This window comes from Acinetobacter sp. 24-47-62 (assembly GCF_056779765.1).
In genome coordinates, this window is the sequence record NZ_JBWYIN010000005.1 from 57,672 (window position 1) to 115,342 (window position 57,671).

47 protein-coding genes and 1 tRNA gene (2 of these 48 cut by a window edge) are annotated in these 57,671 nt (G+C 38.7%); 22 read left to right on the forward strand and 26 right to left on the reverse strand.

Annotated elements, in window-relative coordinates; genetic code table 11:
* The 4 genes from AC1M87_RS05295 to AC1M87_RS05310 all read left to right on the forward strand — a co-directional run.
* Positions 1-380: the 3' portion of a 16S rRNA (uracil(1498)-N(3))-methyltransferase gene (locus AC1M87_RS05295; RefSeq protein ID WP_481593142.1), read on the forward strand. The gene continues 331 nt to the left of window position 1, outside the view; 380 of the gene's 711 nt are visible here — the last part of the coding sequence; the start codon falls outside the window, past its left edge; its stop codon occupies positions 378-380.
* 169 nt (positions 381-549) lie between these two features.
* Positions 550-3,414, forward strand: coding sequence for an EAL domain-containing protein (locus AC1M87_RS05300; RefSeq protein ID WP_481593143.1), 2,865 nt, complete (start codon positions 550-552; stop codon positions 3,412-3,414).
* 133 nt (positions 3,415-3,547) lie between these two features.
* Positions 3,548-5,827 carry an NADP-dependent malic enzyme gene (locus AC1M87_RS05305; protein ID WP_481593144.1) on the forward strand — a complete coding sequence of 760 codons (2,280 nt, stop codon included), beginning with the start codon at positions 3,548-3,550 and terminating at the stop codon, positions 5,825-5,827.
* Between the two features lie 79 nt (positions 5,828-5,906).
* Positions 5,907-7,145, forward strand: coding sequence for a multifunctional CCA addition/repair protein (locus AC1M87_RS05310; RefSeq protein ID WP_035266499.1), 1,239 nt, complete (start codon positions 5,907-5,909; stop codon positions 7,143-7,145).
* Positions 7,146-7,180: 35 nt separating this feature from the next.
* Here AC1M87_RS05310 and AC1M87_RS05315 read toward each other — a convergent pair whose 3' ends face one another.
* Positions 7,181-7,732: a LysE family translocator gene (locus tag AC1M87_RS05315; RefSeq protein WP_481593145.1), complete on the reverse strand. Its 552-nt coding sequence runs from the start codon at positions 7,730-7,732 to the stop codon at positions 7,181-7,183.
* Between the two features lie 247 nt (positions 7,733-7,979).
* Here AC1M87_RS05315 and AC1M87_RS05320 point away from each other — a divergent pair, with 247 nt between their 5' ends.
* Entirely contained in the window at positions 7,980-8,435 is a 456-nt protein-coding gene (locus AC1M87_RS05320; RefSeq protein WP_481593146.1) for a GNAT family N-acetyltransferase, read from the forward strand.
* A 12-nt stretch (positions 8,436-8,447) separates the two neighbouring features.
* On the opposite strand, the gene epmA is transcribed toward AC1M87_RS05320, so the two are convergent.
* The 7 genes from epmA to AC1M87_RS05355 form a co-directional block, all read right to left on the reverse strand.
* Positions 8,448-9,428, reverse strand: a complete 981-nt coding sequence (gene epmA / locus AC1M87_RS05325; RefSeq protein ID WP_481588506.1) for an EF-P lysine aminoacylase EpmA — start codon at positions 9,426-9,428, stop codon at positions 8,448-8,450.
* Positions 9,425-10,492, reverse strand: coding sequence for a 4-phosphoerythronate dehydrogenase (locus AC1M87_RS05330; protein WP_481593147.1), 1,068 nt, complete (start codon positions 10,490-10,492; stop codon positions 9,425-9,427). Before AC1M87_RS05330 ends, epmA begins: the two co-directional genes overlap by 4 nt.
* A 110-nt stretch (positions 10,493-10,602) precedes the next feature.
* On the reverse strand, positions 10,603-11,769 hold the full coding sequence (locus tag AC1M87_RS05335) for a type III PLP-dependent enzyme (RefSeq protein WP_481593148.1): 1,167 nt from the start codon (positions 11,767-11,769) through the stop codon (positions 10,603-10,605).
* A 119-nt stretch (positions 11,770-11,888) separates the two neighbouring features.
* Positions 11,889-12,122, reverse strand: coding sequence for a phosphopantetheine-binding protein (locus tag AC1M87_RS05340; protein WP_481593149.1), 234 nt, complete (start codon positions 12,120-12,122; stop codon positions 11,889-11,891).
* 2 nt (positions 12,123-12,124) lie between these two features.
* Entirely contained in the window at positions 12,125-12,769 is a 645-nt protein-coding gene (locus tag AC1M87_RS05345; RefSeq protein ID WP_481593150.1) for an isochorismatase family protein, read from the reverse strand.
* Positions 12,770-12,784: 15 nt separating this feature from the next.
* On the reverse strand, positions 12,785-14,449 hold the full coding sequence (locus tag AC1M87_RS05350) for a (2,3-dihydroxybenzoyl)adenylate synthase (protein WP_481593151.1): 1,665 nt from the start codon (positions 14,447-14,449) through the stop codon (positions 12,785-12,787).
* A gap of 1 nt (position 14,450) precedes the next feature.
* Positions 14,451-15,680 (reverse strand): isochorismate synthase, encoded by a 1,230-nt coding sequence (locus AC1M87_RS05355; protein WP_481593152.1) that lies wholly within the window; start codon positions 15,678-15,680, stop codon positions 14,451-14,453.
* Between the two features lie 160 nt (positions 15,681-15,840).
* Between AC1M87_RS05355 and AC1M87_RS05360 the strand changes: the two genes are divergently transcribed.
* Entirely contained in the window at positions 15,841-16,611 is a 771-nt protein-coding gene (locus tag AC1M87_RS05360) for an SDR family oxidoreductase (RefSeq protein WP_481593153.1), read from the forward strand.
* Positions 16,612-16,648: 37 nt separating this feature from the next.
* On the opposite strand, the gene AC1M87_RS05365 is transcribed toward AC1M87_RS05360, so the two are convergent.
* A complete protein-coding gene (locus tag AC1M87_RS05365; protein ID WP_481593154.1) occupies positions 16,649-17,971 on the reverse strand; it encodes a condensation domain-containing protein in 1,323 nt (440 codons plus the stop codon).
* A 232-nt stretch (positions 17,972-18,203) separates the two neighbouring features.
* On the opposite strand from AC1M87_RS05365, the gene AC1M87_RS05370 reads away from it, so the two are divergent.
* The 5 genes from AC1M87_RS05370 to AC1M87_RS05390 are packed head-to-tail and all read left to right on the forward strand — an operon-like array spanning position 18,204 to position 22,843.
* Positions 18,204-19,013, forward strand: coding sequence for a siderophore-interacting protein (locus AC1M87_RS05370; protein ID WP_481593155.1), 810 nt, complete (start codon positions 18,204-18,206; stop codon positions 19,011-19,013).
* Between the two features lie 37 nt (positions 19,014-19,050).
* The gene (locus AC1M87_RS05375; protein WP_481593156.1) at positions 19,051-20,001 is read left to right on the forward strand and encodes an ABC transporter substrate-binding protein; all 951 of its coding nucleotides are present in this window, start codon (positions 19,051-19,053) and stop codon (positions 19,999-20,001) included.
* Position 20,002: 1 nt separating this feature from the next.
* Positions 20,003-21,040, forward strand: a complete 1,038-nt coding sequence (locus AC1M87_RS05380; RefSeq protein ID WP_481593157.1) for a FecCD family ABC transporter permease — start codon at positions 20,003-20,005, stop codon at positions 21,038-21,040.
* 1 nt (position 21,041) lies between these two features.
* Positions 21,042-22,058, forward strand: coding sequence for a FecCD family ABC transporter permease (locus AC1M87_RS05385; RefSeq protein ID WP_481593158.1), 1,017 nt, complete (start codon positions 21,042-21,044; stop codon positions 22,056-22,058).
* The gene (locus AC1M87_RS05390; protein ID WP_092765983.1) at positions 22,055-22,843 is read left to right on the forward strand and encodes an ABC transporter ATP-binding protein; all 789 of its coding nucleotides are present in this window, start codon (positions 22,055-22,057) and stop codon (positions 22,841-22,843) included. The genes AC1M87_RS05385 and AC1M87_RS05390 overlap by 4 nt, the downstream gene beginning before the upstream one ends.
* 69 nt (positions 22,844-22,912) lie before the next feature.
* On the opposite strand, the gene AC1M87_RS05395 is transcribed toward AC1M87_RS05390, so the two are convergent.
* Together AC1M87_RS05395 and AC1M87_RS05400 are read right to left on the reverse strand one after the other, a co-directional pair.
* Positions 22,913-23,002: transfer RNA gene (locus tag AC1M87_RS05395), tRNA-Ser, on the reverse strand.
* 97 nt (positions 23,003-23,099) lie between these two features.
* Positions 23,100-25,133 (reverse strand): oxidoreductase, encoded by a 2,034-nt coding sequence (locus AC1M87_RS05400; RefSeq protein WP_481588517.1) that lies wholly within the window; start codon positions 25,131-25,133, stop codon positions 23,100-23,102.
* A gap of 428 nt (positions 25,134-25,561) precedes the next feature.
* Between AC1M87_RS05400 and argG the strand changes: the two genes are divergently transcribed.
* From argG to AC1M87_RS05430, 6 genes are all read left to right on the forward strand, one after another.
* Positions 25,562-26,902: an argininosuccinate synthase gene (gene argG, locus AC1M87_RS05405; protein WP_481593159.1), complete on the forward strand. Its 1,341-nt coding sequence runs from the start codon at positions 25,562-25,564 to the stop codon at positions 26,900-26,902.
* Between the two features lie 226 nt (positions 26,903-27,128).
* Entirely contained in the window at positions 27,129-28,163 is a 1,035-nt protein-coding gene (gene pyrC, locus AC1M87_RS05410; RefSeq protein WP_092766254.1) for a dihydroorotase, read from the forward strand.
* Positions 28,148-28,804: a ribonuclease T gene (gene rnt / locus AC1M87_RS05415; RefSeq protein WP_035266446.1), complete on the forward strand. Its 657-nt coding sequence runs from the start codon at positions 28,148-28,150 to the stop codon at positions 28,802-28,804. Before pyrC ends, rnt begins: the two co-directional genes overlap by 16 nt.
* 215 nt (positions 28,805-29,019) lie before the next feature.
* Positions 29,020-31,527 carry a TonB-dependent receptor plug domain-containing protein gene (locus AC1M87_RS05420; RefSeq protein ID WP_481593160.1) on the forward strand — a complete coding sequence of 836 codons (2,508 nt, stop codon included), beginning with the start codon at positions 29,020-29,022 and terminating at the stop codon, positions 31,525-31,527.
* 152 nt (positions 31,528-31,679) lie between these two features.
* Positions 31,680-32,621 (forward strand): hypothetical protein, encoded by a 942-nt coding sequence (locus AC1M87_RS05425; RefSeq protein WP_481593161.1) that lies wholly within the window; start codon positions 31,680-31,682, stop codon positions 32,619-32,621.
* A 35-nt stretch (positions 32,622-32,656) separates the two neighbouring features.
* Positions 32,657-32,806: a hypothetical protein gene (locus tag AC1M87_RS05430; protein WP_171076764.1), complete on the forward strand. Its 150-nt coding sequence runs from the start codon at positions 32,657-32,659 to the stop codon at positions 32,804-32,806.
* An 82-nt stretch (positions 32,807-32,888) separates the two neighbouring features.
* On the opposite strand, the gene serC is transcribed toward AC1M87_RS05430, so the two are convergent.
* From serC to AC1M87_RS05460, 6 genes are all read right to left on the reverse strand, one after another.
* A complete protein-coding gene (gene serC / locus AC1M87_RS05435; RefSeq protein WP_035266433.1) occupies positions 32,889-33,971 on the reverse strand; it encodes a 3-phosphoserine/phosphohydroxythreonine transaminase in 1,083 nt (360 codons plus the stop codon).
* Between the two features lie 633 nt (positions 33,972-34,604).
* Positions 34,605-37,580: a DNA gyrase subunit A gene (gene gyrA, locus AC1M87_RS05440; RefSeq protein WP_481593162.1), complete on the reverse strand. Its 2,976-nt coding sequence runs from the start codon at positions 37,578-37,580 to the stop codon at positions 34,605-34,607.
* A 304-nt stretch (positions 37,581-37,884) separates the two neighbouring features.
* The gene (locus AC1M87_RS05445) at positions 37,885-38,493 is read right to left on the reverse strand and encodes a hypothetical protein (protein WP_035266431.1); all 609 of its coding nucleotides are present in this window, start codon (positions 38,491-38,493) and stop codon (positions 37,885-37,887) included.
* A gap of 232 nt (positions 38,494-38,725) precedes the next feature.
* Positions 38,726-39,658: an FAD-binding protein gene (locus AC1M87_RS05450; protein ID WP_481593163.1), complete on the reverse strand. Its 933-nt coding sequence runs from the start codon at positions 39,656-39,658 to the stop codon at positions 38,726-38,728.
* An 18-nt stretch (positions 39,659-39,676) separates the two neighbouring features.
* Positions 39,677-40,429: an electron transfer flavoprotein subunit beta/FixA family protein gene (locus AC1M87_RS05455; protein WP_035266425.1), complete on the reverse strand. Its 753-nt coding sequence runs from the start codon at positions 40,427-40,429 to the stop codon at positions 39,677-39,679.
* Between the two features lie 452 nt (positions 40,430-40,881).
* A complete protein-coding gene (locus AC1M87_RS05460) occupies positions 40,882-41,490 on the reverse strand; it encodes a LysE family translocator (protein WP_035266421.1) in 609 nt (202 codons plus the stop codon).
* 112 nt (positions 41,491-41,602) lie between these two features.
* On the opposite strand from AC1M87_RS05460, the gene AC1M87_RS05465 reads away from it, so the two are divergent.
* Positions 41,603-42,097 carry an Lrp/AsnC family transcriptional regulator gene (locus AC1M87_RS05465; RefSeq protein ID WP_481593164.1) on the forward strand — a complete coding sequence of 165 codons (495 nt, stop codon included), beginning with the start codon at positions 41,603-41,605 and terminating at the stop codon, positions 42,095-42,097.
* Positions 42,098-42,190: 93 nt separating this feature from the next.
* Here AC1M87_RS05465 and mtlD read toward each other — a convergent pair whose 3' ends face one another.
* Complete coding sequence (gene mtlD, locus AC1M87_RS05470) at positions 42,191-44,338, reverse strand: bifunctional mannitol-1-phosphate dehydrogenase/phosphatase (protein ID WP_481593165.1); 2,148 nt, start codon at positions 44,336-44,338, stop codon at positions 42,191-42,193.
* A 209-nt stretch (positions 44,339-44,547) separates the two neighbouring features.
* Positions 44,548-44,922, reverse strand: a complete 375-nt coding sequence (locus tag AC1M87_RS05475; protein ID WP_481588525.1) for a hypothetical protein — start codon at positions 44,920-44,922, stop codon at positions 44,548-44,550.
* Between the two features lie 336 nt (positions 44,923-45,258).
* On the opposite strand from AC1M87_RS05475, the gene AC1M87_RS05480 reads away from it, so the two are divergent.
* Positions 45,259-46,929: an amidase gene (locus tag AC1M87_RS05480; protein WP_481589704.1), complete on the forward strand. Its 1,671-nt coding sequence runs from the start codon at positions 45,259-45,261 to the stop codon at positions 46,927-46,929.
* Positions 46,930-46,989: 60 nt separating this feature from the next.
* Here AC1M87_RS05480 and AC1M87_RS05485 read toward each other — a convergent pair whose 3' ends face one another.
* The 5 genes from AC1M87_RS05485 to AC1M87_RS05505 all read right to left on the reverse strand — a co-directional run bounded on the left by AC1M87_RS05485 (position 46,990) and on the right by AC1M87_RS05505 (position 51,907).
* The gene (locus tag AC1M87_RS05485) at positions 46,990-47,907 is read right to left on the reverse strand and encodes a tyrosine recombinase XerC (protein WP_481589703.1); all 918 of its coding nucleotides are present in this window, start codon (positions 47,905-47,907) and stop codon (positions 46,990-46,992) included.
* A 112-nt stretch (positions 47,908-48,019) separates the two neighbouring features.
* Positions 48,020-48,862: a diaminopimelate epimerase gene (gene dapF, locus AC1M87_RS05490; protein ID WP_481593166.1), complete on the reverse strand. Its 843-nt coding sequence runs from the start codon at positions 48,860-48,862 to the stop codon at positions 48,020-48,022.
* An 11-nt stretch (positions 48,863-48,873) separates the two neighbouring features.
* Positions 48,874-50,118, reverse strand: coding sequence for a diaminopimelate decarboxylase (lysA, locus tag AC1M87_RS05495; RefSeq protein WP_481588528.1), 1,245 nt, complete (start codon positions 50,116-50,118; stop codon positions 48,874-48,876).
* A 46-nt stretch (positions 50,119-50,164) separates the two neighbouring features.
* Positions 50,165-50,359 (reverse strand): LPS translocon maturation chaperone LptM, encoded by a 195-nt coding sequence (gene lptM / locus AC1M87_RS05500; protein WP_092765967.1) that lies wholly within the window; start codon positions 50,357-50,359, stop codon positions 50,165-50,167.
* A 150-nt stretch (positions 50,360-50,509) separates the two neighbouring features.
* Positions 50,510-51,907 (reverse strand): amino acid permease, encoded by a 1,398-nt coding sequence (locus tag AC1M87_RS05505; RefSeq protein ID WP_481593167.1) that lies wholly within the window; start codon positions 51,905-51,907, stop codon positions 50,510-50,512.
* Positions 51,908-52,229: 322 nt separating this feature from the next.
* On the opposite strand from AC1M87_RS05505, the gene AC1M87_RS05510 reads away from it, so the two are divergent.
* A complete protein-coding gene (locus tag AC1M87_RS05510) occupies positions 52,230-53,588 on the forward strand; it encodes an alanine/glycine:cation symporter family protein (RefSeq protein ID WP_481593168.1) in 1,359 nt (452 codons plus the stop codon).
* Between the two features lie 57 nt (positions 53,589-53,645).
* Here AC1M87_RS05510 and AC1M87_RS05515 read toward each other — a convergent pair whose 3' ends face one another.
* Positions 53,646-54,044: a hypothetical protein gene (locus AC1M87_RS05515; RefSeq protein WP_481593169.1), complete on the reverse strand. Its 399-nt coding sequence runs from the start codon at positions 54,042-54,044 to the stop codon at positions 53,646-53,648.
* Between the two features lie 187 nt (positions 54,045-54,231).
* Between AC1M87_RS05515 and radA the strand changes: the two genes are divergently transcribed.
* Both radA and AC1M87_RS05525 read left to right on the forward strand, forming a co-directional pair.
* Entirely contained in the window at positions 54,232-55,620 is a 1,389-nt protein-coding gene (gene radA, locus AC1M87_RS05520) for a DNA repair protein RadA (protein ID WP_481593170.1), read from the forward strand.
* Positions 55,621-55,751: 131 nt separating this feature from the next.
* Positions 55,752-56,756 (forward strand): Tim44 domain-containing protein, encoded by a 1,005-nt coding sequence (locus AC1M87_RS05525; protein ID WP_481593171.1) that lies wholly within the window; start codon positions 55,752-55,754, stop codon positions 56,754-56,756.
* A 235-nt stretch (positions 56,757-56,991) separates the two neighbouring features.
* Here the strand turns inward: AC1M87_RS05525 and AC1M87_RS05530 are convergent, their stop codons facing one another.
* Positions 56,992-57,671, reverse strand: the 3' portion of a protein-coding gene (locus tag AC1M87_RS05530; protein WP_180028696.1) for a trypsin-like peptidase domain-containing protein. Its footprint extends 508 nt past the window's final position; only the last 680 of its 1,188 coding nucleotides appear in the window; the start codon falls outside the window, past its right edge — the gene reads right to left on this strand; the stop codon is at positions 56,992-56,994.

Consider the following 57,671-nt stretch of genomic DNA (forward strand, 5'->3'; position numbering starts at 1 on the left):
AACGTTGCGAAATGCGTTTAAAGTACGACCGTGATCAGAAAAAACTTGATCATTGGCAAGGTGTAGCAATTGCAGCTTGCGAGCAGTGTGGAATGAATATTGTTCCAAAAATATTAGCTCCACTCCCTTTGGCACAATGGTTAAATAGCACACTCCCTGAAACGAAATTAGTCTTAGCCCCCAATAAAGATGAGGTCGATGTGTTAAATGATGCCTCCTCAAATATAACGCTACTCATTGGTCCAGAAGGTGGATTAAGTGAAGCTGAAATCCAATCTGCAAATCAGCATGGATTTATCAATTGGTGTATTGGTGAACGTGTTTTACGTACAGAAACTGCACCAGTGGTTGCTTTATCGATCTTAAATTACAAATTTTAATAAATATTTTCTCAAAATTCCGTGATTTAACTCACAATAGAATTGATTTTCTTCCAATTAGACAGTACTTTAATGAGAAAAGAGTTGTCGCGCTAAATTTATATTTTTTTAAGTTCGTACTCAAAAATAATACAAATAAAGTAGAAAGAAAATTAAGGTATTGCCAGTTATGAGTGAAGTTCAGGGAGAGCATGTTTCCAACTCTGTACTCGATAGCCAGATCAAAAGTGCGACTTCTAATTTGCATTTTTTTTTAGCGTGGGTGCTCTTTGCCTGCATCTATAATCAACTTATTTACTTCTTTTATTTCAAAAGCTTTTCAATACCTTATACCATTTGGCTCATTATATTTACCGCCATTCTTTTAATCTGTTTTTGCTTTACCCTCTTTTTTAAAAAATCTAATCAAATTAGTATTTTTAACTTAGACATGTGGGCACAATTGGTTTGCTTAATTACTGGAGCTGGTCTAGCTATTGGTATTTATACCGTATTACAGCTTATCCCCGAACATAATCCAGAAGTCAAAGATATACATATGTTGACTTTAGCTGGGTTAATGTTATCTATTGTTTATACTTTTGCTATTGTATTTTTATCACAGCGGTTACGATACTTCCTTTATGTTTTTTTGCCTTCAGCTTCGGCCATAGTCCTCTCCAATTTCCTTTTTTTAGATAATACTCCTGATGTTTTTAGTTTAATCTTTAATATTTGGTTTGGTGTATTACTTATTTGCGCTCTCCTTACCCATAAGATGTACCGCCGTCTTGGAATATTAAATAGTCACAATAAATTCTATTTATCTGAATCTAGAAAATATCTTATGGAGTCATCACTTCTCCAAGAAAAGCTAAAAAATGAGATTGAAAAATCCAAAGAAATTGAAAGCCAATTACAAATGCATAATCAATTACTCGAACAAAAAGTAATTGAACGAACCTACGATATTAATAAGATCAACGATCGACTGCAGCACCATCAAGCTAATCTCGATTTTGCGCATGAAACTGCTGGAATTTCATCTTGGCTATGGAATATTGAGAAAAGAACGATTGAAATTTCAGGCATTAAATATGGTAATCAGGTTTTACATTACCAAAGTGCAACTGATCAAATTAACGAGTTTATTCACCCAGAAGATCAAGAAAATTATCGTAAAGAGCTCCGTAGACATTTAAGAGGAAATACTGAACGTTTTGAAGCACATTATAGAACTAAAGTAAAAGATCAGTGGTTCTGGATTAAAGATATTGGTCGAGTTATTACACGTGATACTAAAAATAATAAACCTCTTAAAATGGTGGGTATTTTCCAAGACATTGAGAGTGAAAAAAAAGCACAAGAAAAATTGAAATTAGCTTCGAATGTATTTAATCAAGTGGCCCAAGGAGTTTTCGTTTTAGACAATAACTTGTGTTTTTTAGAAGTTAATCCTTATTTTAGTGAATTGGTCAACATCCCACCACAAGATATTATCTCAAAACACATCTTTGATATTACCAAATCTTCCACATCCCAACTCAGCCAACATCACGCCGATATAACTCAAACGTTGTTACTCACCGGACAATATGATGCTGAGGTCACAGAAGAATTTATTTCAGGAAAAATATTAACCTTGTGGCTGCATATCAATGCAGTTCGTGATGATAAAAATAGAATTTTAAATTATGTAGGCATCATTTCAGATTTGACTGAACGGAAACAAAATCTTGAAAGAATGGCCTACTTAGAGAATTACGATCTACTTACAGATTTACCTAACCGTGTTTATTTTAATTTACAGTTACACCAGTATCTAATTAGTAAATCTAAAATTCTGAGCCACTTTTCTATTATTCGTCTCAACATTGATCGATTTAGACATTTTAATGAGTTTATTAATCATCAAACTGGAGATGAAGTTCTCAAAGAAGTTTCCCGAAGACTGAAATATACCTGTTCTAAAGCTGTTCTGATTTCATATTTAAATAATGATGACTTTGCTATGATTTACAACTTAAATCATAGTCATTACACGATCCAACAAGTCGTCGATCAGATCCTTGAGGCCTTTGAAATACCCTTTATCATCGATGGGCAAGAACACATGATTCATGTCTCACTGGGTATCGCAATTTACCCCAATCATGGTAGACAAATTGGTAGCTTAAATAGTCACGCGGAAAGTGCTTTAACAGAAGCAAAAAAACTAGGGGGCAGCACAGCCTATTATTATGACAACAAGCCTGAATCCATTTTTGGCAGTGACATTGAGCTCGAAAGAGATTTACGACTTGCTATAAAAAATCAGGACTTAGAAATTTACTATCAACCTAAGATAGAAAGTAAAACGATGCAAGTGAGCGGCTTTGAAGCATTAATCCGCTGGAATCATCCAAAGTATGGCATCATCATGCCAGATCGTTTTATACCGATTGCTGAAATGACTAGTCTGATCTCAGATATCGGAAAATTTGTTATTTTCCAGACATGTAAGCAACTTAAAATATGGCATGAATTAGGATTTGATAAGTTACAAATTTCTATTAATGTCGTGGCGCAACAGATCCATCGTGGGGAATTTCTCAATTTTATTGATCAAGCCGTGCTCAAATACTCACTCAAACCGGAGTTTATAGAGTTTGAACTTACCGAGTCATCATTGTTAGATAAATCATCTCATGTTTTTGATTTGTTAGACCAAATTAAGGATAAAAATTTCTCAATTGCCTTAGATGACTTTGGAACAGGCTATTCTTCACTTGCATATCTTGCCGACTATCCTATTGATACACTCAAGATTGATCGCGCCTTTATTTCAAAGATTGGCACTCGTAAAAATAATGCTATTGTCGATGCAATTATTTCAATGGGTAAAACGATGGGGATGAAATTAGTTGCTGAAGGTGTTGAGGATATCGAGCAAATTGAATATTTAAAAAAACAAGGTTGTGATTATTTCCAAGGTTATTATTTTTCGAGACCATTAAATAGCGCTGATAGCACTCAATTTCTGCAAAATGAATATCAATTCTCCAAAATTAAATAAAGGCTAGACCAAAGTCCTAAATATGTATGAAATTTCGACTTTTAACTGTGATCAATGTGCAACTAGTGGTATATTCGAACCGATATAACCAAAAAACCAGCAAGGCTGGAACATTGTAATAACTGGGATTCAGATGGACGATCAATCTTTAAAACAGCAAGCACTCTATTACCACGAATTTCCAACGCCAGGAAAAATCAGCGTTACTCCGAGTAAGCAACTCGTCAACCAACATGATCTAGCATTAGCATATTCCCCAGGTGTTGCAGTGCCATGTTTGGAAATTGAAAAAGACCCTTCTAAAGCAGCGCTTTATACTGCACGTGGTAACTTAGTCGCAGTCGTCAGTAATGGTACGGCAGTACTCGGTTTGGGTAATATTGGTCCCCTCGCTTCTAAACCAGTGATGGAAGGTAAAGGCGTCCTGTTTAAAAAGTTTGCAGGCGTTGATGTTTTCGATATCGAAATTGCAGAAAATGATCCAGATAAAATCGTAGATATTGTTGCTGCTCTTGAACCGACTTTCGGCGGTATTAACCTCGAGGACATTAAAGCTCCAGAATGTTTCTATATTGAACAGAAACTTCGCGAGCGTATGAATATTCCAGTTTTTCATGATGATCAGCATGGAACATCAATTATTGTAGGTTCAGCGCTTTTAAATGCTTTGCAATTGAACGGCAAAAAAATTGAAGATATCAAGATCGTCGCTTCTGGAGCAGGTGCTGCTGCACTGTCATGTCTAGATCTTCTTTGTGCGCTTGGTGCTAAAAAAGAAAATATCATTGTTGCTGACTCTCGTGGACTCTTAACAAAAAAACGTGAAGGTTTAGACGAGTCTAAAAAACGCTATGTTCAAGATATCGAAGGTTCTCAGCTTGGCGACGTAATTGCTGGTGCAGATATGTTCCTTGGTCTATCAGCTGCGGGTATTTTGACTAAAGAAATGGTCAAAGTCATGGCGAAGGATCCAATTATCTTCGCGCTTGCTAACCCAGATCCTGAAATTCTGCCTGAACATGCACATGAAGTTCGTGATGATGTCATCATGGCGACGGGTCGTTCAGACTATCCGAACCAAGTCAATAATGCGCTTTGCTTCCCATATATCTTCCGTGGTGCACTTGATGTAGGTGCAACAACCATTAACGAAGAAATGAAGATTGCATGTGTACACGCAATTGCTCGTATGGCACAGGTAGAAGCTGATGCTGCATCTTATGGTGAAAAATCTGCATCATTTGGACGTGATTACCTAATTCCACGCCCACTAGATCAACGCTTGATTCTTGAAATTGCGCCTGCTGTCGCAAAAGCTGCGATGGATTCTGGTGTAGCGACTCGTCCAATCCAAGATTTCTCCGTGTATCATCAGCGTCTTTCTGAGTTCGTTTACAACTCAGCATTTATGATGAAACCAATTTTTGCTCAAGCGAAAACTGATCCTAAACGTATTGCTTATGCGGAAGGTGAAGATCTTCGTGTTCTTCGTGCTGTTCAAATTGCAGTAGACGAAGGCTTGGCAAAACCGATCTTAGTGGGTCGTACTGCTGTGATCGAAGCGAATATTAAGAAATTAGGTTTACGTTTAGAAAATGGTGTGAATATCACTATCGTTGATCAAGAAACAAATCCTGATTACGAAAAGTTTGCTGATGATTACTATAATCTGATGATGCGTAAAGGGGTAACACCTGAGTATGCACAACGTGAATCACGTCGTCGTTCGACCCTGATTGCAGCGATGTTAGTACGCCACGGCTTAGCAGATGGTATGCTATGCGGTACGTATTCTAGCTACGATATTCATTTAGATTTCGTGAGTAATGTGATTGGTTTAAAAGAAGGTCATAACACTTTCTTTACCTTAAATGCGTTGATGCTCGAAGATCGCAACTTGTTCATTGCAGATACATACATCAATCGTAATCCTACGGCTGAACAGCTTGCTGAAATGACTATATTAGCAGCAGATGAAGTCCGTCGTTTCGGTATTACTCCACGTGTCGCATTGTTGTCGCACTCAAGTTTTGGTTCTGATCAGACTGACCCTAGCGCTCAAAAAATGCGTAAAGTGTATGAAATCCTTTCTGAAATTGCACCTGAACTTGAAGTTGAAGGTGAAATGCATGCAGATGCAGCACTTGATGAAAATATCCGTAGCTTTGCATTCCCGAACTCGCGCTTCAAAGGTTCTGCGAATCTATTGATTATGCCGAATTTAGATGCTGCAAATATTTCATTCAACCTGTTGAAGTCAACTTCAGGAAATAATGTAACAATCGGTCCAATCTTATTAGGTGCGGCTAAGCCAGTTCATATCTTAACACCAACAGCTACTACGCGCCGTGTTGTGAATATGACTGCATTAACTGTTGCAGAAATTCAAGAAGAGGAAAAAAACGCGCTCTAATCCTTTATTTAGGGCACGTTTTGTGACTTGAGAAAACCTCTATTCTGATGCATGATGGTGCTAAGAATAGAGGTTTTTTATGCAAGTTTATTTAGTAGGCGGCGCAGTGCGAGATCAGTTGCTCGGACACCCCTATCACGAAAAAGATTATGTCGTTGTCGGTGCAACACCAGAACAACTTTTAAACCAAGGTTTCCAACCTGTTGGTAAAGATTTTCCTGTATTTCTACATCCCGAAACTAAAGATGAATACGCCCTCGCTCGTACTGAGCGTAAATCTGGGCATGGTTATCATGGCTTTGAATTTTTTACCGATCCCTCGGTAACCCTTGAAGATGATTTAATTCGTCGTGATTTGACAATCAATGCAATGGCCATGAATGAAGATGGCGAGTTGTTCGACCCTTATCATGGTCATCAAGATTTGAATCAACGCATTTTACGTCACGTTTCTGATGCCTTTGCAGAGGATCCACTACGAGTATTGCGTGTTGCCCGTTTTGCAGCTCGCTATCATCAGTATGGTTTTAAAGTAGCTGAAGAAACCATAGCCTTAATGAAAAATTTGGCTGATTCTGGTGAATTGCAAGCGCTTACGCCTGAACGTGTTTGGAAAGAAACTTCTCGTGCTTTAATGGAACGTGATGCTGATATTTACTTCGAAGTCCTTCGTCAGTGTGATGCTCTCAAAATCCTCTTTCCAGAAATCGAAGCATTATTTGGTGTACCACAACGTCCTGAATACCATCCTGAAATTGACTGTGGTATTCATACCTTGATGTCATTACAACAAGCTTGTAAAGCAGACTACTCGATGGATGTACGCTTCGCAGTATTAGTGCATGATCTGGGTAAAGCACTCACGCCTAAAGATGAGTTACCTCGCCATATCATGCATGAGGAACGTGGTGTTCAGCCCGTGACTGATTTATGTGAACGTCTTAAAGTTCCGACCCAAACCAAACAATTGGCTATTGCGGTGTGCAAAGAACATCTTAAATGCCATCAGGCGTTTACATTAAAACCAGGAACACTTTGGCGTCTATTACAACGTTTAGATGTATTACGCCGTCCTGAACGTGTTGAGGCTTTTGTACAAGCATGTGAATGTGATGCCAAAGGTCGCTTAGGTCTCGAAGACCGTGAATATCCTCAAGCAAAATATGTATTAGATGCGGTACAGATTGTTCGTTCAATTAAAGCATCTGATTTACCGCCTGAGATCAAAGGCCCTGATATTGGTGAAATGCTGATCCAAAAAAGAATTGAAGCTTTGTCAATGCACCGAGAAAAATATCAATCCATTGTAAATACATAATATTTACCTCCTGAAGCTCAGGAGGTAATCGTATTTTAAAAGAATGATTGTTGAAAATATTTAAAAGAATCAATCATTGGTTTAATGATCGAAGCCACTAATAATAGCGCCATACTGTAATTGAAGATCTTTAGATGCTGTGGCGTACGCACCAAAGTTTGTAATTTTTCTCCGAGTATTCCCCAAGCTCCCGTGCATGGAATACAGACTAACCCAAACACAACACCCAAAATGATATACCAATAAAATTCACTGCCTGCAGCTAAATAAGTCGTCACCGCGCCCATTGCCATAATCCAAGCTTTTGGATTGACCCATTGAAATAATGCAGCTTGCAAAAAAGTAATGGGTTTCGCTTGAGTTTTATCTAATTCAACTGAGCCTGATTTAGCAATCTTAATAGCTAAATAGATTAAATAAGCAATACCGATCAACTTTAGAATTTCGTAAACCAATTGATTTTGGCTCAGTAATGTACCAATTCCTAGACCAACCAAAATCACCATGACCCCAAAACCGATTGCTACACCTAAAATGTGTCCATAAGTCGCACGGAGTCCAAAGTTCACTCCTGAAGTTGCGACCATCGAATTGTTAGGTCCAGGTGTTATTTATGGATGTCACAAATGAATATAGAACAAAGGATATAAATATAGAAAAAGACATATAGTCGCCTATGATTATTTTTTTTAAAACTTCACGTTGGAAAGATGAATTAAATCGAATATTAGAAGATAAAATATTAAATTTATCTAAACAAAATACATGAAAGATTAGATTATTTAAACATACTTCAATTCATACTTATAAATCATGTTTTTAAGAGCCACGACAATGCTGATTAGACCTGTAGATTCAAACCATGATGTTGCAGCGATCGCTGAATTGACTACCCAACTCGGCTATCCAACTCAAACAGAAGTTATGAAAGAACGTTTGATGAGGTTGCAAGCCCAGGAGCGTTATACAACCCTAGTATTTATCGATCATGGACAAGTTGTCGCATATATTGGTTTTGTTGAAGAAATATCATGTGAATGTGCTGATCCGTATTTTCGCATTCTAGTACTCATTGTAGATCAGGCGCATCGCGATAAAGGGATTGGTCAAAAACTGTTGGCTCACGTTGAACATATAGCCAGTCAACAAGGTATTCAAAAAATTGTGGTCAGTAGTGGTAATCGTGCTGAACGATTACCTGCACATCAGTTTTATTTAAATCACGGTTTTAAAGCGTATAGCACGACATTTGTCAAAATATTAGCTCCTCAAGATCGTCCGTTATCCTGAGGATAAAAAATCTTATGAGCGATCAGCAGGAAATGTAATCACTTGCTCTAATTTCATTTTCTCTGTTGCCACCATCAGTAAACGATCGATTCCTAATGCGATACCTGAGCATTCTGGCATTTTAGGCAATGCGGCTAAGAGATTTTCATCTATTGGCATAACATCTAAGCCTAATTTTTCGCGTTCAGCATTATCAGCTTCAAAACGGGAACGCAATACATCTGCATCAATCAACTCATCATAAGCATTTGCTAACTCTAAGCCCTCAATGTAAAGCTCAAAACGTGCTGCAACCAATTCCCCATCTTCATCAACTCGAGTTTTTGCAAGAGAAGCAAGTTCTGGTGGAAAATCCGTTAAAAATACAGGTGTATCAAAACCTAAGCTCGGTTCCACCATATGCGAAAATAACAGGTCGATATATCCTAGACGATCATCACCCAGATCTAGATTTAACCCAACACGATTACAACAATCCTTTAATTCCTCTAATGTGGATTTAAGTGGATTAAAATCTAAGCGATCTATAAATGCATGTTTATAACTTAAAATCGTAGGTCGCACTTCGCCAAAACGATGTGCCAAAGTGACATTGAGTAAATCTGTAACTTCAAACATCAAGTCTTTGAGACTAAAATCAGGTCTATACCACTCAAGCATGGTAAATTCACTGTTATGTTTACGGCCATGTTCATCATCACGAAAAACTTTACAGATTTGATAAATTGGCCCTACGCCTGCTGCCAACAGTCGTTTCATGGCAAATTCTGGTGAAGTTTGAAGATAGTGCTTTTTCAAATGACCATGCACATGACGGCTTGCCTCAACTGACGCCAAGTGGACATCAGTTACTCCAGCATGAGATAAAATTGGAGTTTCAACTTCCAAAACATCACGTTCTAAAAAAAATTGGCGAATCTGTTGATACATCCTCGCTCTGGCTTTCATGGCAGCAAAATCGCAAGTTGGTAGATAGCTCAGAGAGTCAGTCATGCCTGAGGCCCTCCATGAGCAGCCCATTCACGGCGTAATGGATATGTTTTGCGTAATTGATCAAATGAGGCTTGATCTACTTTCCCATCTTTGAGGCATGCTCTTAAGTTCTGATCATCTCTAAAGATATCGTAGATATGGTTTAATTGAGTTTTCAGCGTGTGCTTGAGATCACTATTGTTAAAATATTGTTCACATGTAGGCAATTGGGTTTCGAACTGTTTTGAAGGTTTATGGCCGAAATGCTGACAGAAAGCATCATAAATCATCTGGGTACCACGCGCTTTACCCTCAAGACTATACCCCGCAATATGCGGTGTCACCAATTGCACAAGATCAAGTAACTCTTCCGTAATGACTGGTTCATGCTCAAAGACATCTAGTACAACTTTACGACCTGTTGCTCGAATATCTGCAATCAAAGCTTGTTCTTCAATGACTGACCCACGGGCAGAATTAATTAAAATTGTAGATGGTTTAAGCTTTTTTAAGGTCTCAGCATTAAACATATGTCGGGTTGCATGCATCCCTGAAGTGGTTAATGGCACATGGATAGAAATTGCATCTGCTTTTGAAAAAACTTCATCTAAAGTGACTTGCTGAATATTTTCTCTTTGTACAAAAGGATCAACCCCGATGACGTTCCATCCCAATAATTTCGCCATATGTGCGAGTCGTGAACCGACATTACCCAGTCCAATAATGGCTAAAGTGAAATCTTGTTCTGCATCTAGCAAATGAGGATTTAGAGCTAATAACGCCGTAATAACATATTCAGAAACAGCTTGGGCATTACATCCTGCAGCATTTGACCATTGAATATTTTGCTGTTCAATTGCTGGAATGTCCAAGTGATCTGTTCCGATCGTTGCACTACCAACAAAGCTTAATGCAGTATTTTGAATGAGCGCAGAATTCACTTTCGTCACAGAACGTACTAATAAGGCTTCAGCATCGACCACATCTTCATGCTTTAAGGTACGACCAGCTTTATTATCAATATCGCCAAATTCTGAAAAGAAATAATCTGTGAATGCGAGATTTTCATCTGCAACGATTTTCATGAGCCTACCCATCAAGATTTTAGCATTATGATAACGCTTCTGGGAGGGTTAGGCTATGTGGCTCGCAGCTTGAGCGACTGACTACCAACCACATAGCACCATTCCTTAAATCAATCTAAATAGAACGTTTTTAAAGGTGGATAACCATTAAATTCGACCGAAGCATAAGAGGTTGTATAAGCTCCAGTACTTAACCAATAGAGTCGATCTCCAATGCTCAAGTTTTTAGGTAACTGATAAGGCACTTTTTCATACATGATATCAGTAGAATCACAGGTCGGGCCTGCAAGCACAACACTTGAATGCTCAGGTGCTGAATGCATTTTAGGTGTGTATATAGGATATTTGATCATCTCACCTAAAGTTTCAATTAGTCCATTAAAGACTCCCACATCCGTGTAGACCCATCGTTTATCATCATGTGCTGATTTATTGGCGATAAGAACAATCTCTGAAACAATCACACCAGCATTACCCACCAACGATCTGCCTGGCTCCAAAAATAATATCACCTGATCATCAAAGTGTTCATCAAGATAGCGTTGAATCTCGTGCGCATAACTTTGAATACTGTCAACATCAGCTAAGTAATGTGCTGGGAAACCACCACCCAAATTGATTAATTGTAAACTGATACCGTATTGGTCTTTCAAAGTATTAAATATTTGCTTCACTACCGTTAAAGCTGAACGCCATACAGTGACATCACGTTGCTGACTACCGACATGGAATGACACGCCAAAGGGTATTAAACCCAATTGTTTAGCTTTCACCATTAAATCAACCGCCATATCTGGATGGCATCCAAATTTACGTGACAGTGGCCAATCTGCTGTACCTCCCGACTCTACCATTGCCCTGACAAAGACTTTAGAGTTCGGTGCGAATTCGGCAATTTGTGCGAGATCTGCTTCCGCATCGGTGACAAATAAACGGATTCCTTTTTGGTAAGCATACTCAACGTCTGAAGCTTTTTTAATAGTATTACCGTATGAAATACGATCTGGATGAATTCCACATTCAAGCGCTTTGTCTAACTCATAAATTGATGCAACATCAAAACATGAGCCAAGTTGATCAAGTTTATGAATAATTTCACGACCTGGATTTGCTTTCACTGCATAATAAATATGGGCTTTTGGAAAGCTATTCTGCAACTCAATAAATTGAGTTTGCACTTGATCTAAATCAACAACTAAAAAAGGGCTTTGCTTTGTTTCGGCAAAATTTTGGATTTTTTTCCATTGTTGATCAGAATAGTATTTTTCTAATTGCATGTAAGATCCACTCACGTTAGCGAATAATTTAACGAAAATGGCCTTTGGCTATAAGTACTTTGGCTAGGGCCGTTGATTGTGCATATGTTGATTTTCAAGGTATGCACATTAGTCTTACATTAATCTCTATCCAATCTAAGACGATCACTCCATTCATTCAACGTTGGCTCCTCCACCAGATCTTGAAATTCAATTTGAAAGCCTTTTTCACGTAGCAATCCAACCAGCGTCATAAGACTGACTGAATCAAGTCCTAACATAAATAAATTATCCTCCTGCTGAATTTCATCTACAGGTAAATTCAATTGATGAGCGACCATATTTTTTAACTCAATCATGCTTAATTCATTCATGATCATTGCCCCTGACCTAAGGCGTTAATCACAGTCTGAGTATCCATGACTTTTGCACAGCGCCCAGTCGCATACTTTAGTGCAAGATCATGTTCTTCTCGGCTAAAATCCGCCAAGGCATCACCCACCATAAATGCTTGAATATCCAACATAAATGCTTCGGCAGCTGTTAATAAGCAACCAATATGGGCATATACTCCACAAATCACTAATTGATCGCGATTGGCTTGTTTGATTTGCTGCTCAAAATCACTTTTTTTAAATGCGCTATAGCGCCATTTTGTCAGCACGGTGTCTTCATTTTTTGGTTGAAGTGGATCAATAATTTTGGTCAATGCTGGATCAGCTGACAAACCTTTACCCCAAAAATCCGTTAATAGTTGACGATGTTCTTGCGTCTGATCTCCAGGTTGTGCGGTGTAATAGACTGGAATTCCTAGTGCATGTGCCTGATCAATAAGGGCTTTACAATTTCGGATTAATGTGGGAATGGGCGCTTGGGTCTGATCGTAAAAATCTAAAAAATATTGCTGAACATCATGTACCAATAAAACCGACCGTGACGCATCTAAAGTCCAATCAACTTTGTTAACTGGAAAATCTTGAGCAGATGGCATGGGATAACTTGCAATACGTGGGATTGCCATATTTTATTTCCTTCGTTAAATCGTGTCTTCGGTGAGGCGTTTTCTGAGTTGTTTCTTGTCGATTTTGCCCAATGCCGTATAAGGCATTTCTTCAATAAATTCGATGCGATCTGGGATCTTATAGGTCGCCAGACCGTATGCTTGAACGAATTGTCTAATTTGCAGTTTCAGCCTTGTTTCTGATGCATCTTGATCGTTAGGTCGCCATTGAATAAATGCACAACTTTTTTCTCCTAACTTTGGATCTGGTTGTGCAACCAAGGCAGACAAGATGATTTGTTGGTGTTGATTTAAAACCTGTTCGACTTCTTCCGTCGCGATTTTTTCACCGCCACGATTAATTTGTTCCTTACTTCGTCCTTCAACAATAATATTGCCTTCTGGCGTTAATCGTACTAAATCACCAGTGCGATAAAATCCATCTAAGGTAAAAGCACTTCGATTATGTTCTGAAGCCTGATAATAACCTCTAATGGTATAAGGGCCGCGAGTTAAAAGATGCCCCACCTCACCCAATGGCAGCTCGTGATCCTCCTCATCGACGATTTTTATTTCATCATCTGGACTTATACGGGAACCTTGGGTACCTATAATGACTTCTTTCGGATCATCGTAACGCGTGTAATTCACCAAGCCTTCTGCCATACCAAATACTTGTTGTAATCGGCATTGGTATTGATCAATCAACTTTTCAGCTAAAGCATCTGGCAACCTTGCTCCACCGACCTGTAAAGCCGTTAATTTTTTAAAAATATTTGTTGCGCCATTTTGAACAGCTTCAGCCCATGTTGCTGCTAATGCAGGGACAAGAGCAACATGCGTGATATTGTGCGATTCAATGAGTGGAAATGCTGTTTGGGGAGAAGGATCTTTCGCTAAAACAAGTGTTCCACCTGCATAAAATAGACCCAATGAACCAGCCGAACTCATACTGAAATTATGTGCTACTGGAAGCACCATAAGCATACGGCTTGCTGTATCAAGCTCACAAATATCTGTACTGGCACGAACACTATACAAATAGTCATCATGTGTTCTTGGTATAAGTTTCGGTGTGCCAGTACTGCCCCCTGAAAGTTGAAAAAAAGCCACATGGCGAGCCGTTATTTTGGGCTTTGAAACCATATGATTTTTAAACGATGCAAGATTCGGCCAAGGATCAAAATCGCCTGCATCACCAACGACAATCACTTGCTGTAAAGTCGGACATCTGCGCTGGCACTCTTGCGCTAAGAATCTGTAATCAAAGCCTAGATGCTTATCTGCACAGATATACAATTTGGCATCTGTTTGCTGAATAAAATGACTTACTTCGGCATGACGGTGTGCTGGTAAACTCATCACTGGTCGCATCCCTATCCGCAAAGCTGCAAAATAAGCAATAAAAAACTCTGCTATATTTGGCATTTGAATCACAACAGCATCTGCCAGCCCATAGCCTTGTTTAGTCAAGAAGACTGCAAATTGTTCAATATTTTGATTCAGCTCTTGATAAGAATACTGGCGATCACCACAAATCAATGCCACCTGATTGGCAAATTTCTGGGCTGATTCTTGAAAAAACTCTGAAATGGTTTGACCTTTCCAATATCCCTTTTGAATGTACCGTTGTACGAATTCTTCTGGGTATGGCACGATGCCATCCCAGAGCAAAGACTCGTCATTTATATTTGCATTCATTTTATTCCCCATGATTTAAGTGCTGAGAATCTAAACCCAATGCATTTAACATCGTTTTAAATTTCACGATGGTTTCTGACAGTTCACTGTTCGGCTGTGAAGCTTCAACAATTCCTGCACCCGCATAAAGACGCGCATAATGGTCAAAGATACGCCCACAACGTACATTCACTGCCCAAGCACCATTCCCTCGGGCATCACACCACCCCATAGTTCCTGCGAATAAGTTACGGTTAAAAGGCTCTAGTTCCGAAATCAACTGGCGAGCCATAGGGGCTGGTTGTCCACAGACTGCTGGCGTTGGATGTAAAATTGAGACCACATCAAAGATATGTTGCTCTGGATCTTTCAACGTTCCCTGAATTTTGGTCGCCAAGTGCCAAACCGCCTCTGTTTTAATCAGTGAAGGTGATTGTGGGATATTGAGCGTTTTGCACAAGGGAGAGAGTTGATCTGCAATGGCTTCGATGACCACGGCGTGTTCATGCTGATCTTTTTGCGAAGCAAGCAATTTTTCAGCTTGTTGTTGATCCAGTGTTGGATCTGAATGACGTGCTAATGTTCCTGCAACTGGATGGCTAAACAAATATTCATTTTGCTTCGCAACGAGAAGTTCTGGACTTGCCCCCATAAACCAACCAGATTGTTTTGGGTTTTGGGCCAATGCAAATGTGTAGCCATCAGGATTAGAGGCCAACAACTGGTAAAATAAATCAATAATATTAATTTTGTGTTGGGTTTTAAGATCAATTGCCCGAGCCAACACTGCTTTTTCTAGCGGTGATGACCTCATCAATTCAACCAATTTGACGACTCCAGCAATGTATTCCTCTTGTGCTGGGATGAGAGTCGCTTGCACTTGATCATCAAGAAAAGACTGAGCCGAATGATCAATGCGCTCATTTACAAATGTGTTTTTTGCTTCCGCAATCGAGATTTCTGGTAAATCTCGATGATCAAAAGGCAAGCTCCCGACCAAAATAAGATCTTTATTCGCTGTTAATTCGATTTTTTTTTGTAGTGTAGATTTTGCTTGTTCGAGCCACTGTGCTTGCTGCTGATTAAAATTTAAATGAGAAGCTCGATCAAATTCGATATGTTCAATTAACTTTTTACTTGAAATGGTCCCCGTTGGCGTTGCGAACACGAAGCCAGGTTGATCTTCCTCAATTAACTCTTCCTTTTTTATGCCTATCATATTTTGAAAAACTGACGGTTCTATTGGCAACATATTTGTTCTCACGATTATCTGTTCGCACTGCGTGCATCAAACTTTCAACATTCACAAAAGGACAACCTCTAGGAGTTGAACGCAACCAATATAATAATTATTATTCCCAATTGAAAATGATTATCGTTTCAATTTGTTAATAAAATTAAAGGATACTTAAATGGGTTTATATATCGTGACGGGTGCAGCCAGAGGAATTGGCGCTGAAATTTGTCGTCAACTATTGCAGAAGGATCATCAAGTCATTGCAATTGATCGGATCGATGACATCAATCAATGGGAACTTTTTAAATTAATTCCTGAAGCATCACTCAACCATCTAGACCACATCAGCTGTGACATTAGTAAGACCAATGAGATTATTCAGCACATTGAAAATTCTATACTTTTTAAAGGCACGATCACGGGTTTAGTGAATGCTGTAGGAGTCTTAGAAATGGGATCTTTATTAAATACATCTGTTGAACAATGGCATGAAAATTTGTCGATAAATTTCATTGGCCCTGCCGAACTTAGTCGTTGGGTCGCTCACCAAATGATTCCACAAAGAGAAGGTGCGATTGTGAGCATCAGTTCAAATGCAGCCCTCATTCCAAGAATGAATATGGGTTTGTATGCAACGACCAAAGCTACAGTGAGTCACTATTTTAAAAATCTTGCGTTGGAACTCGCGCCTCACAATATTCGCTGCAACTTAGTTTTACCTGGCTCAACCCTTACACAAATGCAAAAACAACTATGGACTGAGGATCGCCCTCCAGCAGGCATTGTCAACGGAAATCTAGAACAATTCCGAAATGGTATTCCATTGCAAAAGATTGCTGAGGCTGAAGATATTGCCAATGCCGTGATGTTTTTACTTTCAGAGCAAGCACGCCAAATCACAATGCACGAATTGGTGGTTGATGGTGGAGCAACTCTAGGCGTGTAACAGCCCTATTGCCTCATTCAAAGGATAAACTGCCAGACTATTCTGGCAGTGGTTTGTGAATTTGAAGTTGTTCAAAAACAAGTTCTGGTTGAGCTAACCAAGTTTTCATCATCCCCATAAAATCATACCAATAAGCTTTGAGACTTGGCACATCATAAAGTTCTTTATGGCCGTCAACAGCGAGATACAAACGCTCAATACCATTAACAAACTTATTGGTAATCGCGGTATCAAAGTCTTCAATTGGGCCAGCGGATATGGTTGTTTTTGTTAACTTACACCCTTCGAAATGTTCAGGTAAAGGATAAGGAATCCAATTCACAATAGGTCCAAACAAGATATTTTCATAGGGATCAAAATCTTCTAATACAAATCGCATTTGCTCAAAATAGCTTTGCTGATGCGGTCGAATTTCGGCAAACCTTTTCGTTAATAATAAAATGATTTCTTTTAAGTTTTCTTGTCCAGTAATGCCCAACCTTAATGGCAGGATATTCATGACTAAGCAAGGAATACGCATAGATGAAGTACCCAACCGAGACATAAAAGGTACCCCAAAGCATTGTTGAGGATCTTTAGACTGTTTTATTAAATAACTCATCATCACTGCCATGACAATAAGAGCACTGGGCAATTTTAATTCAGTTGCTAACGCATTTAATTGTATCTGTGTAGGCCAATCAATTACCTCTTCATAACGCGGCCCTTGTGAAAATGGTTCTTTTAATTTTTGTTTAAGTCGTTTCTTAGGGGCTTTCTCATACGAAAAATTAGCCTTCCAAAAGTCTAAATCTTTTTTAGCTTTTTCAGAGTGAAGGTAGTGCTGTTCATCTGCAATAAACTTTTCATAATGATCGAACCCTTTAATTTTTAATTCAGTACCATTTTTGAGAGATTGATAATAATCAATAAATCGGCTAATCATCAGTCCGTAAGCGTAGCCATCTAATGCAACGTGATGCGCTTTAAAAAATAATCCATACTTTTGCTCACCTAAGTGAGCAAACACATAGTCATATAAATGACCGGATTCTAAATTAAATGCTGGTTCTACTTCTTTTTCAGCCCACGCTAAAATTTCCTCCTCATCAAGCTGAGATAAATCAACGAAGCTAGGTTTCCGTATCGTCACATCATCTACTCGATAAACGTGTTCGCCCTGAACCAAAGCTCGCCAATGAAGCGATTTAGCTTCCTTTAATGTGAGATAAACTGCTTTTTGAAAAAGCTCTCGATCTAATGGTCCCTCAATAACCAACCACTCCGCCGTATGAAAAGGATAACTGCCATGATAATGATGTCCTTTCCACATACTGTGTTGTGCACGAGTTAATAGATCATGGGATTCATTGATTTGCATAAGACAACCGCATATATTTAATTTTCATTATAAAATCAAAGCTTTACAAAATATCCTAACCTTCATATTTTGTGATTACACTTTGGCACAAAAAGATTATTAAATATAATGATTATCATTTGCAAATTTAATTTGTTTGATTTAGATTAATAACCATTCAAATCTGTCGACTGACGCACGTGTTACTGTATCGACGATCTTCACTCCATTGATAAGTACAGAAGATTAAATAATGACGACACAATCTCCTCCTCTAGCTCGACATATTTCTGTCCATTCAACAGAACAAATTTCCACTCATTTACAGCGTATTAGGTTTAAAAGTGAAGATTTCACAGGTTATGCAAAATGTGATGGTGGTGCGCACATCAAATTGTTTTTTCCGAACCCTGATCAACAAGCACCTGACCTCCCGTTTCGAAATTCTTTAGGCAAAATTACGTGGCCAAATGGAAAGAAACCAATTACTCGGACATATACTGTTCGAGATTTCGATGAAGAACTGCAACTTTTAGTCATCGATTTTGTAAGACATGAAGATTTTGGTATAGCGGCTGATTGGGCGAAGCATGCGAGTCCAGGGGACTTATTAGGTCTAGCTGGTCCAGGAGGACCAGCACGTTTTAAAATCGATGCAGAATATTGGATTTTTGTTGGAGATCTTTCAGCAATCCCGATGATCGCTGCCTCTCTTGAACAATTACCAAAAGACGCCCATGGTGAAGTTTGGATCGAGATTGAAGATGATTCAGACCAAATACATCTGAATAAACCTGAACACATTAAGCTTCATTGGTGCAAAGGCCCTCATGAATTGAATAATAACATCCGTCATTCTTTGCAAAACTTAGACTGGAAAAATAAAGATATTTCAGTATCACTGGCGGGTGAAAATTCAACGGTGGTTGAACTTCGTAAAATACTGAGACAAAACTTTCAGCTACCCAAAAGCAATTTATATGCTGTGCCTTATTGGAAGCAAGGTCACAACGAAGAGGCTTATCATGAGGAACGCCATCAAGTGATGGATGCCGTTGAATAAGTGAATAGAATTATTTTAATGAAATATGTAGAAAGATATGAAATATAAAATTGTAATTATGTTGAGTGCTATCACTCTCTTCACAGCATGCTCTCAGTCGAATGAACCTTCTTCACGAGACAGTAAAGCGACGGTTGAATCTCAAATAAATACGACACGACAAATTGAAGATGCTTTAGGTCGTCAAGTTACGATTCCTGTTCAGCCACAACGTGTTGTGGTTTTAAGTGAACTTGATTTGGATAGTGCTATTGCGCTTGGAATAAAACCTATAGGCAGTAGTTATGTTCGAGGTCAAAGTAATTTTCCAGATTACCTCAAAAATGAAACACAACAGATCGCCTCCGTCGGTAACTTTGGACAACCGAGCATGGAACAAATTCTCACGTTACAACCTGACTTAATTATTGCTGGAAGCATGATTGATACACAAATGATTAATCAATTGCAGCAGATTGCACCCACTGCAGTCAGTTTTGCACGCGGAGAGCCATGGAAAGACAGTTTCAAAAAGGTAGCTCATTTATTAAACAAAGAACAACAAGCCCAAAAAGCTCTAGAAGCGTACGATCAATATGCGCAAGAAGCTCAACAGAAATTACATGCTCAACAAGGTCAATCAGTCAGTGTCATTCGTTGGACAGCCAATGGACCTGTGTATATGTTAAATGATTCATTTGCGAGCCAAGTTTTAAAAGATATTGGCTTAACACGACCTCAACATCAGCAACAACCAGGTGCAAGCCATACGCCTCCAATCAGTCGAGAGCGTTTTGATCAAATTGATGCAGACTGGCTCATCATTGGCAGTCATCTAAACGCGGAAAAGCAACTGGCAGAACTAGAAAAATTACCAGAATTCCAACGTCTTAATGCTGCAAAAAACAAGCATTATTTCGTGGTTGATGCATCTATGTGGACTGGCATAGGTGGACCACATGCTGCTCGACATGCCATTGATGATGTAATGAAGCATCTCCATAATTAACATGCTGACGAATGCTACAACTGTACTTGACCGATTCCCGCTGATGGGAATCGTGCTTAGCTTGATTATTTTATGTTGCGCTGTTTTGTCGATCGCGTACGGCGCTGGTCAGCCCTACTTTACAGACAGTTTGCAACTTATTCTTCAGGCACTAAGTCAATGGTCCTTAGAACCAATCACTCCCCTATTGGAAATTAGAATTCCACGTACTATTGCGGCGGTGAGTGTCGGATTAGCTTTAGCGATCTCAGGCGTCATCCTTCAAAACTTGCTTAAAAACCCTTTGGCTGATAGTGGATTAATCGGAATTAATAGTGGTGCATCTCTTGCCATTGTTTTGGCCATTGTTCTTCAAATGGATACCTTCGGACTATTTTTTTGGGCGCTAATTGGTGCATTAGTGAGTGCCTTATTGGTCTTTGCCATCACCCCTCGTCAAATGACAGATCAAAGCTCACTTACACGTTTAGTCTTGGCTGGACTGGCGATCACCAGTACATTCCAAGGTTTTATGGCTGCCATTCTTCTGAGTTTCCAAAATGGTTTAGATGACTATCGTTTTTGGGTTTTAGGTTCGCTCAATCGCGTCGATATTCAATATCTCAGTCTTGCACTAATTTTAATGGCGATCGGACTCATCATCGCTATATTGGTAATACGCCCTCTAGGTCTTAGCTTAGTTGGTGATCAACTGGCGAATAGCTTAGGCTTAAATACGAAACTACTTGATGCATTCTGCATTTTAGCTGTGGTTTTATTAACTGGAAGTGCCGTTGCATTAACAGGACCAATTGCCTTTTTAGGCTTGATTGCACCTTACTTTGCACGAGCTATTGGTGCTCAGAGTATTCAGAAACAACTCATCTATAGCGGACTATTTGGCATGTTGTTGTTGCTGATCGCGGATATCATTGCACGTGCAGTCGTGCAACCTTTCGAAGCCCCTGTCAGTATTCTTTTAGCCTTATTAGGTGCGCCTATTTTAATATGGATGGTGCGTCAAAATAACTTACAAAATATCATTCAAGCGGAGAAATAATATGTCTTCTCTGTTGAGTCGTTTAAAACAAAAATCAGTGATAAAGGCTTGGATAATCATTGCGATTCTACTGATATCACTTAGTTTATTTAGCCTGATGTACGGCGAAATCACATTAAATTTGAATACGCTATGGAATGTATTTACAGGCAATGCGTCAGCTCCACATCAACTTCTCGTTGAAAAGATTAGATTACCACGACTTTTGGCGGCCTTATTGATTGGCGCTGCACTCGCCTTATCTGGTCTCATTCTTCAAATTATCACCAAAAATCCTCTTGCAAGCCCAGATGTTTTTGGTATCAGTGACAGTGCAGTGCTTGCTTTGGCATTCACCATTCTCCTCTCAAGTTCTAGTATGTTAGGTCAATGGTGGCAAGCATTAATGGGTGCGATCTTCTGTGTTTTTTTTATTTTAATTGCTTCAGGCGGCGTAGGAACACAGGGGTATCGTATCTTGGTCATCGGGGTCGGAGTTGCAACACTCATGAAAGCCAGTTTTGACCTTATCCTTGCGACACTGCCAGTAATGCACACCAGTAATATTTTAATTTTTAGTAGTGGTAGTTTGATTGGTCGCAGCTACAGCATCTTGCTACCAACTTCGATTTTTATCATGCTGCTTGTCAGTATTATTGTGCTGTGGCAGCGACTGTTTAGTGCAATGGTTCTCCCTGATTCTGTCATTAATAGTTTAGGAGAACCCTTATCCAAAATTAGACTGATGCTCATTATTATTGCTGCCTTTCTCGCTGGGACAGCTGTCAGTATTGCGGGCCCCATTGGATTCGTGGCTATTGCCGCACCAATCATCGCATTTAAATCATTTCCTCATCATTTATTTCCGATTTTCCCAACCATGTGTATTGGTGCATTAATGGTTTTAAGTGCCGATTTACTTGGAAAAAATTTGCTTGCCCCTGTCGAAATTCCCGCAGGCATTATTAGCGGCATGGTTGGTGGTCCACTGTTGTTGTGGTTGTTATATCGTCATTCTAGAAGTATGAGTCGTACATGAGTTTAATCATCAATCAATTAAGTGCTGGATATAATCATCATCAAGTTTTGAAGGGTATCAATGCTGAATTTCAGCAGGGTCAAGTCATCGTCCTCATTGGTCCAAATGGCTGTGGAAAATCGACCTTGTTAAAATGTATTGCTCAAATTCATCCATATGATCAAGGCGAAGTCATTTGGGAAAAAAATCAACTGAATATACTCAGTAAAAAGTTGCTCGCTAAACAACTTGCATTACTTCCACAGCATGTAACTGCACCCAACGGCATGACAGTTGAGCAGTTAGTACGCTTCGGTCGTTTTCCACATCAAGGTTGGTTTAAACGACTGAACATCGAAGACCAAAAAGCGATTGATGACGCCTTGTCTGCGACCCATTTAAGCGAATTAAAAAATCAAAATTTAAGCAATCTATCAGGAGGTCAACGTCAACGTGCATGGATCGCAATGGTCCTCGCACAACAGACCCCTTTAATTCTTTTAGATGAACCAATCAGTATGCTCGATATCGGTCATCAAGCCGATATTTTAAATTTAGTCCGCTCTCTAGCCTCACAAGGTAAAACCATAGTGATGGTTCTACATGAATTAGCCACTGCTGCACGCTGTGCCGATTTTCTAGTTGCCATGAAAGATGGTCAAATCATTGCACAAGGAAAATCAGAAGATGTTTTAACAAAGCAATTAGTTCATCAACTCTATAACTTAGATGCTGAAGTCAGACTGGTTGAAGATGATCAACACAAAAAAAGGTTACTGGTCATCCCAAATAAGTTTGGTGATTAAACACTCGAATAAAAAGCTTGAATATATAGAATAAAAAAAGCCCTGACAAATGTCAGGGCTTTTTGAATTTGGCGGAAGCGGTGAGATTCGAACTCACGGAGGACTCACACCCTCGTCGGTTTTCAAGACCGGTGCATTAAACCGCTCTGCCACGCTTCCATGTGCGCCATAATACGAAGCTTTTCATATCATGACAAGTAAAAATTACAATCAAACCATTCAAGTGAATATAGTTTCACCAAATGATTCAAATTTATTAAATTTTGGCTGCAATTTCAGCACCTTCACGAATCGCACGCTTAGCATCAAGCTCAGCAGCAAGCTTTGCACCACCAATAATGTGATATTTCGCTAAAGTTGTTTCAGTCTCTGATGGCATAATCTCTTTAACAGATTCTTGCCCTGCACAAACAACGATAGTATCGACTCGTAATAATTGATCATGTCCACCAACTTCGATCCACAGACCTTCATCACTCACTGATTTGTATTGAACGCCACGCAACATTTTCACATGATGTTTTTTTAATTGGGCGCGGTGAACCCAACCAGAGGTTTTACCTAATCCTATACCCAAAGGCGTTGTCTTACGTTGCAATAAATATATTTCGCGAACTGGACGATCCACTTCAGCAGGTTGTAAACCACCTTCAGAAACATACTGAATATCAGGATCAACTCCCCACTCACGTTTCCATTCTGCCAAAGGTTGTGGCTGTGGCTGATGTTCAGGTTTTAATAAAAACTCTGACACATCAAATCCGATACCACCAGCACCAATTACTGCTACCTTTTGACCCACAGGCGCACCTCTTAATACTTCTGCATAAGATAAAACTTGTGGTGCATCACTTCCTTCGATCTTCAATGCACGTGGAACAACGCCTGTCGCAACAATCACTTCATCAAAGCCTTCACGCTCAAGCTGTTCACGATTAACTTTAGTATTTAAACGAAGTTCAACCCCAGTGCGCTCAATTTGGACTTTAAAATAGCGAATGGTTTCATGAAACTCTTCTTTCCCAGGAACAACTTTCGCTAAGTTGAATTGTCCCCCTACATCATTAGTGGCTTCAAATAAAGTAACTAGATGACCACGACTGGCAGCAACGGTCGCTGCCGACATTCCAGCTACACCACCACCCACAACAGCTACTTTTTTTGGCTTCTTGGTTTTTAAATAAACCAGTTCAGTTTCATAGGCTGCACGTGGATTCACTAAACATGTGGCACGTTTATTTTTGAAAGTATGATCCAAACAAGCCTGATTACACGCAATACACGTATTAATTTCATCGACACGATTAGTCGCAGTTTTATTCACCCAGAAAGCATCTGCCAATAATGGTCGAGCCATTTGAATCATGTCGGCTTTACCTTCAGCCAAAATAGCTTCGGCAGTTTCAGGCATATTGATTCGGTTGGATGCAATCACAGGCACAGACACATGTTTTTTCACCTCAGCGGTATAATCTACAAATGCCGCACGTGGAACAGAGGTTACAATTGTTGGCACACGAGCTTCATGCCAACCAATACCTGTATTCAATAATGTGATACCCGCTTCTTCTAGCGCTTTAGCCACCGTGATCACTTCATTCATTGTATTACCGTCATGAACTAAATCGAGCATAGATAAACGGAAACAAATGATAAATTTTTCGCCAACTTTCGCGCGAATTGCCTTAACAATTTCAACTGCAAAGCGCATACGGTTTTCTATTTCCCCGCCCCATTGGTCTGTACGCTGATTGACATGACGACTCATAAATTGGTTCAGCAAATAGCCTTCTGATCCCATGATTTCAACACCATCATAGCCAGCTTTTTTCGCGATACTTGCTGTAGCCGCATAATCTTGAATCGTATCCAGAATTTGTTTTTCAGACATCTGACGTGGTTTAAATGGTGAGATCGGCGATTTTATTGGGCTTGCAGAAACCACAAATGGTTGATAACCATAACGCCCTGAATGCAAAATTTGCATTAAAATTTTTGCACCATGTTTATGAACTGCATGTGTCACTAATCGGTGTGGGGCAACATCACCTAAGGTATTCATTGTGCCACCAGCTGGAAGCAGCCAGCCCTGACGGTTAGGGGAAATACCACCTGTAATGATGAGACCTACGCCCCCTTTAGCACGCTCACCAAAATATGCTGCTAATTTAGGATAGTTATAAAAACGATCTTCTAGACCGGTATGCATCGATCCCATCACGACACGATTTTTTAGGGTAGTGAAACCAAGATCAAGAGGTTTTAATATATTTGCATAGCGAGTTGTCATGGCAATTCCTTATTTTATGGGCTTTGCAACTTGTTGCATAAAACTATACTTCTTTTTTCATAACTGTTTATGGCAATTTTTTGTCTTTTTCTATAATAAATTACCAACTATGAAATTAGATATTAATATTCAATCACTTACAAAAAATATTTTTCACTAAGTTCGCTTTGAAAAATTGCAATAAAATAAATTGATGCATAAAAATCTTCATAAATGCGCTGTATTATTTTCAAGAAGAAATCATGAATTAGATTAAGCACTACCTATTACTTCTAAGTTTCGACGAAATATTGCTACTTATTCTAATATTTTTGCACCACGTATCTTTTTTTAAAAAAAATTACCAATGAAAAGTGCTACAATTGAAGAAATATATTTTTCAGGTTACCAATTTTCTAGGTGCCTATATTCTATCGTTAGGATGAACAATGTCTGATAATGCAACTATCTTACAGAATGTACCTGTAGGCAAAAAAGTTGGTATTGCCTTCTCTGGTGGTCTTGATACTTCTGCAGCTCTATTGTGGATGAAACAAAAAGGTGCTGAACCTTATGCGTATACAGCAAACTTAGGTCAGCCAGATGAAGATGATTACGATGCTATTCCAAAGAAAGCTGAAGCTTATGGTGCTGTTAAAGCACGCTTAGTGGATTGCCGTTTACAACTTGCATTAGAAGGTATTGCAGCAATTCAATGTGGCGCATTCCATATCTCTACAGGTGGTGTACCTTACTTCAATACAACGCCACTTGGTCGTGCAGTCACAGGTACAATGCTTGTTACTGCGATGAAAGAAGATGACGTCAACATTTGGGGTGACGGATCTACTTATAAAGGTAACGACATTGAGCGTTTCTACCGTTATGGTCTATTAACGAACCCAGCACTTAAAATTTACAAACCTTGGTTAGACCAAACATTTATCGATGAGCTTGGTGGCCGTGCAGAAATGTCACAGTTCCTCATCGACAACGGTTTTGACTATAAAATGTCAAAAGAAAAAGCATACTCAACAGACTCAAACATGCTTGGTGCAACTCACGAAGCGAAAGATCTTGAGTATCTTGATGCTGGTATCAAAATCGTTGAACCGATTATGGGTGTTGCATTCTGGAAAGAAGACGTTGAAATCGCACCTGAAGAAGTTTCAATCACATTTAAAGAAGGCTTCCCTGTTGCTCTTAACGGTCAACGTATCGAAGATCCAGTTGAGTTAATTCTTGAAGCGAACCGTATCGGTGGTCGTCATGGTCTAGGTATGTCTGACCAAATCGAAAACCGTATCATTGAAGCGAAATCTCGCGGTATTTATGAAGCTCCAGGTATGGCGCTTCTGCATATTGCTTACGAACGTCTTGTGACTGGTATTCATAACGAAGATACCATTGAACAGTACCGAATCAACGGTTTACGTTTAGGTCGTTTACTTTACCAAGGTCGTTGGTTCGACTCTCAAGCGCTTATGCTTCGTGAAACTGCGCAACGTTGGGTTGCTAAAGCAATCACAGGTACTGTGACTTTAGAACTTCGTCGTGGTAATGACTATACGATCATGAACACTGAATCTGAAAACCTTACCTATGAAGCTGAACGCTTAACCATGGAAAAAGGTGATTCTGTATTTACTCCAATGGATCGTATTGGTCAATTAACCATGCGTAACCTAGACATTACAGATACTCGCGCTAAGTTAGGAATCTATACTGGTGCAGGTTTACTTGCTGTAGGTACAGGTTCTGCTGTTCCACAACTTAAAGACAAAAACTAAGATTTAGTTTAGTCCTAAAAAACCGCGCTTTGAGCGCGGTTTTTTATTTGGACATGAAAATCTATCGTTGTTCCCTAGATGAATAATGACTCATTCATCCAACGTATGCTTCATTTTTATATTAATCAGCACAAATAGATGTAAAACCCCTTTTATCGGCTTTTGTCGTTATCAATTTCAAGCAATATCGATTATCATCTATGTTATTTTTTCAGTAAGACTTGCCTTGAATACGATCACTTTAATCCAGCCAGATGATTGGCACGCTCATTTAAGAGATGGTTTAGCACTTCAACGTACTGTTCCTGATTTGGCGAAGCAATTTCATCGCGCAATCTGTATGCCAAATACAGTTCCACCTGTAAAAACTGTGGAAGAGGCACATGCCTATCGTGAAAGAATCATGGCGCATGTTCCTGAAAATGTAAAATTCGATCCTCGTATGGTGCTTTACTTTACGGATCATACTTCTCCTGAAGAAGTACAAAAAATTAAAAAATCTCCATATGTAAATGCAATTAAGCTTTACCCTGCTGGAGCAACCACGAATTCTGATAATGGCGTTAGTGATATACGTAAAGTGTATAGCGTCATTGAGCAACTTGAAGAACATCAGGTTCCTCTCTTACTCCACGGCGAAGTAACACATCATCATGTTGATATTTTCGATCGTGAAAAACGTTTCTTAGATGAAGTTTTAGCACCGCTGCTTAAACAATTTCCAAAATTGAAATTAGTTTTAGAACATATCACCACAAGCGAAGCTGCACATTTTGTACTTGAGCAAGATCGCAACGTGGCAGCGACGATTACACCACAACATTTGTTATTCAATCGCAATGACATGTTGGTTGGTGGTGTTAAACCGCATTTCTATTGTTTGCCAATTTTAAAACGCCAGACACATCAGCAAACTTTGTTAGAAGTCGCAACAAGTGGCAACCCTAAATTTTTCTTAGGTACTGACAGCGCTCCGCATTCTAAAAATGCGAAAGAAAATGCATGTGGCTGCGCTGGGTGTTATAGCGCTCCAACTGCAATTGAATTGTATGCTCAAGCATTCGATCAAGTCGGTAAAATTGAACGTCTTGAAGGTTTCGCTTCATTCTTTGGTGCGGATTTCTATGGTTTACCTCGTAATACTGAAACCATTACATTGATCAAAGAAGATCAAGTGATTCCTGAAAGCCTTGAATATTTAGATGGCGAACAGATCATTCCTCTTTATGCAGGTAAAACAATTCAATGGAGAAAAGTGTGACCACTGAAACATTACCTGTCATCGGTCAACGCTTCCGCGGGTTCCTACCCGTGGTTGTTGACGTGGAAACAGCTGGTTTTAATGCAGATACTGATGCATTGCTCGAAATAGCATGTATTCCAATCATTTACGACGAGTCTGGAAAGTTTGTACCTGGTCAAGCGCATCATGCACACATCAATCCATTTGAAGGTGCAAATTTAGATCGTCGCTCACTCGACTTCATTGGCATTGATCCTTTTAATCCAATGCGTGTAGCGATGGCAGAAGATGAAAAGTCTGCACTTAAACGTATGTTTAAAGCAATTAATGAGGTACGCAAACAACAACAATGCACACATGCTGTGCTAGTTGGACACAATGCTCATTTTGATCTTGGTTTTTTAAAAGCGGCAATTGCACGTACTGGAACTAAGAATCAAAATCCATTTCATAGTTTCTCGGTTTTTGATACGGTGACTTTGAGTGCTGTGATGTTCGGACAAACTGTTTTGGCTAAATCATGTATTCAAGCTGGCATCGAGTTTGATGGTAAAGAAGCCCACTCTGCTTTGTATGACACACAGAAAACAGCTGAATTATTCTGCTATATTTTAAATAAATTAGCGCCCCATTTACTTGAAACACTCGTTTCAGAGTAAAAATCTTTAAATACCCCAATATTTTAGAAATCTTGATCATCCTGTGGATTGATCTTAATTGAAAAGTATTGGGGCTTTTTGTTCCAATTTTTAACTATCGCTTTTTTATATTATGTTAATCGTAATATAGTATTGATAATTATTCTCATTAATATTGTGAAATAAGTATTATTAAATGATAATCGCTATCGTTTTTATTCTCTCAATGTTAAATCATGTCATTTGTACGCTCAAAATTAAATTTAGCCATTCTTACGATTCTCTCAACTACAGTTTGTGCAAATGAAACAGAAATAAATTCAACAGCTAATGATGATTCAATCAAACTCAATACAATTGTAACGAATGCAACTGAGCAACAAGAAGTTGGAAAAACCCTTTATACGAAGGATGACTTAGACAAGACACCCAATAGTTCTAAGAACATTACTGATTTTTTAAAAGTAAATCCTAATGTGCAATTTGGTAATAATTTTAAAAGTGGCTTACAACAAGGTGAACTTAGCCCAGCCGAAATTAGCATCAATGGCGGTTTACCCTATGAAAATAAATTTCTAATCAATGGGATGAGCATCAACAATAATATTAACCCTGTGGGTGCAACAACATCGAACTCAAATAATGAACTACTCGGCTCTAGTCAAGCTGTTTCAGTCAATGCAGACCTGATTTGTAATATTAAACTGCTTGATAGCAATGTGAGCGCTGAATATGGTGAATTTACTGGCGGTGTAGTGAGTGCAGAAACCTGCGCACCAAAAACTGAGGTAGGCAAAATTCACGGTAATATTATCTATGATTATACATCTGATTCTTGGTCTAAAATCAACTTTCCTGATCCAGAAAGCCAACAGGAATTTGAAACCTCCAACAGTGAAAAAAATCAACCTTTCTTTACTAAACAAGGAGTCAGTGCAACACTGTATGGTAACCTCACAGACCAATTAGGTTTCAATGCTTTTGGCTCTTTTCGACATTCCTTAATTCCATTAAAAACGAATTTTATTGAGCCAGCAGAATTAGACCAAACACGTGCTGCGAGCAATTATGGTGTCGAACTCTTCTATACACCTTCAGATAAAACCTCATTAAAAATAGGAACTCAGCTATTTGAAAATGAAGGTGAGTACTTCAATGCTACATTTTTAAACTCAGAAAACACGCAAATATCTGATAGTCAAAGTATTTATATCAATTTAAAAAATAAATTAAATGCTGTTCGGTTAGAACAACAACTTAATTATCAAACACAAAAAAACTCGCGAAAGGCAGAGCAGGATGCGTATGTGTGGGCTCGATCTTCAACAAAGAATTGGAATCCGAATTTAAGTACGCAATCTTATGGAAACTATGGTGCATTATCACAAGAAGAAAAAAAACTCGAATACTCAATCAAAGCCCTATTTGAACCAATAAACTTTGCGAACTCATCACACCAATTCAAAGTGGGTGCAGGTTATGGTCATTATGAAGCGTATTGGGAAAGACCTGAAGTTTCTAATAATTATTACACAACTACTATCGCTTCCAAAAATATTGAAAACTTAAACTGTTACGCTTCTGATGGTCGTCGTTATGATGCTTGTGACGAAGGCAATTCAATTGACGGGCAATATTTAACGCAACGATTTAAATATGATGCAGGACAAATCAATGTACGCCAAGATCGTTGGCATGCATATCTCGAAGATTCAATTTATGTTAATCCATTTATTCAATCTAGTTTAGGCTTAAGAGCTGATTATGATTCACTGACTCAAAATACAAATATTGCACCTCGTAGTTCATTTGTTTTGAAGCCATTTGGCAATGATCAATTATTTATCACGGCTGGTTGGAATCGCTATTATGGTTTAAACGCATTCGCCAACGAATTACAAGATCAACGAGGTCGATTACAGACAAAATTTAAGAGAAATAGTCTTTCTGAAGGTTGGGAACTCGATCCGACGTATATGCCATCCTTCAAATCAAGGTCAGAGCTGGATACGCCGTTTTCAGATGAATCTGTATTTGCTTTTAACACCAATATTTGGAACATCAATACTGGTTTAAAATATGTTCAGCGAGAGAACAAAGACCAATTACGCCAGCAGCAAGGTAATAAGTCTTATAACAACTCAGGAAAATCTGAAGCTGAAATATTAACGTTCTCTTTAAAAAATATTAAACCACTTGTATTTAAAAATTCTGTGCATTATTTAAGCCTAAATGCCGATATGACAGATACAAATCGTAATTTTGATAGCTATGAAAGCAACTACTACACAGGTACATCACAAATTTATTATGATGGCAAACTGATTAATGCTGAAGATAAACCCACTGATAATTTCAATACACCATGGACAGTTAGACTAGATTGGAATATTGGTTTTAATAATATTCCTTTAAATATTAATCATTATCTTAGCTATCGTGCAGGGACACCAGGTATGAAAAAAACCCTGAGTACCAGTAAAACTGAATTTGTCTATGAACTCGATGGTATGAAATATGACACTTACACTGCATATAAAACGAAAAATGCTTTGAATTGGGATATGCGTACTACCTACACAATACCGAGTTCAAAGAATACGCAAACTATTTTTGGTTTAACCATTAATAATGTACTTAACCGTAAAAATGAGTATTTTTCTTCCAATACATCCTCAGTGACACCAACACCAAGTCCTGAAATCGGTCGTCAATTCATTGCAGATGTTACATTTAAGTTCTAACTCATGATTCCCATAGAGCACTTAGGTGCTCTTTTTCATTTATGCCACGTTAAACTTTTGGATTGCATAAAGAAAAAACAATTCAAGACTTGAAAAATATCAATTATCCTCGATATTACATAAAGTAATTCACTCAATCTTAGAATGAGCATATGAACAATCAAAACAAACCTGAAATTATTACGATAGAAGATCAAAGCTTTGGTAGCCATGTAGAACATTGGGCGCTGTTAACTGATGATCCGACTGTTCAGGTTCCAAAATGGTTGAGTGAAGCACTAAATGCACCTGTCATGCCGATGGGGATTTGTGCTGAAGAACAAGATATGGATCCGAATGTTTGGCTAATTCAAGGACCTAGACAACAACCTATCCAATTGGTTCAAGTCATTGCTGTAGAAGACAATAAACCTAAAGCAGTCAAAACAGCCTTCCCTACTTTTGATAGTCCTTATACGTTGAACGCGACGATTGAACGCATCATTACATGTAAGTCCAACACGCAAGCAGTGTTACAATTAAAAGTTAGTGATAATAGTGTGGTTTATGCTTTTGATAGCTTATACAGTGTTAACCAAATTCAATACCAAAAAAATCAATCTTATAAAGTCCAATTAAATGCGTGGGCTTATGAGCTAGAAAAAGTTGCTGATCAAGAACAAATTGTTGTGGATGATCCAGCTTCAATTAAACACCATCGTGCTTTAAATGAAATTTTGAGTGAACACAATGGTGTAGCGCCAGATAATTTACAGCAGCTGATTGATGCTTGGGAACCTAAATCAGATGCCGATAAAGAACCTGTAACGGTCGATTTTTCGAAAATGGTGGCTTACTTGTACGGTGAAACCATGGGTCAGGAAGATGAGGCCTGGTTCCAAGGAAAAGTGGTTGGCAAGACCCAAATGCAGTTCAACGATCAATTTTATCAACTTTATGATGTAACACTTATTTTGGAAGAAAACCAACCTGCTACACTTATTCGTATCGCGACTAAGGATGAGAATTATAAAAATTTCGAAATTGGTCAATATATTCGTGGAAATATATGGATTCAGGCGAATATTTATGCTAAAAATACATCAAATAAATAGGATTTAACTATATAAAGTAATATTTAGGCTCCTAGATGAAAATTATACCGGAACAATCAACAGGCTTAATGGAACAAGCACGCCCTCGTATTCGTGTAGACAAGGGTGCTTACTGTTTCTTTTTCTTAGGTGTTTTCCTCGCTGCTTTTATTTTCCACTTTACCAATCTTATTCCAGCATTTTAATAAATTAGCGTTGATTACTTTCATCTACGTTTTAGACACATAAAAAAGCCTGTCATATGACAGGCTTTTTTACGAACTGATTTTAAGCATTACGCTTCGCAAAATCATCCATAAATTTCACAAGTGCTTGTACACCTTCAAGTGGCACTGCATTGTAAATACTCGCACGCATACCACCTACTGAACGATGTCCTGCAAGATTTAACAAATTATTTTCCTCTGCTTCTTTCAGGAATTGCTTTTCAAGTTCAGGCTTCGCCAATGTAAATGGTACATTCATAATTGAACGATATTCTTTCGCAATTGGATTTGCATAGAAGTCACTTGAATCAATATAACCATACAATAATTCAGCTTTTTGCTGGTTCACTTGATGAATTGCCTCTACACCACCCTGTTCAAGCAACCATTCAAATACTAAGCCTGATAAATACCAAGCATAAGTAGAAGGTGTATTCACCATAGAATCGTTCTTCGCTTGCGCTGAATACTTCAAGATGCTCGGAATTTCTTCTTTTGCTTGATCTAATAAATCATCGCGAATGATTACCAATGTTAAACCAGCAGGACCGATATTTTTTTGCGCACCCGCGTAAATAAGACCGAATTTTGAAACATCAATTGGTGCCGACAAAATACTAGAAGATAAATCTGCAACCAGTGGTTTATCCGTAGTTGGGATATTTTTAAATTGAATACCACCAATCGTTTCGTTATCTGCATAATGAACATAGGCAGCATCAGCAGATAAATTCCATGTACTTTCATCAGAAATTGCAAGATTACCATCTGCATCTTTAATACCAGCTTCGATCACGTTAATTTCGCCATAACGTTTTGCTTCTTTTAAAGCTTTTTCAGACCAAATGCCAGTATGGATATAATCTGCTTTGTTATTTTTCCCTAATAGATTCAATGGAATCGCAGAGAATTGTAGAGAAGCACCACCCTGTAAGAAAAGCACTTTGTAGTTCTCAGGAATATTCATCAACTTGCGTAAGTCTGCTTCTGCTTTTTCAGCAACAGCGACGTAGTCTGCACTACGATGACTCATTTCCATGATTGATAGGCCCTTACCCTGCCAATCAAGCATCTCAGCTTGAGCTTTTTCTAATACAGCAGTAGGTAATGCCGCAGGACCAGCACAGAAGTTGTACGCGCGCATGATTTTTCCTTTCAGAGTGAAACACAATAAAATGATGGCATTTAACCACAGATAACCATAGCTTGCAGTATATTCAACTTAAATAATTTCAATCTTGTTTTCACACTAAAGCTATTTTTTCAATAAGCTCTACATTTATCAGAGATTTATGTTTACTATATTTTGAGAGACACCGTAGTTAGTAAGTTTAAATCGCTCACTACAACAGCTCTCAATCTGACAAAATTTATTATGACTATTTCGTTGTATTGTCTTTCATTTCATGCGAACAATTAAAACATCTCACCATATCATTCATAGCTGACTCTTTTAAAATGACTGTGTAATAAAAATCCATCTTTTATATCTTGATCTACAATTTCAACAACCATTTCATTATTTTTATCTCGAACTGCATCATAAAGCGCATCAGTATTTACAGCTGAATGTTTTGTTTATGAACAATATTCCTCAGATTCCCCTCTCTCCTTCATTCAGCTGAAATGAAAGGGTTCACTACATGCTGTTATAAACAGTGCTATTACAATCAGCAAGCTATAATTAAATTTGAGTTTCATTTTTAATTAAAATTCTTTTTTAGACTATTGTTAATTAAAAAAGGACGCTTCAGCGTCCTTTTTTAATTCCTACAAATTACTCATCTGTAGATTTTTCATCGCTATCAGTCGTATCAATTTCTTGAGTATCTACTGATTCATTAGATTCAATTGAAGCCTCTTCACCTTCAACTGATTCTATAAAATCATCTTCCTCAACAGCTTCAATCGCTTCAACACCAACCAATGTCTCGTTTTCACCTAAGCGGATTAAACGTACACCTTGTGCATTACGACCCGTCTGAGCAATTTCAGATGCACGAGTACGTACTAGCGTACCACCATCAGAAATCAGCATGACTTCTTTACTGACATCGATCGCTACGGCACCAACCAGCTCACCATTACGATCAGATGTCTTGATCGCAATGACGCCTTTACCACCACGTTTCTTGGTCGGGAAGTCATCCACTGGCGTACGCTTACCGTAACCATTAGCTGAAGCACATAGCACTTCACCTGTTGCCGGGACAACAACTAATGAAACAATACGGCTTAAGAAATTAGAATCCGTATCTTCATCTTCTGAATCTACATCATTGTCTTCAATTTCTTCCGCTTGAGCCAATCCAATGGTGACACGCATACCACGTACACCTTTCGCAGAACGACCCATTGCACGTACATCAGTTTCTGCAAATCGAATCGCTTTACCTTCATTCGAGAACAACATAATTTGTTGTTCACCGTCAGTAATCGCAACACCAATTAAACGGTCATCTCCAGCTAACTCGATTGCACGTAAACCATTTGAACGTACATTAGAGAACTGCTCAAGTTCAACTCGCTTGATCGTACCGTATTCAGTTGCCATAAAGACATAGAAGTTTTTACGTAAGTTTTCTGCAAGCTCAGCAAATTCAACTACTACTTCATCATCAAGATCTGTAGTTGATAATTCAACTCCTAACTCTTTCAGATGTGTACGCAATTCGTCCGATAGATCGTCACCATCTGCTAGATCAGCAAATGATTTTTCTAATGCATCATAGTGTGCAGCAATGATTTCGTTTTGCTGTAATTGAGCTTGATGAGATTTAACAAACTGACGGAAATCGGCTAGACGTTCTTTAAATTTCTTCGGTGCATCAATCACTGGCAGAATAGCAGTAATTGTCTCATTTTCATCTAATGGCAATAAGTTCACCATAGGACGACCTTTTGCACCACGAGAAGCTTGAGGCACTTCAAAAACTTTTAAGCGATAGACTTTGCCGACATTGGTAAAGCATAAAACTGTTGCATGGTTAGATGTCACAATCAAATGTTGAATGTAATCATCTTCTTTCATAGACGTTGCTGATTTACCACGCCCACCACGACGTTGCGCAGCATAATCAGAAAGTGGCTGTGTTTTCGCATAGCCTGATTGAGAAACGGTTAAAACAACTTGTTCTTCTGGAATTAAATCCTCACGAGAGAAATCTACACGAGATTCTACAATCGCAGTACGACGCTCATCACCGTATTGCTGAAGAATAAGTGAAAGCTCTTCACGAATCACGTTCATCAACAATTCAAAATCATTAAGAATTGCTGTCAACTCTGCAATTTGTGCCAAAATTTCAGAATATTCTGCATGCAGCTTATCTTGTTCTAAACCAGTTAAACGATGCAAACGTAATTCTAAAATTGCACCCACTTGAGTCGGCGAGAGACGATAAATATTGCCAGATAATCCAAACGGTTTATTAGGATCTTCACCCTCAATCTCATCTGGGCGAACAGAAACTGAACCTGCTTTTTCCAATAAAGCAACTACACCACCTGCAGACCATTCCCCTGCTTGCAAACGTTCACGTGCTTCTTGCGGATTCGCAGAGGTTTTAATGGTTTCGATGATGGCATCAATATTTGCTAAAGCAACCGTTAAACCTTCCAAGATATGACCACGTTCACGCGCTTTACGTAATTCGAACATCGTACGACGTGTTACAACTTCTTGACGATGGCGAATGAAAGCAGCAATGATGTCTTTTAAATTCATCAGCTTTGGCTGGCCATTATCCAAGCAAACCATATTAATACTGAATGAATTTTGAAGCTGAGTATTTTGGAATAAATTATTAACAATTACTTCAGCGTTTTCGCCACGCTTTAAGTCAATTGCAATACGCATCCCTTCTTTATCAGATTCGTCGCGTAACTCTGAAATACCTTCGAGCTTCTTCTCTTTCACAAGTTCAGCAATACGTTCAATCGTTTTTGCTTTGTTCACTTGATATGGAATTTCAGTGAATACAATCGTCGTACGACCTGTTTTTTGGTCTTCTTCTAAATGGTACTTACCACGAATAAATAAACGACCTTTACCAGTACGATAAGCATCAACAATACCTGATTTACCGTAAATGATACCGCCTGTAGGAAAGTCTGGACCCGAAATATGCTCCATCAATCCTTCAATACTGATATTCGGATTATTGGCATAGGCTAAGCACGCATTGACCACTTCAGTCATATTATGCGGCGCCATATTGGTTGCCATACCTACAGCAATACCCGTGACACCATTAATGAGTAAATTTGGCACACGAGTTGGCATAACTTGTGGAATACGCTCTGAACCGTCGTAGTTATCTTCCCACTCTACTGTATCTTTTTCTAAATCAGCTAACAGTTCATGCGTTAATTTACGCATACGCACTTCGGTATAACGCATCGCTGCTGCACTGTCACCATCAACAGAGCCGAAGTTACCCTGACCATCAACCAACTGATAACGTAAACTGAAATCTTGTGCCATACGAACGATTGTTTCGTATACAGCAGAGTCACCATGAGGGTGGTATTTACCGATTACATCACCAACGACACGCGCTGATTTTTTGTAAGCTTTGTTATAATCATTTCCAAGCTCATGCATCGCATAAAGAACACGGCGATGAACTGGCTTTAAACCATCTCTAACGTCTGGTAGTGCACGAGAGACAATGACACTCATAGCATAGTCGAGATATGAGCTCTTCAGTTCATCCTCAATGGCAATCGGTCGAATTTCCGATACGCTCATGCATACTCCTTATTACAAACAGCTTGAAGAAACTGCTCGATTTATATAATCAATCTTGCAAAAAATTAGCCCAAAATCTATGGAGCTAAATTCTAAAACTCAGCCGAAAATTATAGCACAAATCCGTATTTTTGTCCCTAAATTTTATGGATGATCTGTTTAATTTTATTCATAAAAATGACTAAGTTTTCAACACAAAATTCTTAAACAGTATTGCCCTAAAATGAATGATAAAAATCACTTTTTTGCTACTTATACATAAAAAAGATCCTCGTAAGGATCTTTATAAATACATGAATATTCTTCAATGATGAAGTTCGCGCTTGTCCGCTTTCATTAAACTAAAAGAAATTGCAAATAAGCTTAAAATCAACGGAAACTCATACAGCTCTTCGAGTAAGCTTTCATTACTATTTTCTGTGAGCAGGAGCATCCCTATAAAGCGATGATGCTCTATCGCATCAGAAACAACGAGCCCAATCACAGCCAAAACCAAGGCCCAAACTGGGATAATAGCTGTCTTAAACTTGTTCACAATCTCTGTGCGTAATTTTTGGTTCAATAGTGGAAAAACCACAGACCCAATCAATACAATTGAGATACCTCGAAAATAGATTTTTGGGACATCAGGGAAATAATCTCGCCCCCAACTGGTACTACGACCAAACAATAAAACCCACCAGCAAACAGCCCAAAGCCAAAACTCTTTCTTACCTTCTCTAAGCTGTAAAGGCTTTATGTAAAAATAGCTAATAACTGCAAAGGACAACAATAAAAGAGCCTGTAAATTTTCAATCAGACGCACGTCTTCCATACCAAACACATTGAAATGGACTTGATTAAATAATGGAAAAATTAAACATGAGACCGCGATTAGAACAAGCGGTAAGGTTATTCGGGTGTCGACCAGCAAAACACAAACTCCCTCATTAATACATTGAAAGTATGAATGAGCTTAAAAAATGATGGCGAATCATATCACAATTACAAAAAACATATAAAACGGTAAATTCTGATCCCTTGATGAGAATAATCTATAATTTTGTTTTATGAGATTTTTTTGATGATTAAATATAAAAATGCCCTGACCAAGTAAAATGAAATGAATCATTACTCGATCAGAGCATTAGTACAGCAATGCTGAACTAGATTTTAGAAACTAATTCTGGAACCACTGTATTTAAGTCACCTACTAACCAGTAGTCAGCTACTGCATTAATTGGAGCTTCTTCATCTTTGTTGATCGCAACGATCACCTTAGAATCTTTCATACCTGCCAAGTGCTGAATCGCACCAGAGATACCTACAGCAATATAAAGGTCTGGCGCAACGATTTTACCCGTTTGACCAACTTGCATATCGTTTGGAACGAAACCAGCATCTACTGCTGCACGAGATGCACCTTGAGCTGCACCAAGCTTATCAGCTAATGGATCAAGTACTTTATGGTAGTTCTCACCAGAACCTACACCACGTCCACCAGATACAACAATGCGAGCTGCTGTTAATTCTGGACGTTCTGATTTTACGATTTCTTCAGATACGAACTTAGAAATACCCGCATCACCAGTAGAAGTTGCAGCTTCAACCGCAGCAGATCCACCTTCAGCAGCAACTGCATCAAACGCTGTACCACGCACTGTACCAACAACAACTGATTCACCAGACTCTACAGTTGCAATCGCGTTACCAGCATAGATTGGACGCTTGAAAGTTTTAGGACCATCAACTGCAATAATGTCAGTAATCATACTTACATCAAGAAGTGCTGCAGCACGTGGAAGTACGTTTTTGCCCGTCGTTGTAGACGCCGCAAGAATGTGTGAATAACCTGTACCAATTGAAGCAACAAGCTTCGCTACATTTTCAGCCAATTGGTTTGCATATGCAGCATCGTCAGCTAAAAGAACTTTGCTTACACCAGCAACTTTAGCAGTTTCATCAGCAACTGCTTGAGCGCCTGAACCAGCAACTAATACAGTGATATCACCACCGATTTTTTGAGCCGCAGCTACAACGTTTAAAGTTGCACCGTTAAGTGCTTTGTTGTCGTGCTCAGCGATTACTAAAATACTCATGATTTTTATCCTTCTGTATTAGATCACTTTCGCTTCATTTTTTAGTTTTTCAACAAGCTCATCAACAGACTTCACTTGAACACCAGCTTTACGTTCAGCAGGCGCTTCAACTTTAACAGTCTTAAGCTTAGTTGCAGGATTAACACCAAAATCTGCAGGAGATTTAGTATCAAGCGGTTTCTTACGTGCTTTCATGATGTTTGGTAGAGCAGCATAACGTGGCTCATTCAAACGTAAGTCAGTCGTAATGATCGCTGGAAGTGCTAGTTCAACAGTTTGTAAACCACCGTCGATTTCACGAGTCACTTGTACTTTATCGCCTTCAACTTTAACTTCTGAAGCAAATGTACCTTGACCAGCACCAAGTAATGCACCAAGCATCTGACCAACTTGGTTAGAGTCGTCATCAATTGCTTGTTTACCAAGAAGGATAAGTTGTGGCTGTTCAGCGTCTACAACGCCTTTAAGAATCTTCGCAACTTCTAAAGCACCAAGTTGGCTGTCATCAGCTTCAACTAGGATACCGCGGTCTGCACCAAGCGCCATTGCAGAACGGATTTGTTCTTGCGCTTCTTTAGGACCAATAGAAACAACAACGATTTCTGAAACAGTTCCTTTTTCTTTTAAGCGAACCGCTTCTTCCACTGCGATTTCACAGAATGGGTTAATTGACATTTTAACGTTAGTAAGGTCAACCCCACTATTGTCCGGCTTTACGCGAACTTTAACGTTGGCATCAACCACACGTTTTACAGCAACAAGAGCCTTCATGTAATCCTCGGCTGTTTTAACAGAAGTAAATATTCAGAAAAGTTATAATAACTCTTCATTTAAAATTTTTAGGTGTCCTATCTTGCAATGTGTTTGGCATTTCGGTCAAGTCACAATTCACAAAACTGCTGTAAAAAAGCGTAATTTTCGTTGAACGGAGCGTTCACAAAATTATTTTGTTAATAAATTTGTCAGCTTTTCAATATTTTTTGTAAAAAATTAAACTTTGATTTTTAATATTTTTTTAATTTATTAACTACATCAGTTGAATTGATGCTGTAGACTCTTATTTTACGTTGAAAAGCGTTGGCGTGAGTCACCAAATTTGAGGTAAAAAATGTCATAACAGACAGCAAAAATTACAATAACAGCTATTCTTTTTGAGTATAATTTAACCAAAGTTAATTCTATTTGAATAGAAAGCGCAAACATTAGTTTGCGCTTTTTTAATGTTAATTCACAATGAGCCATGTTGCTGCCAATGAAAGCATCACTCCCGAACCACCATCAATCCATTTTTGACGTTTTTCATTTATCCCTGTTTTCTGTGTCAAAAATGCAAATACAAAACTCAATGATGAATAAATAATTAAGCATAATCCAATGAAGATTAGGGATAAGACAATCCCCTGTCCCATAATCGAAGAGGTATGCTGGTTAATAAATTGAGGTAAAATCGCAAAATAAATAAGCATACCTTTAGGATTAAGTAAGGATGTTATAAAACCGCGTCGAATCGGACTAATGACCTGACTTTGTTTAATTTCAATATTTTTGTGATTAAGCGCAGATCGAATCAAATTAAATGCCAAATAAAGCAAATAACAGATTCCTAACCATTTGATCGTTTCAAAAATAATAGGGAAAGAAATAATGATAGCCGCAATACCCACAACGACTAAAAAAGAATGGACGAAATAACCCAAACACACCCCTAAAGTCGCCATAACGCCTGCTTTCGCATTTTTACCCATTACCTGTGACAGAATAAATAACATATCCGGACCAGGCGTAAAAATAAGAGGGATAACTGTCAAAGCAAATAACCAATAGGTAGACATTTTCTTTCTTCCATCATTAATGAAAATGAAAAAAAAGTATCTTCGAATTTACATAAAATAGGATTTCAAATATTCTATTTATTCTTTAATTTTTAGAATTTAATTCTAATATATGAAAATAATATCTAAATCAATTTCAGTTAAATTAGATCGTATCGATAAAAGTATCATTCATGAACTTCAAACCAACGGTCGAATTCAAAATAATGATTTAGCCAAAGAGATTGGCTTATCACCATCCTCTTGTTTAAGACGCGTAAAAATTCTCGAAGATGCTGGAGTCATCCAGCAATACACAACCATTGTTGATCCTCAAAAAATCGGATTACAACTTATTCTATTTTCGCGTATTTGGTTGGTGGGACAAGACGCTGAAACCATCGATACTTTTATTGAAGCGATGAAAGAACTCCCTCAAGTCATGGAATGCTATATTATTTTGGGCGAATGTGATGCGATGTTAAAAGTTATCGTACCTGATTTGGAGAACTATCGTAAATTTCAGTCAGAACACTTAACCAAAAAAAATGGGATTACCAGTGTGAAAACGGATTTACCCAGTCAAATCATTAAACAAAGCTATCAACTGCCCCTGCAATCAATTTAATACCATTAAGCAATCGATCAGACTGACTTTTCAGATCGGACCGATTATCCATTTTGATCAAGTTAAAAAGTTCAATGTTCAATGTTCAATGCTTTAAGTTTTTTCAACCTCGATTTTTTCATTCAAAATTTTTTCTAAAAGTACATGCTGATCCACTGATTCACTCAATTTAGGATCACAAATTTTGAGTCTCCGTTTCAGCTCTTCCTGCAAATACAATTGATCCTCAAGTTCCAATTCAGTTTGACTAAGTTGCTGAGCAAAATGCCGAATCACACCTTCAAATCGTTGATTTTGCTTCAATATAACGTATGCATAACCCAATACAAGCCCTTTGAGAATTTCCTGATAAGGCTTGCCACGTTGAAAATTGTATGCCAATGAAGATAGTACCCGCTCACCAAAACCTAACTTACGATATGGGTCTCGTGCCACTCGATCACATGGGTCTTTATAAGCCGTCTCACAAGAGTCGATAAAACTCTTCGCCAACAATTCTAAATTTTCTTTTCGATGTGGTAGTAGATCCTTTAATCCAACTTTAACCTCATGGAGTACTGCCAACATAAATTTAGAAATTTGCTCATCAGACAGTGCAATCCCGATCGTTTCATATTGTCGAAAACTTGCAGCCCATGCTGTCATTGCATGCACACCATTCCACATGCGATTTTTGATTAACTGTATCTCTTCAATCTCTTCAACCAGAATCATTTGGCGCATTTTTGCCAATAAAGGACTGTTATTTTCCACATAAAGTGGCATATCTGTTTCGGCATGAAATAAGATCAATTCTAGATTTTGTAGAATATGCGCCGATTTGAATTTTTCGTATAGATCGTCAATATACTGAGTAGCCAATTGTTCTTGTTCAGCATTTAAACGCGTCCCTTCATCCACATCCGTCACGTCTAAATCATGCTCATCCTGCACATGTCTAAAAATATTGTATTTGATTTTTAACTGTCTAAATAGTTTTTGATCTGTAATTTTCGCTACCATTCGATTGACTACTGTATCGCAAAAATAGTGCTGCGACATGATGATATTGACTGTCTTCGCATCCGTAATTTCATGCAAAGCACTACAAATCTGTTGTTCAATTAATGATTTTGCGCCTACTTTGTTTAAAACAATTAAAACTGTTAGAGGATTCAACTGTTCTTCAAAATGGATATAACGCGCATACAACCCTTGAGCAATGGTTTTAGCCTCTTGCTCGATTGCCTTTTCAGGTAAACACAGTGCAATTAAACTTGATTCAATATACATGTGCTGCATCATTTCAATATTTGATGCATCTATGACGGTTATATTGTCTATTCGCTCGTCATGAGAGTGTTGCCCATAACGAATACTGTAACCACCAAAAGTATTCACACTATTTCTATAGAGTGAATTCCGCGTTGAAGCATAGATTTGTTTTGGTCGAGTATATCCATCCCAATGAGACAATACTTGGGCAATATAGCCACCACCTATTGCCCCAAAACCATGTATCCCCACGACATGCTGATTTAAAGTCTGAGGAAAAGAGTCAAATAGAGCAGGCATTTTTAATTTTGGTGTAAATTGATTCAAATCTTCCAGAAAATCATGCATGCTTTCGTAAAAGAAATTCGCTTTTTCGAGCATGGTTGAATTAGGTTCTTTGATATCTTGAAGTAATACCGTTAATCCACCCGCTTCAAACGCCGACATCACTCCATTTTCTGAGTCTTCAAACATTAAACATAAAGTTGGATCAATGTTCAGTTGCTCAGCAGCTTTTAAGAAAATTTCTGGGTGTGGTTTTCCATTATCAACCTCATCGCCGCATACGATAATGTCGAAAAACTTATATACATTGGCATTGATTAAATACTCTTCAGCTATTTCACGTCGACTCGAAGTTGCTACTGCCATTTTCAGATTGGACTTTCTTAAACGTTCAAGAACTTGCATGAGTCCAAATTTAATCGGCACTCCGTATTTTCTTACATGCTCAAGTTCTAGCTGATCTGCTCGCTTTCTAATTTCCGCATACGGCACTTCTTGACCATATTGCTGATTTGCCAGTTTTTCGGCACTACGAGCACTTAAACCTAAACAAGATAATAAATAGGCGTCTGTAAATTCGACACCAATGAGTTCTAATGATGCTTGCTTCAAAGTTTGAAAACGAAGTCGCTCCGTATCAAACATTGTGCCATCCATATCAAAAATGGCGGCATGGATATTATTTTCATGAAATTTAATCATTTACCCCTCTCCAAAAAATTCAAAATTACTAGACAAGTGTAAAGAATTTGACTGAATCGAATGAGCAGAATAAATATATGAAACAAAATTGAACGTTATTTAATCAATAATTTTATCTTTATGTATTGAGTTGTTGGAAATGGGTAAATTTAATTTTCTATAAAGTAACAGAGCTAAAATTATTAGCCCTGTTTTTTAAATGATTTTTTTCAAACTTGATTGAGCGCCGCCAAGTAATCACGATGGACGTGACTCAATTCAATAATAGGATATTGTTCTAGTTCAAAAATTTTCCAAACTTCAATAAAGTCTTCTTTCAAATCAACTCCTTGATCTGCAATAGGTCTTTCTTGCCATTGCTGATCAGAAATCCACAAATAAGTCTTAGATGCTATTGGATCAATCGCTTGGATTTTTCCTTCAGTATTAATACCCTGCACATAGGCATTGTTAGGTAGAGCGGCCTCAATCATCGGTAAATTGATTTCCACAAAATGTTTCACCTGACGTAAACCATAACCTGCAAAAATGTCTTTTTGTGCTGAAGAGAGTTGCTGATACTTTTGATCAATATTGTCAATCATGGCTTGACCTAATCATTCCTGCAAAATATTTTTTAATTTGTATACAACTTAAATCCATCTATTAAAGTTATACCTTAAAAATCGTATTAAAAAAAATCAATTCGAAAAATTTAAGCTAAAGTTTAAGGGAAAATTATTTTTAAAAGCGCAGCTTTCAAAAGCTCAATCCCAACAATACATTATTTTTCAAATAATTTTATTCGCATTAAATTAACGCATTTTATTTATATCAATGGTTATTAGCTATTTTATGGAGCATAAAACTGTAAATTTCATTCATTTTTAGAATGGCACATTCATTGCTTAACCAGTTTGAACTTAATCTGGGGAATGCACATGATCACATTTAAAAAAACTTTGCTTGTTGTCACGATAGCAACTTTCTTAACAGCCTGTGGTGACAATGAAAGTAGCACAAATAATTCTAACACGCCGCCTCCTGTCCCGTTTAATCCTGTAGAAGCAACCATTAGTGATTTGCATAACTCGATTTTAAGCAAAGGTTCATCTTGTGTTGATGTTGTGCAAGGTTATTTAAATCGTATATCAGCTTACGATCGACAAGGTCCAGAGCTCAATAGCATTATTTCTTTAAACCCAAATGCACTTAAAGAAGCAGAAGTGCTCGACCAACAATTTGCAAAAAATTCGAAACTTTCAGGACCTCTTCACTGTGTCACTGTACTCGCTAAAGACAATATTGATGCTGTAGATATGGCGAACACAGCAGGTTCTGTAGCATTAAAAGATAATTTTCCACATGATGATGCCTATATCATAAAAAATATCAAAGAAAATGGCGGAATCATTTTAGGAAAAGCCAATCTTGATGAGTTCGCTTTCGGCTTTGGTGGAAAATCAACTCTAGGTGATCAAACTAAAAATGTGTATGACTTAAGTAAAGGCCCAGGTGGTTCATCATCAGGAACTGGCGCTGCCATATCTGCAAGTTTTGCAATGGTGGGAATAGGAACTGATACGGGAGGGTCAATTCGTGTGCCTTCATCAGTACAGGGTCTTGTCGGTTTACGACCATCTTTACGTCTTTTGAGCCAAGATGGAATTATTCCACTGGCACCAACTCAAGATACTGCTGGACCAATGTGTAGACAAGCTATTGACTGTGCAAAGTTAATGGATGCAATGATCGGATTCGATAGCTCATTAAGTTCAAATCAACGCAGTGAATTTGCACGTACTTCTCCTCTTCTAAAATCAGAGTCTGCTTATCGCGAATTGATTAATCAACCGAATAGCTACGTTCCTCATGACACTGTAAGTCTTGCAGGAAAGCGTATTGGTATAGTACAAGCACTTTACCCTTCCGAAGGTTCAACCACTCAACAGAAAGAAGACTACAATCTCGTTAAAGAAGCAATGGACAACGCAATTACTAAACTTGAAGAGGCTGGAGCAACTGTAGAAATAGTTACAATAAGCGATCTAAATACAATTTTGACACGTTATTCGAGTCTTTCAAGTGCTGAATTTAAAATATCACTTACAGAGTATTTAAAGACCACAAGAAGTATTTACCAATCGTATGAAGATTTACTCGCTAGTGAACTAATGATCCGTAACTTCAGTGGCTATAATTCTGATCCAACAAGTGCTTCATATATTGAGAATTATGAGCGCAACACCATTGAAAGAAGTCCATTCGTGCGCTTACGCATGAACAGCGCTTTAAATAATGTTGAACTAGATGGTACTCGTAAAGGCGTACAATACGACGCTTTAGCCTACCCTTCTATTACTGGGTTCGCTGGTAATTTAGGAAGTAGCCCGACCACAGGTACCAATAATCGCCTAAGTCCGTTTAGTGGTTTTCCTGCATTATCTATGCCTGCTAAATCAGTCAACTCAAGTCGCAGTAGTTATCCTATGAATGTTAACATCGAGTTTATTGCTCGTGAATTTGATGAGCCGACTTTATTTGAAATCGCAGTCGCATTCCAAAAAGTGAATCCCGCACGTATGATACCTATACACACACCAGCACTATAAACAGATAACTTTATCATTCAGTACAGTATTAGGTATATTCAATATACTTAATACTGAGGATTAAGATTTTTGGGCTCTAGGGTGAGCTTTATCATAGACTTGAGCCAAACGATCAAAATCTAACTGAGTATAAATTTGTGTCGTAGATAAATTACTATGACCTAGCATTTCTTGAACTGCTCGTAAATCACCACTGTTTGAAAGCAGATGACTAGCAAAACAGTGTCGCAGTAAGTGAGGATGTAAATCCACATTTACGCCCGCTCTTTGTGCTTGCAATTTGACTCGATTTTCAATCTGTCGATTCGTCAATCGACTCCCTTTTTTGGTAATAAAAACTGGGGAATCCAATTCAATGTCTCCACACCAGATACGATGGACTTTGAGCCATTCAATTAAACTTGTTTTCGCTTTTAAACCAAAAGGAACAACCCGAGTTTTATTTCCCTTACCCGTAATTCGAAGTAATTGTCGTGTAAAATCGATATCTCGAATATTCAATCCTTGTACTTCAGCTAATCGCAAACCACTTGAATAAAGCAACTCCAAAATAGCTTTATCTCTTAACCACAAGAGATGATCTTGAGAGGATTCAGGTGCAGGTTGATCCATGATTTGCTGAATCGTTTCGACATCAACCATACCCGGCAAAGGCCTTGGCTGTCTTTTTAACTTAAAATCATGAATGGGATTATTCGATACATATTTCCCTTCCACAGCCCATTTCATGAATTGACGAATGGCTGTTAAATGACGTTGTAAGCTTGCACTATTGAGTTGATGATGTTCAACCTTATAAGCCATATATTCTCGTAAATCAGATGCTTCAACCTGATTTAATTCAATTTTCTTTTCATAACAAAAGTCAATGAAACCAGACACATCACGGAAATACGCCTCAAGCGTATGCTCAGATTGATTTTGAATCTTTCTCTCTTTCAACCACATTGACAGCAATTGCATTGCGCCATATTGCATTTGGCTTTCTCTCTATTGAATCGATGTCTAATCATCAATACTCGTGGGCATTCCAACAAATCATAAAGTAAAAAGCCCTGAATTTCAGGGCTTTTTAGTTAGGAAATAAGTTTTATTGAAAATAACGTAGATCCAAACGACCTTCATAAACCGTTGCAGTTGGACCAGTCATCCAAACCACATCTCCCTCTTTCCATTCAATCAGCAATTTACCGCCGGCAAGTTCGATTTCCACATTGCTAGACAATAAACCACGGCGCATACCTGAGACAGCAGCAGCACATGCACCTGTACCACAAGCTAATGTTTCTCCCACACCACGTTCAAAAACTCGTAATCGAGCATGTTTTTCATCAACGATCTGCATAAATCCAGCATTTACACGCTCAGGAAAACGTTCATGCGACTCCACTTGCGGGCCTATTTTAGCAACATCAGCAGTTAACACGTCTGGAACAATAGTCACTGCATGCGGATTTCCCATATTAACCACATCAATGCTGATCGTCTCATTGTCCGCTAAAGCTAAATCATATAAAGCAGCAGGCGCTTCTGCTAGAAATGGGATTTGGTTCGGTAAGAACTTCGGATACCCCATGTTCACACGCACCCATCCATTCGCACCCAACTCAGGCTCGACGATCCCCGCCTTTGTTTGCACTTTGAATTTATTTTTATTGGTTAAATGACGATCATGAACAAATTTGGCAAAACAACGAACCCCATTGCCACATTGCTCAACCTCAGAACCATCCGCATTAAAAATGCGATATTTGAAATCCACATTCGGATGATCTGGTGTTTCAACAATTAATAACTGATCAAAACCGATGCCAAAATTACGGTCAGCCAAACGGCGAATCATGACAGGATCTAGATAAGCACGTTGGCTGATTAAATCAACCACCATGAAGTCATTACCCAGACCATGCATTTTAGTAAATTCTAGCAACATCTATTGTCTCCTTAAGGCAATAAGGACTCACGTTCCCACAGAGACTCAATCGTTTCACGTTGACGAATTAAGTGTGCTTGATCACCGTCAACCATCACCTCTGCTGCACGACCTCGGCTGTTGTAATTTGAACTCATCACAAAACCATAAGCACCTGCACCTAAAACGGCCAAATGATCGTTCGCTTGAATCGCAAGTTCACGCTCTTTACCGAGGAAGTCACCTGTTTCACAGATCGCACCAACCACATCCCAAACTTTTTTCTCAGTTTGCGAATTTTGATTAACCTCTTGGATATCCATCCAAGCTTCGTACAAAGAAGGACGAATCAAGTCATTCATTGCTGCATCAACAATTGCAAAATTGCGATGATTGGTTGGCTTTAAAAGATCAACTTTCGTCACCAATACGCCAGCATTCGCCGAAATACTACGCCCTGGCTCCATATACACTTTAAGACCAAGTTTTTCTAATGCAGGACGTAAAGCATTTGCATATTCTTCAACTGTCGGTGGAACTTCATCTTTATAAGTCACACCAAGACCACCACCAATATCAATATGTTTGAGGTTGATCCCTAATTTTTTCAATGCTTCAATCATGTTCATGACACGATCAAGTGCATCAACAAAAGGTTGAGTTTCAGTCAATTGTGAACCAATATGACAATCAATTCCTACGATATCTAAGTGACTTAAACTTGCTGCATACTGATACGTTTCATATACCGAATCAGAAGGAATACCAAATTTATTTTCTTTAAGACCAGTCGAGATATATGGATGTGTTTTGGCATCAACATCTGGATTTACCCGAAGTGAAATTGGAGCTTTTACATTAAGTTCTGCTGCAACTTTTTGAATACGGTCAAGCTCTGCATATGATTCCACATTAAAACACGCAATACCCACTTCTAATGCTTGACGAATGTCAGCTTCAGACTTGCCCAAACCAGAGAAGACTATTTTAGAAGCGTCACCACCTGCGCGTAAAACACGTGCTAATTCACCACCAGTCACGATATCAAACCCGCAACCAAGTTTCGCCAACACATTTAGAACAGCGATATTTGAGTTTGACTTCACTGCAAAACAAATTTGGTGATCGATAAAATTAAAAGCACGATCCATATCCAAATAATGTTTTTCAAAAGTTGCTTTTGAATAAACATAAAGTGGTGTACCAAATTGCTGAGCAAGTTGATCCAATGAACATTGTTCTGCGTGCAAAACCCCTTGAATGCGAGGGAAACTCATGGATGTATCCTTTCTAAATTGCGCTGGAGAAAAAAATAAATGAATATTAATCTTGAGTAGGTGCAGCATCTGCTTTAGGTTCAGCTTGATCCTGACTTGGGCGATCATTGTTTTTATAAATTAAATATTGTGCTCGCTTGTCATAGTTTGGATCACTGGGTAGTTGTAATGCACCAGTCTGACCACATCCAGCCAAGATTGAAACAACGGCTGCACTGATAACTCCGATCAAAATACGCATACCCACACCTATCAGTAAAATTTATAGAAGTATACCTTGATCATCTAATTCACCAAAGTATTTAACGCAACAGATTAATAACAGTAATAAAAAAACGCCAGTAATTACTGACGTTTCTTTTGACCTAAATTGCAAATCATTTATAAGTTTTTATTTTTTCTTATAAAAACCAAAATAACCAATGATCAGAATAACAAACCAGATGGGGCTCACCATCAATGCACGGCGAGTATCATCTTCTAAAGCCAATACTCCAATCATGCCAATAAAGAATATAGCAACAATCGCACATGTCACCAATCCACCTGGTAGTTTAAATGTCGATTTGGCATGAAGTTCTGGGCGTGTTTTGTAATACACCACATAACTCCAAATAATCATCAACCATACACAAATAAATAAAATGGTGGAAAGTGTTGTCGCTAAAGTAAATGCTTCCACCGTATTCGGTACGAAGTATTGCAGTGCTGCCCCTAGTAACAAACATACTGCTGAGAAATACAAGGCATTCGCTGGCACAGCTCGCTTATTCAGTCTTCCAAAAGCTTCAGGAGCTTGAGTCTCGCGCGACAAGCCAAACAGCATGCGGCTGGTTGAGAATACGCCACTGTTCATCGATGACATCACTGAAGACAATACAACCAAATTCATAATAATAGCAGCGGCTGCAATACCTGCTTGACTAAACAAGTTTACAAATGGGGAAATATTCGGATCAATCTTATTCCATGGTGTAACCGACATCACCACCAGCAACGACAAAACATAGAAAATAATGATTCGAATAGGAATCGAGTTGACAGCTTTCGGCAAGTTCGTTTCAGGATCTTTAGTTTCAGCTGCGGTTGTACCCACCAGTTCTACACCCACAAAAGCAAAAATTGCGATTTGGAAGCCTGCCAAGAAACCGATTGCACCTGTTGGGAAGATCCCGCCGTTTGACCAAATATTGCTAAATGCTGCGATTTCACCTGATGTAGAAGTGAAACCTGTAAATATCATCCAAAAGCCAACGCCAATTAAAACCACAATTGCGATAATCTTGATTAAAGCAAACCAGAATTCTAATTCACCAAACAGTTTCACTGTAACAAGATTCAATCCCATAATAAATACGATTGCAGCGATGCTAATCATTACCCCTTCTTCAGGGCTAAAAGGCATCCCATTATTGAAGAACTGAAGGTAATAAATGATCGCCGATAAATCTGCAATACCGATGGTGATCCAACACAGCCAGTAGGTCCAGCCCACAAAGTAACCTGCCCATGGTCCAATTAAATCCGTGGCGAAATCAATAAACGACTTATATTGCAAATTTGAAAGCAACAATTCGCCTAGTGCTCGCATCACTAAAAAAACCATGAAACCGATGATCATGTAAATTACAAGGATTGAAGGACCAGCTAGGCTAATTGTTTTCCCAGAGCCCATGAACAAACCTGTCCCAATTGCGCCTCCAATTGCAATTAACTGCAAATGTCGATTGGATAGACTTCGTTGTAATTCACCATTTTGCTGAGGCGAATTTATATTTTGATCTGACATTTTCAAATTCACCAAATATATTAATCGGCACAACTTAACTGAAAAAAATCAGATTTCAAAAAGAAAATTAGCACGATCAATATTTTCTAATTAGTTTAAAGTATTAATTCATTTTTCTTATATATCACTAGAGTGATCAATTATTCATCATATTTATTTATCTTATTTTGAGTAAAATATTGAAAATCTTGTTGTTATATGTAAAAAATATAAGTGCAAAAAATAATCAAAAGGAATGATGTGTTTGATCGCGCAAAAGTATGGCATATCCCTTGCTTGATCATGCATGTAAAAAACAATCAGGAAAATAAGAAGGTAATTTATGCAAGAAATACAATCAATCATGGAAACACTCAGCGGCTTAGTCTGGGGACCTTATATGCTGGTGCTGATTGTTGGGACAGGTGTTTTCTTAACATTCCGTCTACTTTTTTGGCAATTCAGGATGCTTCCTTTGGCATTTAAACAAGTGTTCGGGAAACACCCAGAAAAAAAAGACTCGGGAGATATCTCACAATTTGCCTCACTCATGACCGCACTTTCAGCCACGATTGGTACAGGTAATATCGCAGGGGTAGCGACTGCTTGTGTACTGGGTGGTCCGGGTGCTGTATTCTGGATGTGGATGACTGCATTTTTCGGTATGGCAACCAAATACGGTGAAGGTGTTTTGGCGGTCAAATACCGTGTAAAAAATGAAAAAGGAGAAATGTCTGGTGGTCCAATGTACTACATTGAACGAGGACTTGGCGCGAAATGGAAGTGGCTCGCAGTCCTCTTCGCATTATTTGGTACATTAGCATCCTTTGGTATTGGTAGCTCAGTTCAATCAAACACAGTGGCACTAGCAGTAGAAAATAGTTTGGGTATAAGCACGCTCACCACTGCCATCATTATTACAATTTTCTCTGCATTGGTGATTTTAGGCGGTATTAAGTCTATTTCCAAAGCATCCTCAATTATTGTTCCAGTCATGGCTCTAGGCTATGTCATTGGCGGGCTAATTATTATTTTCAATAACCTTGAATTAGTTGTTCCTGCTTTAAAAATGATCTTTACCTATGCATTCACAGGTGAAGCGGCAGCAGGTGGTGCGATTGGTGCAGCGATTCGTTACGGTGTTGCCCGTGGTGTATTTTCAAACGAAGCTGGTATGGGCTCTGCTCCAATTGCAGCGGCAGCAGCTAAAACTGACCACCCTGCCCGTCAAGGCTTAGTTTCAATGACTGGTACTTTCATTGACACAATTGTTGTATGTTCAATCACAGGTATTGTTTTAGTCATGGGCTTCATCATGGCTGGACAAACATTTGGTGATCAAACTGGGGCTGTTCTGACCATTAGTGTTTTTGACAAATTACTACCAGGATTTGGGGGCTGGGTTGTTACGTTCGGAATCATCTTTTTTGCATATTCAACTATTTTAGGTTGGAGTTATTACGGCGAAAAATGTTGCACCTATTTACTGGGTGAAAAGTCAGTATTTATTTATCGTCTCATTTATATTGCTTCAGTATTTGTAGGCTGTGTCGTCACACTTGATTTAGTTTGGCTTTTCGCAGACACCTTCAATGGTTTAATGGCAGCACCAAACTTAATTGCCTTATTGTTACTTTCTGGAGTTATTGCGAAAGAATCTAAAGATTTTATTGAACGACGAAAATCTGGTGAGCTTTATTAAACAAATTAATAGAATCAAACCAAAAAAAGCCTCATTGATGAGGCTTTTTTTGTCTTTTCACGAAAATTTCTGATCGTTCAAATTTTGTTTTTCCTCTTGATCCTTTGCAATTTCTTCCGCAACCTCTAAGCTCAATACAAAAAATAGAACATGTTCAATTTTCATATTGCCTTGATCATCTTCAAGATAATTTTTAACCAGCTGATACTGCTTATTTTGCTCATCAAAAGGAATATCTAGATATAGGTCACCCAGATAGCTATCAATTTCATCCTCACCTGACAAACCTAGACATGGCTCAAATTCAATTTCATGTTGTTCAAGCCATGTAATCACAAGATCTCGAATATTTTCTTCCTCATTCTGATCATCCGTGTAATTCTCAAAATGAATAAACAGCACATCACGCTGTATTTCACGTGCGATGGCATCAATATGTTGGGCGTACAAGCGCATATCAAATAACTCAGTCGATTCTTGATATGAGTATAAATTAATTCATGATCGCTTTAATTCAATATCTCGTTAAAGCACACGTCATGACTTGTCTTATTGTTTTTAAATTTGATCAATATTTTTTTGTTTTCGTGACCTTTACTCAGTATGCTCAGCATATAGAAATTCAAAAAACCTATATCAAGTTATGGCTAAAGCAAAAAGTGTATATCGCTGTGAACAATGTGGCGTAGATCATCCTAAATGGGCAGGTCAATGCTCAGAATGCGGAGAATGGAACAGTTTAGTTGAAGTCACCATTGCCCCTGCGATTACGCATCGTGCAAATCCAAAAATTGCAGGTGGTTATGCTGGTCAAGCAGCATCAATCACTACATTGAATCAAGTTTCAGTTTCTCACGAAACACGTTTAGCAACAGGGATTGGAGAATTTGATCGCGTTTTAGGCGGAGGGCTTGTTACTGGTTCAGTTGTACTGATCGGTGGTGACCCTGGTATTGGTAAATCAACAATTCTTTTGCAGACGGCAACCCATATGGCTGCAGCGAAAAGTTCCGCCCTATATGTCACTGGTGAGGAATCTTTATCTCAAGTTGCATTACGTGCCAATCGTTTGGATCTTCCAACTGATCAATTAAAAGTGATGGCTGAGACGTGCGTAGAGCGTATTTGCGAAGTATTAGCGCATGAACGACCTGCTGTCGCGATCTTAGACTCGATTCAAACTTTATACACTGAAACTTTACAGTCTGCGCCAGGCGGCGTTTCTCAAATTCGAGAATCAGCAGCCCTTCTGACACGTTTTGCGAAGAACAGCGGAACAGCTTTATTTATTGTGGGTCATGTGACCAAAGAAGGTGCTTTAGCTGGCCCTCGTGTTTTAGAACACATGGTCGATTGCGTACTTTATTTTGAAGGTCAATCTGATTCACGTTATCGAATGATTCGAGCTGTTAAAAATCGTTTTGGTGCAGTCAATGAACTCGGTGTTTTTGGGATGACTGATAAAGGGCTTAGAGAGGTTGCCAATCCCTCAGCCATCTTTCTTAGCCGATATGATGAAGCGATTCCTGGTTCTATCGTCATGATTAGTCGAGAAGGCACACGTCCACTCTTAGTTGAAGTGCAAGCCCTAGTAGATGACGCGCATGGTCAACCTCGCCGTGTTGCATTAGGTCTTGAGCAAAACCGTTTGAATATGCTACTCGCCGTCATGCACCGACATGGTGGTGTTCAAACTTCTGGTCAAGACGTATATGTGAATGTTGTTGGTGGCTTAAAAATTACTGAAACAGGTTCAGATCTCGCCGTCTTATTGGCCTGTGCTTCAAGTTTGAGAGCAAAAGCACTCCCTCAGCAATTGGCTGTATTTGGCGAAGTGGGATTATCGGGAGAGATTCGTCCCGTACCTAACGGGCAGGAACGTTTGAAGGAAGCAATTAAGCACGGGTTTAAATATATTATAGTCCCTAGAGCGAATGCACCACAAAAGGATATTCCTGGTGTTCGCATTATCGCCGTTGCCCGTCTACATGAAGCTTTAACTGAAGCGATGAGCTTAGCGGATGAACATTAATTCAGCTGATCAATTTATTTAACTATACACTGTGTATGAATACTGAAAAAAATTGAGGTTTAAGTTGAAATTTAAGCCAAAAGACTGCATAAATACAGTGTGAAATTAACTTTTTAAAATAGGAATTTTAGATGGAAGTTCGACAGCGTAGTTTAGTTGCGGGTATTTTAATGGCGACACTCATGGTAGCTCCTTTTGCAGAAGCAAAACGTGCTGGTGGTGGTAAAAGCCATGGTATGAGCCGTTCTGCTGCTCCAACCCAATCATATCAGCAACCACGTCAAGCTACTCCTGCCCAACAACCTGCTGCTCCAGCGACTGCGCCACAAAAGTCTGGTCCTGGTGTGGGTGGTATGGTCGCTGCTGGTGTTGCTGGTGCTGCAATTGGTGCAGTCGCAGCAAATGCTTTAGCAGATGATGATACTGTTCCAGCGAGTCAAGCAGAAGTTGCTGCACAACCTGAGGAAGAAGGTGGTATCCCAAGTTGGGTCTGGTTGTTGATTATTGCTGCTGCTGCGTTCTTCATCTTCCGTAAATTCGGAGCAAAAAAAAAATTAGCGGCTAACAACCCTTATGCACCAAACAGTTCAGGTCCACAATCTGCACCGTTTGGTCAAACTGCTGCACCTCGCCCTTCAGTGTCTAATGACAATACCAATATTTTTGGTCAATCTGTGGGCGGTGGCACAGCTGCATCTCAAGCGCCGTTTGGTCAAGCACCACAAGCTCCTTTTGGTACAGCAACAATGTCTAGTGGAAGTCAGCTACCTGACGGAACTGAACCAGCTGCTTTCTTACGCATTGCACGCCAACGCTTCAACCATATTCAATCGATGAATACGGCAAGTAATATTGCTGAGATTCAACGTTATTTGACGCCTGATCTTTATCAATCGATGTATAACGATATTATGGGTAACCAAGATCAAGACGTAGCTGAGTTTTCAAATCTGAATGCTATGGTTGTTGATTCTGCGACTGAAAATGGTCAATACGTTGTCAGCGTTCGTTTCACGGGTACGGTAAGTGAAGACTTAAATAGCCTTCCACAACCGTTTGCTGAAGTTTGGCATTTCGTTAAACCAGCAGGTTCTAGTCAAGATTGGTTGGTTGCGGGTATTCAACAGGAAAGCTAATTTTATTCTCAAAAAAAGCCAGTGAACCACTGGCTTTTTTTGTTTCGTACACTGTTTAATCATTGTTGAGTGAATTCAATTTTGCATGTGTTAAAACTCTATCTCACCGTCACTTAGGAATGCATGACCGTATTTAATTATTAAATAGCAGATTTATTCAGATTCATTCAAAGGTATGAAACAATATAGAATCTAAGAATTATAAAAAAGCCCCATATTACTGGGGCTTGTTAATTTAACGACGAGGTAATGGAATATACTGGCTATTACGATCGCTGGTTTCAGCTGGTCGTTCACCAATAACCACTTCAGTATTGATGCTCTTACCTTCACGTAAAATCTCAATTTTTGCAGAGGTATTCGGTGATTGCATTGCAACATAATTAATCAATTGTGATGGGTTGTTGATCTCCTGATCATTTACTTTCATGATCCGATCACCGACTTTAATCTTAGCTTTATCTGCAGGACCAGACTCATAGACGCTGCTCACAATTACACCCTTCTCACGAGGTTGTAATACATCGGGTTGCGTCGGATTCGCCAAACCAATACCTAGCCACCCTCGAATTACTCTGCCTTCTTTTAATATTGAATTCAGAACTTGCTGGCAGACTTTAGCAGGAATAGCAAAACCAATTCCTAAAGAACCACCCGATTGCGAGAAAATTGCAGTATTAATCCCAATCAAATTACCTGCAACATCAATGAGTGCTCCCCCAGAATTACCTGGATTAATAGCAGCATCGGTTTGAATAAAATCTTCATAGAAATTTATACCCAATCCCGAACGTTCTGTCGCAGATATGATCCCTTGCGTAACTGTTTGTCCCACGCCAAATGGATTACCAATTGCGAGTACAACATCTCCAACTTCATTTCCACTCAGTTTGAAAGGAAGCACTGGCAGTTTGT

Excerpts from the sequence above, each read along its gene's own strand:
- AC1M87_RS05300 (WP_481593143.1), top strand. The coding sequence starts at position 550 with ATGAGTGAAGTTCAGGGAGAGCATGTTTCCAACTCTGTACTCGATAGC.
- AC1M87_RS05305 (WP_481593144.1), top strand. The coding sequence starts at position 3,548 with ATGGACGATCAATCTTTAAAACAGCAAGCACTCTATTACCACGAATTT.
- AC1M87_RS05310 (WP_035266499.1), top strand. The coding sequence starts at position 5,907 with ATGCAAGTTTATTTAGTAGGCGGCGCAGTGCGAGATCAGTTGCTCGGA.
- AC1M87_RS05315 (WP_481593145.1), bottom strand. The coding sequence starts at position 7,732 with ATGGTCGCAACTTCAGGAGTGAACTTTGGACTCCGTGCGACTTATGGA.
- AC1M87_RS05320 (WP_481593146.1), top strand. The coding sequence starts at position 7,980 with ATGCTGATTAGACCTGTAGATTCAAACCATGATGTTGCAGCGATCGCT.
- epmA (WP_481588506.1), bottom strand. The coding sequence starts at position 9,428 with ATGACTGACTCTCTGAGCTATCTACCAACTTGCGATTTTGCTGCCATG.
- AC1M87_RS05330 (WP_481593147.1), bottom strand. The coding sequence starts at position 10,492 with ATGAAAATCGTTGCAGATGAAAATCTCGCATTCACAGATTATTTCTTT.
- AC1M87_RS05335 (WP_481593148.1), bottom strand. The coding sequence starts at position 11,769 with ATGCAATTAGAAAAATACTATTCTGATCAACAATGGAAAAAAATCCAA.
- AC1M87_RS05340 (WP_481593149.1), bottom strand. The coding sequence starts at position 12,122 with ATGAATGAATTAAGCATGATTGAGTTAAAAAATATGGTCGCTCATCAA.
- AC1M87_RS05345 (WP_481593150.1), bottom strand. The coding sequence starts at position 12,769 with ATGGCAATCCCACGTATTGCAAGTTATCCCATGCCATCTGCTCAAGAT.
- AC1M87_RS05350 (WP_481593151.1), bottom strand. The coding sequence starts at position 14,449 with ATGAATGCAAATATAAATGACGAGTCTTTGCTCTGGGATGGCATCGTG.
- AC1M87_RS05355 (WP_481593152.1), bottom strand. The coding sequence starts at position 15,680 with ATGTTGCCAATAGAACCGTCAGTTTTTCAAAATATGATAGGCATAAAA.
- AC1M87_RS05360 (WP_481593153.1), top strand. The coding sequence starts at position 15,841 with ATGGGTTTATATATCGTGACGGGTGCAGCCAGAGGAATTGGCGCTGAA.
- AC1M87_RS05365 (WP_481593154.1), bottom strand. The coding sequence starts at position 17,971 with ATGCAAATCAATGAATCCCATGATCTATTAACTCGTGCACAACACAGT.
- AC1M87_RS05370 (WP_481593155.1), top strand. The coding sequence starts at position 18,204 with ATGACGACACAATCTCCTCCTCTAGCTCGACATATTTCTGTCCATTCA.
- AC1M87_RS05375 (WP_481593156.1), top strand. The coding sequence starts at position 19,051 with ATGAAATATAAAATTGTAATTATGTTGAGTGCTATCACTCTCTTCACA.
- AC1M87_RS05380 (WP_481593157.1), top strand. The coding sequence starts at position 20,003 with ATGCTGACGAATGCTACAACTGTACTTGACCGATTCCCGCTGATGGGA.
- AC1M87_RS05385 (WP_481593158.1), top strand. The coding sequence starts at position 21,042 with ATGTCTTCTCTGTTGAGTCGTTTAAAACAAAAATCAGTGATAAAGGCT.
- AC1M87_RS05390 (WP_092765983.1), top strand. The coding sequence starts at position 22,055 with ATGAGTTTAATCATCAATCAATTAAGTGCTGGATATAATCATCATCAA.
- AC1M87_RS05400 (WP_481588517.1), bottom strand. The coding sequence starts at position 25,133 with ATGACAACTCGCTATGCAAATATATTAAAACCTCTTGATCTTGGTTTC.
- argG (WP_481593159.1), top strand. The coding sequence starts at position 25,562 with ATGTCTGATAATGCAACTATCTTACAGAATGTACCTGTAGGCAAAAAA.
- rnt (WP_035266446.1), top strand. The coding sequence starts at position 28,148 with ATGGAGAAAAGTGTGACCACTGAAACATTACCTGTCATCGGTCAACGC.
- AC1M87_RS05420 (WP_481593160.1), top strand. The coding sequence starts at position 29,020 with ATGTCATTTGTACGCTCAAAATTAAATTTAGCCATTCTTACGATTCTC.
- AC1M87_RS05425 (WP_481593161.1), top strand. The coding sequence starts at position 31,680 with ATGAACAATCAAAACAAACCTGAAATTATTACGATAGAAGATCAAAGC.
- AC1M87_RS05430 (WP_171076764.1), top strand. The coding sequence starts at position 32,657 with ATGAAAATTATACCGGAACAATCAACAGGCTTAATGGAACAAGCACGC.
- serC (WP_035266433.1), bottom strand. The coding sequence starts at position 33,971 with ATGCGCGCGTACAACTTCTGTGCTGGTCCTGCGGCATTACCTACTGCT.
- gyrA (WP_481593162.1), bottom strand. The coding sequence starts at position 37,580 with ATGAGCGTATCGGAAATTCGACCGATTGCCATTGAGGATGAACTGAAG.
- AC1M87_RS05450 (WP_481593163.1), bottom strand. The coding sequence starts at position 39,658 with ATGAGTATTTTAGTAATCGCTGAGCACGACAACAAAGCACTTAACGGT.
- AC1M87_RS05455 (WP_035266425.1), bottom strand. The coding sequence starts at position 40,429 with ATGAAGGCTCTTGTTGCTGTAAAACGTGTGGTTGATGCCAACGTTAAA.
- AC1M87_RS05460 (WP_035266421.1), bottom strand. The coding sequence starts at position 41,490 with ATGTCTACCTATTGGTTATTTGCTTTGACAGTTATCCCTCTTATTTTT.
- AC1M87_RS05465 (WP_481593164.1), top strand. The coding sequence starts at position 41,603 with ATGAAAATAATATCTAAATCAATTTCAGTTAAATTAGATCGTATCGAT.
- mtlD (WP_481593165.1), bottom strand. The coding sequence starts at position 44,338 with ATGATTAAATTTCATGAAAATAATATCCATGCCGCCATTTTTGATATG.
- AC1M87_RS05475 (WP_481588525.1), bottom strand. The coding sequence starts at position 44,922 with ATGATTGACAATATTGATCAAAAGTATCAGCAACTCTCTTCAGCACAA.
- AC1M87_RS05480 (WP_481589704.1), top strand. The coding sequence starts at position 45,259 with ATGATCACATTTAAAAAAACTTTGCTTGTTGTCACGATAGCAACTTTC.
- AC1M87_RS05485 (WP_481589703.1), bottom strand. The coding sequence starts at position 47,907 with ATGCAATATGGCGCAATGCAATTGCTGTCAATGTGGTTGAAAGAGAGA.
- dapF (WP_481593166.1), bottom strand. The coding sequence starts at position 48,862 with ATGTTGCTAGAATTTACTAAAATGCATGGTCTGGGTAATGACTTCATG.
- lysA (WP_481588528.1), bottom strand. The coding sequence starts at position 50,118 with ATGAGTTTCCCTCGCATTCAAGGGGTTTTGCACGCAGAACAATGTTCA.
- lptM (WP_092765967.1), bottom strand. The coding sequence starts at position 50,359 with ATGCGTATTTTGATCGGAGTTATCAGTGCAGCCGTTGTTTCAATCTTG.
- AC1M87_RS05505 (WP_481593167.1), bottom strand. The coding sequence starts at position 51,907 with ATGTCAGATCAAAATATAAATTCGCCTCAGCAAAATGGTGAATTACAA.
- AC1M87_RS05510 (WP_481593168.1), top strand. The coding sequence starts at position 52,230 with ATGCAAGAAATACAATCAATCATGGAAACACTCAGCGGCTTAGTCTGG.
- AC1M87_RS05515 (WP_481593169.1), bottom strand. The coding sequence starts at position 54,044 with ATGCGCTTGTACGCCCAACATATTGATGCCATCGCACGTGAAATACAG.
- radA (WP_481593170.1), top strand. The coding sequence starts at position 54,232 with ATGGCTAAAGCAAAAAGTGTATATCGCTGTGAACAATGTGGCGTAGAT.
- AC1M87_RS05525 (WP_481593171.1), top strand. The coding sequence starts at position 55,752 with ATGGAAGTTCGACAGCGTAGTTTAGTTGCGGGTATTTTAATGGCGACA.